Here is a 56012-nt window from a genome sequence, read left to right as displayed (position 1 = left end):
CCGAGGGTGTGCAGCAGGCTGCCCGGAGCGAGGTGGTGGGCGTACCAGATGCCGTGCTGGGCGGCGGTCAGTGGAAGGGTCGTTGTGGCCAGAGAACGAGACGGCACGATGACGGCCCGGTCAGCCCATGGCCTTGATCAGGCTCTGTGGACGCATGTCGGTCCAGTGCTCATTGACGTAGTCGAGGCAGGCCTGGCGGGTGTCCGCGGTTTTCGCGATGGACCAGCCGGCGGGTACGGCGACGAATTCCGGCCACAACGAGTGCTGGCCTTCGTCGTTGACCAGAACCAGATAGGTGCCGTTCTCATCCTCGAATGGGTTCATGGTGTTTCCCTTCCTCGATCTCACGGGTACGCGAGAGTGGGCGGACGACGGCTCGTGACCGTCGGCTGCCCCGGTCCAAAATGGTGCGACGCGCGACCATAACACCTACGAAACAGGCCCTTAATTGACCTAGATGGACCCCACCGGCATCGAGTGATCTTCAGCACGAAGTGACGAGGGTCATGGCTTTGGAATGCATGAATGCATCGGTTATATCGACCGGCCATTTCACGCAGCAGCAATAATATGAACGTCGTGAAAGCTGGCGCGTCTTCGCCGGCTCGGCGCAACCGCACCGATCACTCACGCCGGCAGCGTCCGGGAGGCCGTAGTTGGATGACATCACGGGCAGACTGCGGCAGTTGGACGACATGAGGCCGGCCGTGCGCGCGGCGGCCGCGGGCGGCGACGCCGTGGACGTCGCCCGGCTACTCCACGCACACGGGCCACGCGGCGTAATCGTCCACACGGCCCGGCCGCTCCGCGAGGAGTTGGATCTCACCATCACGCAAGCCCTGGACCTCGCCTCCTGGGCGGAGGTTCCGGAGGACGACGACGAGCAGTCCCGTGCCAGCCTGCGATCCGGCATGCCGACGCCATTGCGAGCCCGGCACGGTGTAGCTGAGGAGGGGTCATAGGTCTGGCCTGACGGGCATGACCACGGGAGGCGGTTCGGGGTCAGCGTGGTCGGATGCCGGCAGCAACATGACGAAGGTGCCGCCTTCGCCGGGCATGGAGAACACGGCGACGTGTCCGCCGTGTGACTCGACGATCTGCCGGACGATCGCCAGCCCCAGCCCGGTGCGTCGCTCCGCGACGAGCCGTTGCCGTCTGCCGGCCGGCCGGAAGCACCTCCGACCAGAGCGTCCCGGTCGCTGTTCGCCGGCGCTCTGTCGGACGGCTCGGTGGCCGTCGCGTTCACCCTTGTGGCGGTGCTGACCCTCCTGGCTTTCCGTTGGGCGACCGCCACCCTGCGAGCCATAGGCCGGACGCGCCCGGACGACGCCACCGGTCAGTCCCGGGCGCGGTGAAGGAGGTCGCCTCGGCTGGAACGCTCCGGATAACGGCAGACCTTTGGGATCCTGCTCATTTCAGCCCAATGACGGACGAAACGATAGACGACATGTCTGCATGGGGACCGGGTGGCGAAGCAGGGAGAGCCCAGAGTGCTGACGAAGTCGCGGAACCGGCCGGGCGGATGGCTGGCCAGCCGTCGGGTTCGCACAAAACTCCTGGTGGTCGTCGCCGCCCTAGCCTCGGTGGCCGTCGCGGTGGGCGGCCTCAGCCTGCACCAGCTCTGGCAGGTGCAGCAGGCCGGTGACGACGTGTACACCTGGGCGATGCGACCCGCGCTGCACGCGGCCGAGATCGAACAGCAGATCCTGGCGAAGCGGACCGCGGCCTTACGGCACGCCTCGGCGCCCGACGCGGCCAGCAAGCAGAAGTACGAGACGATGTTCCGTACGCACGCCGACGCGCTGAACCGGGCCCTCGCGACCTATCCGGTGGCCGAGCCGGTCGACGTCACCCGCATCGCCGAGATCATCAACCTGACCCGCGACTACAACGAAATTCTGCTCGGCCAGTACATGCCGGCCAGCCTGCGCCTCGACTCGGTGGCGGTGCAACTGGCCCGCGACCGGGCCAGCCCGCTCGGCGACCGGTCGCTGGTCGTGCTCGACGAACTGATCGCCGAACAGGACCGGCGGGCCGTCGCCATCCGGCAGACCGTCACCGACGAGTACGCGTCGGCGCGCAACGCCGTGATCGTGGTTCTGGTGCTCGGCCTGGCGGGCGGGCTGCTGCTGGGCATTGTCATCGCCCGGGTGATCGTTCGGCGATTGCACCGGGTGCAGTGGGTGGCCGAAGGGCTGGCCGCCGGCGACCTCTCCCGGTCCAGCGGCGTGACCGGGACCGACGAGATCGCCCGGATGGCGCGCGCCCTCGACGAGGCGGTGCGGACCCGGCGCCGGCTGGAGGAGGAGTTGCTGGAACGCAACGCCGAGTTGCAGCGGCTGAGCACCATCGACGGGCTCACCGGCCTGCCCAACCGCCGCCACCTGGAGCAGCGGCTCACCGAGTCGATCAGCCTGGCCACCCGTCACGGCGGCCCGCTGTCCGTTCTCCTGCTCGACATCGACCGCTTCAAACGGATCAACGACACCCTCGGCCACGCCGCGGGTGACCTGGTCCTCAGCGTGGTCGCCGACCGCATCCGCGGCGCTATGCGCGTCGAGGACCTCGCCGGACGGTGGGGCGGCGAGGAGTTCCTGGCGGTGCTGCCGAACACCGACGTCGACGGCGCCGTCGTGGCCGGCGAACGGATCCGCACCGTGATCTGCGGCGAGCCGATCGTGGTGGACGACCACGAGCCATTGACCGTCACCGTCAGCATCGGGGCCGCCGCCGACCCGGCCGACGGCCTGTCCGGTCTGGTCAACCGGGCCGACGAGGCCATGTACCGGGCGAAGCAAGCCGGTCGTAACCGCGTTGTGCGGGCGGTCGACGCGCCCCAGGCCGGCACAGCCGTCCCCGTCGCCTAGTGCGCGATCGGCGGCATGACAATGCTCCTTCCCAACGGAGGAAGCTTGTCAAGGAACCAGATCCGGCCGGATGAAATCGGCGTTCGGACTGTTCCAGAGCCGCTCATAATAGTGACGAATGTACTCGTCAGCAAGCTTCCTGCTCCGTACGGAAATTCCGAGGGTCTGGTCTCCGTCTCGATGCGTGAAGAAGACGACGTCGTCGTATATCCCGACGTTGAACGCTTCGGTTAGATGGACGGGACCGCTGAGCACCTTGACGAGATACCTAGGGTCGCCCACGTTGACCTTGGCGGCGAATTCCAGCTCCTGCCTGAAGAATTCTTTCAGCCCTTCGCTGTCCCCGCGAAGTATTATCCTGCGGAAGCTGCGGTCATCGGACGTCAGCGCCCATTCGCGACAGGTCCTGAAATGTCGATCTGCGGCTTCCCCTCGCATTGGACCTTCATTGCGCAAGTGGGTGACCCAGACGCGATTCCTTGCCGCGAGAATTGCCGACACGGTGGCGTTGTAGACCTTACTTCTTCCTTCATAGAACGCAACTTCTGCACTCTGCGCGTCGGCGAGCGAGGAGATGCTGTCTTTGATGGCCTTCAGCTCGCTCTCCATACGCTCAAGATCTCTCTGACTTTTTGACAAGCCCGCAGCGTGAGCAAGGGCCGCAAGAAGGAGTATGAAGAGCGTTGAGCCGAGAAATGGCTTCTCAAATCTCACCGCACCCAGCTCGCGAACGAAGTAGGCGAGTATGAAATAGACCGCCAACAGCCCGATGGCAATATAGTAGAAGGATCGCTTCGCCAAAGCGGCACCCTTGATCATGATTCCATGCTTCTGCGACAAATTCCACCACTCCGGACTGTAGATCGTTGTTCGAAAACCTAGCCGGCCCCCATGGCTGGAGCTGCTCCGCGCATCCGCCTGCGGATAAGGCAAGGGAAGTAGATAGATCATTCCTGGGTGATACGCAAGAAGTTGATACGCAAGAAGACGCGGACTCCCGGATTCTCAATAATGCCCGAGGACGATAATCGCCGCACTGTCAGCCATCCGACCCGGCGTGGCTGAACCGAAGGCATCGTTCGTTCAGTCGATTGATGTAGCGGCTGGCCCGCTCGCGAGTCCGTGCGAATCGCCGCGAACAGCTCGGCCTTCGACATCCGCGGCCGGCCCGGACGGCCGGATCGAGGGTGACCACGTCAGCGATGGACACACGCCACCACATCGCCGATCACCGGGAATCGGGAGTGACCGGTGTCGAGCGGGTCGACGACCCACGACGCCGTTCGATACTGTAACCACGGTTACAACAACGAGGTGGGAGTGGGTGGTGGCGATGGCTCAGCAGCGGACGGTGTTGTTCGTCTGCCCGCACGGCGCGGGCAAGAGCCGGATGGCGGCGGCCTGGTTCAACGGACTGGATCTGCCCGGCTGGACGGCGCTGTCGGCCGGGGTCGAGCCTCAGACCGAGGTGAGCCTGCACGCCGCGCGCCTGCTGGACGGCACGCCGGTGCGCACACTGCTGGACGCGGCGGCTCCCCGGCCGGTGTCGGCGGTGCCGGACGTGGAGGTGCTGGTCGCCATCGATTGTGCTGACGGGTTCACCACCGACGTGCGGTGGGCGCTGGAGCAGCAGTCGTTCGACGAGCAGATGTGCGCCGAGATCCGCGGCCGGGTGAACGCCCTGGCCGCAACCCTGTCGGCGCGGCAGCAGTCGTGACCGCGCCTGACCGGCACAGGTTTCCATGACCGGTCGGCGTGCAGCCGGGAGCTCAGAACCGCGCCACCACCCACCAGTCAGCGGCCATGGTCGCGACCACCGTGGCGAGCGTCAGCGCCGACTCCCAGGTGCTGCTCGAGGCGTACCGGGAATCGTTGAACAGGCCGAACCCTCGGACCCGGACCTCCGCGCCCACGCCGGCCCGGGTCCGCGTCGGCGATCACGTGAGGGCGACGAATTTCAGGCCCTTGGCTTGAAGGGCTGGGATGACGGTCTTCAGGGAAGCCAGCGTCTGCGAGCGGTCGCCGCCGCCGTCGTGGCAGAGCAGGATCTGGCCGGGTTGGGCGGCGAGCAGGCGCTCGGTGATGTAGGCGACGCCGGGGCGGGCCCAGTCGCGCGGGTCGGTGGTCCAGTCCATCGGGATCACGCTGCTCTGGGAGACCGATTCTGATAGCCCTGGGGACCAGGCGCCGCCGGGGGCGCGGAACAGGCTCGGGGTGAACCCGGTAGTGCTGTAGATCTTGTCTTGGGCTCGGTGGATCTCCTTCAGCACCGTGTGGGACGGCAGCTTGTCCAGGTTGATCGGGTGGCTCCAGGTGTGGTTGGCGATCAGGTGGCCGTCGGTGGCGACGTCACGGGCGGTCGCCTCGTGGCCGAGGACCTGATTGCCGATCATGCAGAACAGTGCCGGGACGTCGTGCTTCTCCAGCAGCCGCAGGATGGGAGGCGTCCAGACCGGGTGCGGGCCGTCATCGATGGTGAGCGCGATGGCGTCGGTGGGGAACGGGTCGCCCGGGACGATGGTGCGGAAGTCCTGCAGGGTGTGTACCGGAACCTTCATCACCGGGGTCGTGGGCTTCGGCACGGGCGTCGGGGTCTGCGAGGGGGCGGGATCGCTGACGACCAGGTTGGGAGCCTTGGTGGCTTCCGGCTCGCCGCGACCGGCCAGGGCGGCGATCGTGCCACCGATCAAGGCGGTGCCGGCGGCGGCCGGGATCGCCCACAGCAAGCGGCGGCGGGTGAGAGGCTTCCCCCTCGGGGGTACGACGGCAGGGGTCCCCGGCGCGGCGGGCAGGGCGATCGTCGGCTCGGAGGGTGGCGGGGCGACGGTCGGCGCGGACCGAGGGGCAGGCACAGACGGCAGAGCGACCGTCGAGTCCGACATGGGCCGGGGCGCCGGCTCGAGTGGGCTCGGCAGGGCGATCGTCGGTTCCGGGACGGCCGAGGACGGGCGGCTGACCGGCTGCGCCACCCTCGATTCCGGTGAGAGCCGGGGCTTGGGCAGCGCGATCGTCGACTCGGACCGGGCGGAGATCACCGTGGTCGGCTCGGATCTATCCGCCGCGGACGCGGCTGCTCCTGCCGCGGCCACCTCTCCTGCCGAGAGGGCGACCGTCTCCTCGGCAGCGTCCGCCGCTGAGGGCGCGATCGCCGACAAGGTCACTGTCGGCTCGGACTCGTCCCCTTCCGAGCCGGAATCCGCAGCCGGAGAGACCGCCGGCAGATCAGCCGTCGGTTCGGATCCCGCCGAAGCCGACGAGTCGACTGTCGTCTCGGAGATCTCCGCGGCCGGCAAGGTGACCGCCGGCTCACCGTCACCGGAATCGCCGGGTTCGTCCAAGGCGACGGTGGGTTCAGCCGACTCATCGACCTCGGCAGGTTCCGGAGGCGTGCTGTCCTGGGGTGCAGGGGTGAGCCCATCGGTGTTCACCGGTGGGATTGTCGCGCCCACGGTCAAATCGGTCTTCATCTGTGTCTTGCCGAGGAACCGATGACGGTGCACACCCGCATCGATCTGGCTCTGACGATCGTCGACTCGCCGCTCGCTTGAGGCCGGTGCGCTACGGCGTCGGAAGGTCTGCGGCCGGCCGGTCAGAGCCCGGCGTAGGAGTGCGGGCCTTCGGCGAGGATGTTGACGGCGAAGGCCCAGACCCGGTGCTGCTCACCCTCGCCGGTCAGAGGATGCGGGACCGGACGAACGGATCCGTCAGGTGCGAGGTGGCCAGCCACGCGCCACGCGAGCGCGCCTCATCGAGAAGGGCGAGGCGGGCGGCGCGGGCGGCCTCCGGGTCGTCATCGAGTGAATAGGCCACCTGCGGTGCGACCAACTGCAGGGCGTTCAGTACGACATCACCCGAGAACACGACCGCGTCGTCGCCGGATTCCAGCACCGCCGAGGTATGGCCGGGCGTATGACCCGGGGTCGGTACCGTGGTGACTCCCGGGCCGAGCCGTACCTTCCCCTCGATCAGGTCGAGCTGTCCGGTCGCCGCCAATGGCGCCAGAATCTCGTCACGAACCCGCGGGTTCAACTTCTCCACAGCGTCATGGTCGGCCCGGGGAACCACATACCGGGCGTTGGGGAAGAACGGCCGGCCGTCCACCACCGACCAGCCGACATGGTCGGAATGCAGGTGCGTGAGCAGCACCGTGTCCACGTCCGAGGGGGCGACTCCCGACGACGTCAGGTTCTCGGGCATCCGCCCCGGCGCCGGGGCCCAGTCCGCCGCGGGCGCGTTCGCGTCCCCGATCCCGGCGTCGACGAGGATGGCGCCGCCCTCACGCGGACATATGAGAAACGCGTGAAAGTGCAACCGCCAGCCACCGTCCGAGGGAAAGGCGACCGGGTCGAACTCCACGGCTGAGGCGAGATCGGTGACGCCGGCGCCCGGGAAAGCCGACGACAGCGGCTCGAAGAACGTGCCGACGCCGTCGCAAAGAGCGTGAACAGCGAACGTGCCCACGCTCAGAGTCCGCCTCCTGTCCGAGCCGAGGCCTGCTGATGCTGAGCGACGCATGTGCCAACACACCTTTCGTCCTGGTGCCCGCCTCATCGCCCGCGACGAGTGGCCGCCGGAGCGAAGCTGCCTGCGGCGTATCCAGGTCCCGGGGGCCGGGCGAAGAACCTCGATTATGACGGGAGAGCCATATAGGGCTGAGACCGGAACAGAGGAACGGTCGGCCAGGATGGATTCACGGCACGTCATAAACAACATTCCTTGAGTACGCCGGGCGGCGGACGTGCTGAAACCTCGCCGTGGATCACGACGGTGCGATCGGCGAGCTCCGGACGGGTCAGACCTGCCGGCAGAGATCACCTCGGGGCTGTCGATCCGCTGTGGATTGCGTCATCGACGGGTCGTCGCGTAAGTTTCTCCCACGCCGACGAGCTGGAAGGAGGTCAGAACACCATGTCCGATGTTCTGCGCCCCTCCCGCATCCCGGCGTCCTCGCGGGTCTGACGGGGCGCTCGCCGTCCGAAGGATCACTCTGTGACCGATCTGGTCATCCGCCCGCTCGTCGCGGGCGAGGAAAACCTGTTCACCTCCATGCCCGACCCGCTACCCGAAGTGGCCAAGTGCGGCTATGCCGACGGCATCGCCGGCGGCGGCTACCGGCCGGAGCACACCTGGGTCGCCCTCCACGGCGGCCGGGTGGTCAGCCGCGCTGCCTGGGTCCTGCCGCCGGGCGCGGTCGGCCGACCGTGGCTGGAATGGTTCGACCTGAACGCCGAACCTGAAATCGGCGCCGAACTGCTGCGCGCCGCTCACGCAGCGCTCGGCGGCCCTACGCTCTACCACGCCGCGCTGCCGCCGGACTGGCGGCACCACCCGGCAGCCGCGCCGCCGATGGCGGCCGCGCGGCTGGCCGGGCTGGTCGAGCAGGGCGAACGGTTGCGTTTCACCGGGACGGGTACGCCGAAGCCGAGACCAGCCGACCGCCGATACGACTTCCGCCCGGCCGCCGACCGCACGGAGATCACGGCCTTGGTCAACCGGATCGCTGCCCCGCAAATCCTGACCGGGACGGAGACGGCCCGGGCCGTTGCCGGCATCGACCTGGCCACCGACCCGCTGGCCTGGCTTCCCGGCCCACCGCAGACCTGGCGTGTCGCCTTACGCGATGACGAACCGATCGGCCTCGCCGCGGCGGCGGGCGACGTCTGCTATCCGATGATCGCCTATCTCGGTCTGATCGATCCGGACGCGCTGGACGCGCTCCTTGCCGATGCCGTCACGGTACTGCTCGCCGGCGGCGCCCACGAGGTGGTGGCCGACGCGGACACGTACCGCACAGGGGTGGTTGCCGGGTTGAGACGTGCCGGCTTTCGGCCGGTGCGGGCTCGCATCACCTTCACCCCCGCCGGGTAGCCCACCCGCGCCGGGTGACGAGCCCATCGGCGGCCTCACCACCTTCGCGTCCCGGAGGTGGTGAGGCGTCACGCGGTCAAGTCCAGCTCCACGCGCTGGTGACAATCCACGGCACCGAAGGCCTGTCGTCATGCGCTCCGGGGGTAGGCGCAGAACTCGTTCCCTTCCGGGTCGGCGAGCACCCACCAGCCAACGTCGCCCGACGGCTCGCGCAGTACCGTGGCACCCGCGGCGATCAGCGGCGCCGGGTCCGCGCTCAGCAGATCGACGTCCCAGTGCAGGCGATTCTTGACGGTCTTGGGTTCGGGCACCGGGTCGAACAGCCAGTACCGCCAAGGAAACCCCTCGGCGCCGACGAGAGCACTTCCTCCTTGCGAATGGTCGATGTCGCCGCCGGTGATTCCGGACCACCACCGAGCCTGCGCCTCGGGATCGCGCGAGTCGACGATCAGCTTTTCCACGCCGGGCCTTGAACCGTTCGGCGGAAAGGCGCAGAAGGCATTGCCGTCCGGGTCGGCGAGCACCCACCAGCCATTCTCGCCGGGCGTGCTGAGTACGGAGGCGCCGGCGCCGATGAGGGCGGAGGGCTCCGGATCGGCCAGTCGCAGATCGAGATGCACCCGGGTCTTGCCGGTACGAAACTCGCGTACCGGATTGATCCCCAGCGTCGTGGCGCTGCCCCTGGGGCCGAGCGGGAGGCGGACGACACCGTCGTCATGACGCGAAGCCGGCTCCAGTGACAGCGCCGCCGCCCAGAACCGGGCAAGCGTGCTCGGCTCGTCGGAGTCCAGACAGAGATCCTTGAAGCGGGCCATCACCATGGCTTGATCATGCCCTGAACTCGCAGCTCGACGGTAAGTGACGCGGTACGACGCACATTCCCACGGCCGGCGGGAGGCGGTCAACGCGCGATGCGCCGGGCGTACGACGCCGTGGCGATGACGAGGGCCGTGACCCAGACGATGAAATGGTGGCCGCGGCAGCGGCGGTCCAAGCGGCCCGGACGGCGGTTCGGGACGGCGGTGAGATCGTCTCGATGGCGGTGGTTCGCAGCACCTGGCGAATAATTGCGAATTGTGCCCATACCGGCATTGGCGGCGTGGGAAGCGTGAAGGTGAGATGAACACTATTCATGCGCCTGTCGGATGCCTTGAGCCCTACGGGCGCGCCAACCACCCTCCACAGAAACGGCCGACGCGGACTCACCCCGCCAGCGTCGGCCGTTTCGCACTTCCACTCACTGGTGCTCGCCCTTTTCGTCGGGCTCCGGGTACGCGCCGCTGCCGTCCGCCGTGCTTTCGGCGGAACGGCTGAGGATCAGGTCGGCGGCGCGGGCGACGACGCGGGCGTGGGGGTGGCCGGGATGATCCGCGGCCAGGAAGTGCTTGCCGATCGCCAGGCAGAAAGCGAGGAGGCAGCGGGCCTCGACCTCCTCCGGGTCGGTGCAGAAGCTGCTGATCGCGTCACGCGACAGTTGCATGCGCCGGTTGTCTACGCGGCGCAGGCGTTGCGCGACGTCTTCGTTGCGGCGAGCCCAGTCACGGATGGCCAGGTCGATGGGGAGCAGGCGATCGCTGGAGAAGGTGAGCTGGCCGGCTAGCCGGAAACGGTCCAGGGCGTCGCCGCCCTCCTGCTCGATGCGGTCGAAGACGTCGTCGGTGCTCTCGCGTTCCCAGGTGTCCAGCATCTCGGTCAGCAGCGCGTCACGATCGGCGAAGTAGCCGTAGAAGCCGCCCTTGGTCACGCCGAGCGCCTTGGCCAGCGCCTCGACCCGAACTGCGTCCACACCACCCTCGGCCAACGCCCGGAGACCTTCCTCGATCCACTTCCCGCGGGGTGTCTGTAACGAACCCATGGCCGATCTCCCACTTTCCGGCCCCATTGTGCGGAGGCGTACAACAAGTCTACATTGACCTTGTACGCAACCGTATAACCCGAGCCGGGTGGTGTCATCTCGTCCGGGCCGAACCTGCTCCGCAGCTGCCGGAGTGCTCCTCGGAGGCATGCGGACGAGCCGGACCACCATGGCGAGCCGCGTCGGGTGGCTCCGCGACTCGAAGGGAGAGTTCAGATGACCAGATGGGCAGGAAGGCTCATCGTGTTCTTCGGGATGGCGCACACCCTCGGCGCCCTGACAGTGGAGGGCGCCGCACGTCACGCCGGGGCCTGGTTCAGTCAGGACCTGTGGGGGGCGAGTCTCGCCGAGATGAGCCCGGCGATGAGCGCGTACTGGCTGAGTGTGAACAGCTTCGGGCCGCCATTCATCGTGATCGGTCTGATCGTGCTCTGGTTGAACCGCCGCGGCATCACGCCGCCGTCATTCATCGCATGGTCCCTGGGCGGCTGGACCATGGTCGATCTGATTCTTTCCGGTCCAGGGGTGGGACAAGGGCTGATCATCCTGACCGCCTCTGCCCTGCTGCTGATGGATGCCCGCCGCATCAAGCACCGCACCCGTCCCGGGGCCCACGCCGACAAGCGCTACGCGGGTCAGTGACGATATGGGTGAGGCGACCGAGGCGCGGCGACACCCGGAGCTTCCATGGATCAACTCGTGCCCTGAGGCTCCGCGTCTGCCGACACGGCGCTGGCGCCCTGGCCGCAGTGCTGGCATGCGCCGCGTCGGCGCAGGTGATAGGCGATGGTGGCCGCGCCGAGTGCGGCACCCCAGAGCACCCAGGGCACGCTGGGAAGGCGTAGGCCCCATCCGTCGCCGATCGCCGGGTCCCAGAGCATCATCAGCCCGGCCGGGATGAGGACGACGGCGACAAGGGATGCCGGAACGATCGCGAGTGCCGGTGGCACCGGTCTCCCGGCCTTGAACCAGATCCACCGCGGATAGACCTCGCCCCACCGGCTGACCAGGCCGTGGGTGAGCACGCCACCCAGCGCCGAAGCGATGGCGCACCCCAGCCCGATCGCGAGCATGCCGTCGGTGCTCTGCATCATGGTGAGGAAGTTCCGGCTGATGCCGAGAGGGTAGCCGAAGTACCAGGCCACTCTGGTGATCTCGTACGGCAATGGCGCCAGGCAGGCGACCGCGACCGCCCAGCGCCCCCACCTCAGCAGTGCCTGGCGGGACGGGCCCTTGCCGGCCGGTCCGTGACGACGGCCGCAGTGCTGACAGGCCGCACGCCGGCGCCGTTGGTGGGCCAGCGTGGCCGCGGCCCACAGCAGACCGCCGGCGAACAGGAGAATGAGGTGGGTCCGGTGCCAGTACAGGATGTCGCCGATGCAGTCCTGCGGGCCGGGCACACCGGTGAAGGCGAACACCAGCAGCAGTGGGGCGAACGCCAGCACAGCGATCAAGGTGTAGTCGGGAATGATCAAAGTCAGGCCGGCCGCCACGATCCAGCCGAAGGCGATCATCGCCGCTGACCAGCGGCGGGATCCGGCGCCTCGGGCCATCGCCAGCGCGACGACCGTGCCGAGCAGCCCGAGCACCGCCATGAGCGGCGCGCCGGCCTCGACCGGGGTGCCCTCCAGGATCGAACCCGATTTGTGGTCGTCGTCGATCGGCGCGAACGGGAACCCGTCGCCGCCGGCCGTCCAGTACAGCCCGAGCATGGCGTACATCAACGACCAACCGGCCGCGGCATAGCCCGACCAGGCCGGCCATCTGCGCCACCACATGACCCGCACCGATGAGATCCGCTCAGCCACCATGGACGGCGTGCCCCCCCGGCGACCGCGGTGAACAGTGCGACCGTGCCCGTCACCTGTAGACACGTCACGTCGGCCCAGGCCTGCGCCTGGGCGACGGACGGTGCCGTCATGACGCCTATAGCGGCGCGGGCCGCCACCTTGATCCATGGGGACATGTCACTCCTTGTGAAGGCGCGGCGTCCACTCACCGCGTGCTTCACCAGCCTCGGCCTTGCCGGGTGTGCGCCACCATCTGCCGATGTGGCGAGGTGCGGCATGCCGGTCGTGGTGGCCTATGCCGATCGGCATACGGCGACGCCTGCCTACGATCAGGTGATGATGCTTCGGCACCTCGGCTGTATCAGCATGGCGGCCAGCGGTTCCTCGCTGTGTGTGGCGTTCGTGGGTGATCTCGGCAGCCCGCCGTACCTCTTCGTTCTGGTGATGGCCCTCCTTGCGGTGCTGTTGGCCGTCGCGGTGCGGTGGGGGCCACATCGGCACATCGGGCCTGCGACCATCGTCGCCATGGCGGCGATGGCGCTGGTGCTCTGGTCGTTCACCGGCGGCATGCCCACGGCACAGCGGATGGCTGCGGCAGCGGTCTGGACGATGCCCGCCGTTGTCGCGGTCGTCGTGGGCGGCTACCCGCGGCTGATGGTGCACCGGCGGGCCGTGGCTGTCGAGCAGGCCCGGCATGCTCAGCGTCTGCAGGTGGCGCGGGACCTGCACGATTTCGTCGCCCATGACATCAGCGGAATCGTGGCGCAGGCCCAGGCGGCCCGCTTCGTCATCGGCAGCCGGCCGGAGGCGGCCGGTTCGGCGCTGGTGCGTATCGAGGCGGCCGGCCTGACCGCATTGGCCACCATGGACCGCATGGTCGGCATGCTGCACGAACCGGACACCGTCACGGTGCGGCCGCTGCCCACGCTGGATGACTTGCCGGGCCTGGTGGACCGGTTCCGCGCCGCGGGTCACCTCGAGACGGAACTCGTCCAGAACTCCCGCATCGGCGAGGTGCCACGCGACAGCGCCGCGATGGCGTACCGGATCGTGGTGGAGGCCCTGACCAACGTCCGGCGGCACGCGCCCGCAGCGACCCGGGTGGACGTGTCCGTCACCGGCGATTCCTCCGGTGTCGAGGTGCGGGTCCGCAACGACACGGCGGGGCCGCCACCCCAGCAGCGGCGTGCCCGGCCCGGTGGGCGGGGCCTTTCCGGCCTACGGGAGCAGGTCACCGCGGGTGGCGGCACTCTGTCAGCCGGGCCGTCTGGGAGTGGTTGGGAAGTCGTCGCCGTCATCCCCGTAGTCGCGGCATGAACAGCACCCGCGTCCTGCTCGCCGACGACCAACCGGACGTGCGCAGCGGCTTCCGCCTCGTGCTGGACTCCCAACCCGACATCACGGTAGTCGGCGAGGCCACCGACGGCACCACGGCCCTGGCCCTGGCTCGCCGGCTACGGCCGGACGTCGTGCTCACCGACATCCGGATGCCCGGCATCGACGGACTGGAACTGACCCGGCTGCTCACCCAAGAGGGCCTGCGGGTGGTCGTGGTCACCACCTTCGATCTCGACGAGTACGTGGACGCCGCACTGCGCAACGGCGCCTGCGGCTTCCTGCTCAAGCGGTCCGGACCGGCACTTCTGATCGAGGGGGTCCGTGCGGCGATGGCCGGTGACGCGCTGATCAGTCCTCAGGTCACCGTCCGGCTCCTGCGCGCGGTGACCAAGCCCGGCCCGCCTCCGGCGTACAACCCCCTGACACATCGCGAGACCGAGATCGTACGGCTGGTCGCTCAGGGTTTGACCAATGCGCAGATCGGCGCCGAGCTGTTCATCTCCGCCGGGACCGCCAAGACTCACGTCGCGAATATCCAGGCGAAACTGGGCCTGAACAACCGGGTGGGCATGGCCGCCTGGGCATGGCGGGCCGGTCTGGCCGATCCGCAGGACGGATAGGTCGTTCCCGGTCAGCCTCCCGGCCTCAGCCTCGTGCTGCCGGGGGCCGAGTCCTTCGCGTCAGCTCGGCGTGGCCCGGGCCGCCGCAGTCGGCTCGGTGATCGTGGTAGCGGCCGGCGCGCCGTCGGTACAGGATCGACAGCTGTGCGAGAGTTCGTCGGCGATGTTCCGCAAGGATCTTCCGAGCGGCGCGAGGGAGGGTCGTTCGGATGATCGGCCCCCACAGGGGGCAGGAGCCACGCCGCTGGTGGGTGGCGTCCACCGCCGCGGGCGGCGCGGCGTTCGCGCGACACGACTGGGCGGCGACCGCGCTGGGGCCGTTGACCGGGTGGCCGTCCACGCTGCGTACTGCGGCATCTTTGCTGCTGGCCTCTCCGGTCCCGATGGCGTGGTGGTGGGGCCCGGACGCGTACCTCCTCCACAACGATGCGCACGCCCGGATCTTCGGTGACGCGCAAGGCATGCCCGGCGCCCTCGCATGGCCGCAGCGGTGGATGGCGTGGGCGCCGGCGATCGCGCGGAAGCGCTGGCCCGGCTGTCGGCCGTGTTGAGCGGCGCCCCCACCGCCGGCGACACCACCCTGCTCGGCCGCGGCTTCTTCGGCACCGCCATCATCATGATCATCAACCCCGGCACAGACTCATCCAGGTGACCCGGGCCGGGCACCCGCACCCGCTGCTGCTGCCCGCCACCGGGCCCGCGCACATCCTGGACACCCCCGCCAACCCGCCACTCGGCATGGTGCACGGCCCCACCACGATCAGCACCTCGCCCTTCGCGCCGGGCGACACGATCGTCGCCTTCACCGACGGGCTCGTCGAACGCCGCACGCACCCCTACGACCACGGAATCGAAGACCTGCGCACCGTCCTGACCGAGGCCACCGGGCTGCCGCTCGAGACCGTCGCCGACATCATTCTCCAGCGCATACCCGGCACCGACGACGATCGGGCACTAGCGCTGGTACGACGCCGGTAACCCAGGCCCGCCAACGGTAAGGCTCGTCAGCGGGCACCTGCTGGACAGCGGGTCGGGAGGGGTAGCCACCGCCGCGAATGCGCTCGGACCGGCCGAGCGGATGCGGCGCGGAGCGGTGGAAGCACCAGCCGCCGGCCGTTCGGCAGTGGTCACGCTCCGGTCCGTCAGCCAAGCGGGGTCACGTCAGGGCATGCCCGCTGTGCGGATGTGATCAGGCGGACTACGACACCCCGGGCGCCTTCTCAACTTGATCCGGCTCCGCGGGCGGCGACGCATCGCCACGCCGTGACCGGAAGGCCCAGGTCGGAGTCGCCGCGTAGTGCTCCCACCGCACGAGCATGAGCGCCACCATCGCGACCAGCATCAGCACGTGACCGGTCGCCGACAGGGCAGCGCCGCCGATCCACGGCGACAGCAACACGAACGGCGCCACCATCACCGCCGTCATCTCGCCGATCATCCTCAGGCCGTGCCCGCGGACCGCCATCCACACCGCCATGCCGACGGCCATGTCGAGTGCCATGACCAGGGTCGCCACCGTTGGCCGTTGGTGGGTGATCGGATCCCACACCGGGCCCAACAGCATCATCCCGGCGAGCATGGCGACGAGCATCTCGGCCAGGTGCCGCAGCCAGTTCCGCAGGCGCGGCAACCGGGCCAGAGCGGCACGGGCCAAGGCGTACAGGATGCCGCCGGCCATCATCGCCAGCGCCATCAGCAGGACGGGCGACCACGGAACCGCAGGACCGGTCACGTCGTCGGGCCGGTACTCGAGGGTCTTGGCCACCCACCGGGCGGTCGGCGCATCGGTCGTGGCGGCCAGATCGCGCAGGGTGCCGTCGAACGGGAACCCGGCACCGCTGTGGACGTACACCGGCTTCCACACCGCATCCACCGCATGGGTACGGGCGGCGTCGTGGCCGGGAACCAGCAGCCGGTCGTAGCCGGCGGTGACCGTGGTCCGCGGAACGAACGTCAGTCCGTGCCGGGACCGGATCGGTTGCCCGTCAGCGGTGACGGAGGTGAGCCGCGCGACGTACGACAACTGGGTGTAGGTGCGGAACACCGACGCCAGTTCGATCTCGCCGACGCCCGGCGTCAGCAGCACCCCGGCCCGTACCGGGTTACGGAAGCCCACGTTGAGCAGGGCGACCGCGTCTGCCAGGACAGGATGAGCGGCGTCGATCGATGCGGGTCCTCCCGGATGGTAGGCCGGCCACTGCACTGCGGCCGCGGCCTGCCGGGCGACGTCGACGCCGTGGTCGCGTTCGAGGATGCGCAGCGCCCCGTCCACTCCGGACAGCACGGCGGCGGTCGTGATGATGCGGCCGTCGTCCACGTACCGGACGCCGCGCGCCCACCGCACGTTCGGGTACTGCCGCTCGAGACCGTAGAGGGCGAGCCAGTTGCTCGTCGCGGGCCGGTCGGCGAGCAGGCCGGTGCGGGCCAGCAACCCGGTGCCGGCGCAGACACTCAGGATCCGGGCACCGGCGGCGTGGCGTCGCCGCAGCCAGTCCACGGCCGGCTGCAGCTGCGGGGAACCGGCCTCCTGCATCTCCGGCACCACGATCCAGTCGACGTCGCCGACAGTGGCGAACGTATGGTCGGGCACCAGGTCCAGACCGCCGGTCAACGGGACCGGGGCACGGCTCTCGGCGACGGTCACGACCCGGTAGCGGCCGGACACCGCGAGGGTCTCGAATGGGGCGAGCACGTCGGCCGCGTTGGCGCCGGCCGGTCCGAGCAGCACCGCGACGGTCGGTCGCGGATCGGTGACCACGGCGCCCGGCGGGGACAGCGGGAACGGGCGAGCCGCCGGGTAGACGGCGTCGACCGCGTCGATCGCGTGGATCACGCCCACGGCGGCGGCAGCGGCCAGCCCGGCGAACAGGACGGCGAGAGAACGGCGGATGCGCATGCCGCCGATGGTGTCCGCCTGCCGGGTCACGGCGCCCGTGCCGAACGTCATGGTCGAGGTCATGACCTGATTGACTTCGGTGGACGGGCACCTGCACGCTGCAGACGTGGAACGCTTCCTGTGGATGCTGGCGGTCGGTGCGTACGCCGTGCTGGTCCTGGAAGCCGTCGCCGGTGCGAACCCGTGGCCGGCGATCGTGACCGGCGCCGCGTTCACCGCGCTCGTCATCGCCGGTTCGTGGCTGCTGCCGGGGCGGGCATTCCGCTGGTGGGCCGGGTACGTGCCGGCGCAGATCGGGCTCGGGCTCGTCATGTTCGGCGCGGCACACGCCTCGTGGGGCGGCACCCTGCTGCTCATCGTGCTGGTCGTCCAGGCCGCGCAGCTCCTGCCGCTGCAGGTTGCCGTAGTCGTGGCGCTCGTGGTCCCGTTCGGGCACGTCGGCATGGACCTCGGCGAGGGTCTGCGGGAAGGTGCCGGCATGCTGGTGGCCGCGCTCATGGCGCTGGTCGTGACCCGGCTCCTGCGCCGCGAACGGCAGATCCGTCTCGAACTGGTCCTGGCGAACGAACAACTCGCGGAGCTGGCCACCACCCAGGAGCGCAACCGCGTCGCCCGCGACATCCACGACGGACTCGGGCACTACCTGACGACGGTGCAGATGCAGATCCGGGCCGCCCGGGCACTGCTCGGCCGCGACCCGCAGCGCGCCGACGCGGTCCTCGCCCAAGCCGAGGACCAGGCGAAGGAGGCCCTGTCGGAGGTGCGGCGGTCGGTGTCAGCGTTGCGGGCGCCGCGGCTGCCGCTGCGGGACCGGGTGGAGCGCCTGGCCCGGGAGACGTCGCAGTCCGGGTTGCCGACCACCAGCGAGGCGCGGGGCACAGCCCGTGCGCTGCCGCCGGAGGTGGAGGAGACCCTGTACCGGGCCACGCAGGAGGGACTGACGAACGTCCGCCGGCACGCCCAGGCTTCGCAGGCGCATGTGCTGCTGCAGTACGACCCCGCCGAGGTCCGGGTCGTCGTCGGCGACGACGGATGCGGAGACGCGCCCGCGCCGCCCGGCGGGTTCGGGCTGACCGGCCTGCGCGAACGAGTGACCGGGCTGGGCGGCACGGTGGTGCTCGACTCGGTGCCCGGTCAGGGCTCAACGCTCACCGTGACGACTCCCGCATGATCCGGGTGCTGCTCGCCGACGACCAGCGGCTGTTCCGCGAGGCCCTCGCACTGCTGCTGTCGGTCCAGGACGACGTCCAGGTGGTCGGCGAGGCGGCCGACGGCGCGCAGGCCGTCGAACTGGCCGGACGGGCGTCACCGGACGTGGTGCTGATGGACCTGCGGATGCCGTTGATGGACGGGCCGACCGCGACCCGGCATATTCGCGCGAACCACCCGCAGGTCCAGGTGATCGCCCTGACCACGTTCGACGACGACGCCGACGTGTTCTCCGCGATCCGGGCCGGAGCGATCGGATACCTGCTCAAGGACGCCTCCTCGGCACGGCTGATGGAGGCCGTCCGCGCCGCCGCGCGCGGCGAATCAGTCCTTGAACCAGGCGTGGCCGCCAAACTGGTGTTCCGGGTGGCGCAGCTGCCGCCGCCGGTCCCCGATCCGCTCATCGCACCGCTCTCCGGGCGCGAGCTTGACGTCGTACGGTTGCTAGCAGGCGGGCGCAGCAACCGGGAGATCGCCTCGGCGCTGTTCCTGGCCGAGGGGACCGTGAAGAACCACGTGACCAGCGCCCTGGCCAAACTAGGTGCACGCGACCGGACCCAGGCTGCGTTGCGTGCTCGTGAACTGGGACTGCTCTGACCGCCGTCACGCTCTGCTGCGGAACGCCCCAAGGGACAACCGCGACAAACACCACCGGCCGATCCGTCGTCGGCGGCCGGCACGCCACCAGGAAGGCACTCCGACCAGGATCGACCGAGATCGGCCGGCGCAGTGGGCCGGTCGATTCCGCGGCGGGCGGGGCCGCCTGACCTCTTTCGGGGCGGGTGGGGTCGGGCCTACCGTCGAGAGCGGACGCTGACCGCGTTTTGCCGACGGGTCGCGAGTGGTCGCGGCCGATCCGATCGGAGGGCGTCATGCCGATCCGACGAGTTCTGCTTGTTCTTGTCATGGTGCTGGGCGCCGCGGTGGGCTGCGGCGGCGACAGCGACGAACCCACCTCGGCCGGACCGTCCTGGCAGGCGCCGAGCTTCGCCGAGTCAGGCGGGACCGAACGAGCCCCGACCGCGGCGGCAACGACCCGCGAGGGCACCGTGGACCGCGACCCGGATGAAGGCGGCAGCCCCGAGGGCCAGGGGAAGCCGGACCAGGAGGAAGGCACCGGCAACGAACCCGGGCCGGAGGGCGAGGGCCCGGAGAAGCCGGCGCCCGAGATCGACCGTCCCTACGCGAAGCTCGCACCCGCGCCGGTCGGCAGCAACGACAACAGCACCGGCCCGGTGAACAAGCGGTTCTGTGTCGGGGTCAGCCTGCTCCGCACCCCGCCGGATGGTCTCACCGTCAAGGTCACCGGCGTCGGCCTCAACCGCACCGACATGATGCGCCTGCCGGGCGGCACCTGCCAGGGGCGGCCGTCGTGCAAGGGCTACACGTTCGGCTCGGAGAATGCCAAGTGCTCCGTCGTCGTGATCCCGACCCGGGCCGACCCGGAGGGCCTGCTGCCGGAGACCCGGCTGACGGTGTCCGGGCAGGCCTACTGTGCCGCCGGGGCCGAGGATGCCTGCGCCGAGTGGGTCCGCGACGCGGACGGCTTCGACGAGAGGACGATCGCGCTGTTCCTGCCCTCGGAGCCGGAACCGACCACCTCCGGACCCGATTCCGGGGAACCCGCCGATCCCACGACGAACGGGAGCACGGATGGCTGATCGGGCAGGCGAGCCCGAACCGCTTTCCGGCCGGATCGCCGCCTGGGCCGGCGCGATCGCCCCGATCAGTCTGATCAGCGCGGTGCTCTTCTACTTCGGCTACGTCTCCTCGCGCGCCCAGTACGAGTACTTCGGCGTCGATGTCGATGCGATCGGCCTGGGCACCCAGGACTACATCATGCGCAGTCCGCAACCGCTGCTGGTTCCGATCCTGACGCTCACCCTGCTCGGCGCCGGCGGCCTGCTGCTGCATCTGACGATGTACCGCCGGATCTCGGCCGCGCTGCGGGCCCGCCGGCAGCGGCGGATTCGCCTGGTACTGCGTGCCGGGACGTGCGCCGGGACCCTGGTGCTGGTCACCGCCGTGCTGCTGCTCTTCGCCTACGGCGCGCTCCGCGACTGGGCTCCCTACGGCCTCGTCGTCCCCGTCCTGATGATCTTCGGCACGGGCCTGATCGGGTACACGTGGCGGCTCACCGACCAGCTGCCACCAGCCGATCCGCCCTCTGACGAGAGGAGTTCGGCAAGCCGACAGACGGACGGCCCAGAGCGGCAACCGGCCGAGGAACCAGCCCTGCGGGCGGCCCGGGAACAGCCGGCCGTGGACGGCCCGACGACGGGATCGGCCGACCGCGCACCGGGACTACGCCGAGTCGCTCGATTCCTGATCGCCGCCGTCCTGGTGGCGGCGATCTTCTGGGCGACCGCGACGATCGCGCAGTGGTCCGGCAGCGGCCTGGCCCGTGACATCGCCGCCCGCCCGGACCATCTGCCCCGCGTCATACTCGACACCAAGGAACGGCTCTACCTGCGCAACAACATCGTCGAGGAGACCCGGCTCCCGGCCGCTGAGGATCAGGAGTTCAGGTTCCGCTATCGGCGCCTGCGCCTTCTGGTGATCGGCAAGGACCGGATGTTCCTGGTCCCGGAACTCTGGTCGGCGAGCAACACCACGCTGGTGGTGCCGATCGGCGACACGGTGCGGGTCCAGTTCCAGTTCCAGAACGACCCGCCTTGATGGACGCGACATGCTTCGTACGAGTCACGCGCCCTTCGCTGTGGCCGGTGGGCCTCACGTTGACGAGTCCACGCCCCGGGCACGTTCGTGCCGTCTGACCATGAGCACCGTCTCCGTCACCAGCGTCAGCAATGCCAGCACTGTCGCGACGAAGAACGCCAGCCACGAATTGATCAGAATGAGGCCGTCCAGGCCGGAGTTCGCATCGAAGTCGAAGGCGGAATGGGCTGCGTCCCGCCGACATTCACCGCCGAAGCACGACGCCTGAGGCCTGGAGCTCAGGACCGAGATGAGACCGATCGCCACGCCGGCGACGGCACCGACCGGCGCGAGCAACGCGAACCTCAGACGGGCCCTGCGCGTGCGCCACCAGAGAACAGACCACCGCACCACGAAGATGGCCGACAGGATCCAGAAAGACCAGGGTGACATCGTCCGTTCCTTCCGCCCGCAGCTCAGCCGGAGACCGTGACGGTCGACAGGATCGTGCGTCCTTCGGTTACCGGCCGGTACCCTACAAGACCCGTTCGCTGGTGGCCGTCGCCGGGCACGGGCGCGCCGCGGCAGCCGGCCCGTCAGCTACTGGCCGCCGGTGATGTCCTCGGCCGGGTTGCGGCGCAGCACCGCCCGGGCCGGGAGCACCGTGGCCGCCACGCCCAGGGCGATCGCCGCGGCGCGCGACGATGCGCGGCGTGCCGGAACCCGCCATACCGATACTGAACCCGGTCAGCGTCAGCAGGGCCACCGCGGTGCCCAGCGCCACGGCGATCAGCACGATGACCGCGAGCTCCCAGTGCAGCATGTCGAAGATCTGCCGCCGGGTGGTGCCGACCAGGCGCATCAGTGCCAGCCCCGGGCTCGATCGCTGATCGTCATGGCCAGGGCGGCACCGCCATGGATCCGGAAGTGGTCCACCACCTGTTCGCCCGGACCAGCCGCAACCAGGGCATCGCCGGGCTCACCGCACGCGAGCGTGAGGTCCTCGCCCTGATGGCGCAGGGCCTGTCCAACTCGGCGATCTGCGCGGCCCTCTTCCTGGCTCCGGTGTCCGTCGAGAAACACACCCGCAGCATCTTCACCAAGCTGGGCCTGCCGCCGGACGGCGACGCCAACCGCCGGGTCCGGGCCGTCCTGGCCTACCTCAACCAGTGAGCGACAGGCGCTTCGGGCCACGGCACGGGCAAGCCGATGCGGTCCTGAGCCCGCTGGGGGCCGGGCCGTGGGGTGGCGGACGCCGGAGATACGGCGAGAGTGCACGTTCCGCATCGCCCGCCGTAGTCCGATGGCATGCTGAAACTCATGCTGAGCCGTCTTCGAGTGGGGGGCCGCCTCGGCCTTTGCTTCGGTCTGCTCATCGTCTTGCTGACGATGACCGCGGGCGCCGGCTGGTTCGGGTTGCGGAACCAAGATCGGGCGCAGCGACAGGTCGATGAGCTGACGCATGCCCGCGAAGCGGTCCAGCAGTTCCTCTACAACGTCGCTGACGTGACCGGCTGGCAGGGGCTGGTGATCGCCGACGCCGGCGTCATCGGTGGCGTCGCCGCGACCAAGGACGACGCGTACAACCGTAATGGGGAGATCAAATCCAAGGCCGCGCTCTACGAGTCACTGAGCGCACTCGAGGCTGCCGCGCTGGCGCCGGACGAGCGAACCCTCGCAGCACCGCTGCGACAGACCTGGGACGACTTCTTCACCGCCGATGACGAGATCGTCGAACATCTGCGCAAGGACACGCTGGCCGGGCGCGCCGCCGCAATGCAGATCGTCAATTTGGGCGGTTCGCATGACGCGTACGTCGACACTCTCGAGATCACTGACCGGTTGCAGAAAGCGATGCAGGACAGGAACATCGCTCTGCGCGAAGACATGGAACAGACTCGCACGGTCAGCAACACGATGCTGGGCGGCACCTTGACGGCAGCGGTGCTGCTCGCGGTGCTGGCGGGCATCACGGTGACCCGATCGATCGTGCGGCCGTTACGCACCGTGGTCGGGGTACTCGGCCGGCTCGCCGACGGCGACCTCACCGCACGGGTCCAGCTGGATCGTTCCGATGAGTTGGGTGTTCTCGCCGGGGCCGTGGATCGCAGCACATCCGCCCTTCAGTCGGCGGTACGCCAAGTGCTCGACGGCGCCGATTCGGTGGGCAGCGTCTCCGTGCGGCTGTCCGGCGTGTCCGAGCACATGGCGACGTCGGCCGCCGACGCCCGGACCAAAGCCGGCCAGGTCTCCACTGCCGCGGACAACGTTCTGCACAACCTTCGGTCGGTGGTCTCCGGAAGCGTGGAGATCGGCAGTGCCATGGCCCGGATCTCCACCAGCGCCGACGCGGCGATGCAAGCCGCCGGGGAGGCGGTGAGCACCACCCGCAGCACCGGGGAGACCATCGCCCGTCTCGGCGCGTCGTCCGCCGAGATCAACACCATCGTGAGTCTCATCAACGGCATCGCCGAACAGACCAACCTGCTCGCCTTGAACGCCACCATCGAGTCGGCCCGCGCCGGCGAGCACGGCAAGGGTTTCGCCGTGGTCGCCGGCGAGGTCAAGGACCTGGCGCAGGAGACGGCCAAGGCCACCGGTGACATCACCGCCAAGGTGCAGGCGATCCAGGCCGAGACCGAGTCGGCCGGCACCGCCATCAATGCGGTCAGCGAGGTGATCCGCCGCATCGACGGCTTCCAGGAGACCACGTCGGTGGCCATCGAAGAGCAGAACGTCGCCACCCGGAACATCAACGGCGGCCTGAGTGAGGCGGCGCAGAGCAGTGAGGAGATCGCTCATACGATCGCCGAGCTGGCACAGAGCACCGACGCCGCGGCCCGCGACGTGGACGACGCCCGGACAGCCGCCAGCGAGCTGGCCGATGCCAGCACGGCGTTGCGCGCCGCCATCGCGGAGTTCCGGGTCTGATCCCCGACGCTCACGCGGCCGGCGCGGGAGCCGCCCGACCTGGCCACGCCCCAGCCTCTCGCGGACAACAGAGTCAGAGAATGCCGGGGAGCGGCGGCAGTGCCGGGCGGTCGAGCCACGCGGTGAACAGTTCGTCCAAAGGCCCGGCCGCGAATCGGCCGGCGTGTCGCCGGAACTGCTCGGTTGTCACGGTTCGATGGCGGTGCTCCGCGACCCACGAGCGCAGCAGCGCAAAGAACGCCTCCTCGCCGACCTTCGCACGCAAGGCGTGCAGCGTCAGCGCGCCGCGCTTGTAGACGAGCGGGTCGAACATCCGGTCCACGCCCGGGTCGGCGACGGTGATGGTCGCCGGGCGTGCCGCCACCCAGGCGTGCCACTGGGCCGCGTGGGCGTTCGTGGACGGGCCGCCGGAGGCTCCGGACCACAACCATTCGGCGTACGTGGCGAAGCCCTCGTTGAGCCAGATGTGCCGCCAGTCCGCGACCGTGAGACTGTTGCCGAACCACTGGTGGGCGAGCTCGTGCACGACCAGCCGCTCGTGGGTGCGCCGTCCGTCGAGGTGGTTGCGCCCGAAGACGGCCATGCCCTGCGCCTCGACCGGATCGTCCAGCTCGTCGTCGGCGACCACCACCACGTACTCCCGGAACGGGTACGGCCCGAAGAACCACTCCAGGACTGTCATGATCTCGCCGTGCCGTGCGAAGTCGTGCTGGAAGGCGCCTCGTACACCAGGCGTGATCGCGGCCCGCTGGGTCACGCCACCGGCCGCCAGCTCCACCAGGTCGTAGCGGCCGATCTGGACGCTCATGAGGTAGGGGGCGGTGGGTTCGTCGCGCTCGTACACCCAGGTGGTGGTGCCCGCCCCCCGGCGCCGGGACACGAGGTCGCCGGTGACCAGCACCGTGTACGGCGACGCGGCGGTGAGCGTGACCAGGAAGGTGGCCTTGTCGTCGGGCCGGTCGTTGCACGGGAACCAGGACGGTGACCCGTTCGGCTGGCTCGCGACGAGCACGCCGTCGGTCAACTCGTCCCAGCCGATGTCGCCCCACCGGCCGGATACGGGCACCGGTTTGCCGCCGTACCGCACCTCGATCTTGAAGGTGGCGCCGTAGCCGATCGGCCGCTCCGGTTTGATCCGGAGCTTGCCCGACCGATGGTCGAATTTCGCCGGGCGCCCGTCCACCCGGACGTCCCGGACGCGGAGCCGGGCGAGGTCGAGGCTGAACCGCGACAGCGGCTGGACGGCCCGCGCGGTGACCGTCGCCTTCGCGTCCAGTCGGTTCGACACCACCCGGTAGTCGAGGTCGAGGTCGTAGTGAAGCACCCGATAGCCGCCGTTGCCGTGCTCCGGCAGGTACGGGTCGGTCGAGCGGTCAGCGCCCGGCGAGGCGCCGACCGGCGCGGCCGCTGGGGTCATGCCCGGCGGGAGGCCATCGCCGGCCAGGTCGCGATCGGATTGCCGAGCCACCGGGTGTCCCCGGGCACGACGTCACCGCGGGTGACGAGGGAGCCAGGCCCCACGGTGGTCCGGGCGCCGATGCTCGCGCCGGGCAGCACGATCCCGTGCGGGCCGAGAGTGGCGCCCGCGCCCAGAGTGACCTCATCCATGCTCATGATCCGATCATGGAACAGGTGGGTCTGCACCACGCACCCCCGGTTCACGGTCGCGCCGGGTCCGAGCCGGACCAGATCGTACTCTGGCAGCCAGAGCGTCTCCAGCCACACGCCACGGCCGACCTTCGCACCGAGCGTTCGCAGCCACATGGTCAGCAGCGGTGTTCCGGTGGCGAGACGGAACAGCCAGGGCGCGGCGAGCACCTCGACGAAGGTGTCGGCGAGTTCGTTGCGCCAGACGAACGACGTCCACAATGCGTGCTCGGTCGCCCGGAACCGGCCGACCAGCAGCCATTTCGCGGCCGTCGCGGTCAGCGCGGCGACGATCGCCGCGGCGAACAGCACCGGCCCGGCGGCGAGGGCGGCGGCCGGCCCGCCGGCGGCCTGCCAGAGGGACCCCAGCGTGGCGAGTGCCAGAACCGCCAACGCGCCGGCACAGATCACCGGAATGACGCGGCACAGCTCGATCGCGGCCCGGGCCAGCTTCAGCCGCGGCGGCGGGTCGAAGGTGCGCCCGGCGTCGGCCGCCTCGACGATGCGGCTCAGCGGCATCGGCGGGGCGCCCAGCCACGACGAACCCTTCTTCGCCTTGTACGGTGCCGACGAGAGCACCCCGACGAGGCCCCGTTTGGGAACTGACCGGCCGGACGCCGCCATGCCGGAGTTGCCGAGGAACGCCTGCTTGCCGATCCGGGCCGGGGCGACCCGCAGCCAGCCGTGGCGGAGCTCGTACGTGGCGACCCTCGTGTCGTCGGCCAGGAACGCCCCGTCGTCAACGGTCGTCATCGCCGGGACCGCGAGCACCGTGGAGATCTCCACACCGCGGCCCACCTTGGCGCCGAGCAGTCGCAACCACACCGGCGTGAACAGACTGGAATAGATCGGGAACAGCGCAACCCGTGCCATCCCCATCAGGTGCTCGGTCGTCCACACCTGCCAGGCCACCCGCCCCTGGACGGGGTGGAATCCGGCCCGCAGACCGACACCGAGCATGCGGACGGCCACCAGGACGACGAAGGCGTAACCGACGAGATAGGCGACGGACGCGGCCGGTACGACGATCAGCGCGGCACCCAGCGTGAGTTCGTCGGCGAGCACCCAGCCGAACAGGGCGAGCGCCGGCAGCGCCGCCACGACCGGCACCAGTCCCAGCACCTGCGCGGTCAGACTGTAGGCGGCCACCCAGAACCGCGTACTCAGGCGGGAGCGAGCCGGACGCTGCGCCGGCCAGGTCGTCGCGCCCTTGTCGGCGGCGGGAACGGCCGGTGAGCCGGCCCAGCGTTGATTCGCCGGCACCGCCCCGGTCACGGTGGAGCCGGCGGCGATGTTCGCTCCTTTGCCGACCCGCGCGCCGGGCATGAGGATGCTCCGGGAACCCACCCGGCCGCCGGCGCCCACGCGCACCATGCCGATGCGAACGATGTCACCGTCGACCCAGTAGCCGGAGAGGTCGACCTCCGGCTCGATCGCCGCACCGCGGCCGAGCTTCAGCAGTCCGGTGACCGGCGGCGCGGAGTGGAGATCGACGTCCCGGCCCAGGCGTGCGCCGAGCGCCTTCGCGTACGTGATCATCCAGCCCGCCCCGGCGACGCCGGTCGCGCCGGTCAGCTCGGCGAACCGTTCGGCCGCCCACAGTCGCAGGTGAGTGCCTCCGCCACGCGGGTACTCGCCCGGGCCGACACCGCGCAGCAACAGCCGGGCTCCCGCGGCCGCGCACGCGATCCGTCCCGGCGGGCTGAACAGCGCGACCCAGCCCGCGGCGATCCACCACCAGGAGGTCGTCGGCGCCGGCGACTCCGGCGCGACGAGGGCGAGGACGTTGCCCGACGCGGCGAGGACCGTGAGCCAGCGGAGCCCGACCAGCCCCAGCATCGGCAACATCAGCAGGCCCTGGATGAGCCCGGCCCGCCGGGGCGTGGGCTGTACTTCTCGGCGGACCGTCGTCTCCGTGCCGAGCCCGTCGAGCACCGTCGCCATCTGCGACAGCCGGGGATTCTGATAGATGTCGGCCACCGACACCCGCGGGTGCGCCCGCCGGATCCAGGCCACGAGTTGCGCCGCGTTCAGGCTGCTCCCCCCGCTGCTGAAGAAGTCGGCGCCCGGCTCGGTGGGGCGGATCCCGAGGATCTCCTCCCAGCCACCGGCGAGCCACTCCTGCGCCGCGGTCAGCTCCTGCACCTTCGACGCGTCGGTGACGGCCAGCGGCCAGGGAAGCGCCGCCCGGTCCACCTTTCCCGACGTCCGGGTCGGCAGCCCGTCCACGACGGCCAGCAGCGGGACGAGCGCGGCCGGCAACTGCGCCCGGATTCGCCGCGTGGCGGCCTCGACGTCGAAGCCGCCGCTGTCGCGGGGCACGAGATAGCCCACCAGGAGCTGGTTGCCCGCGGCGGTCTGCTTCACCGCGGCCGCCGCGCCGGCTACGCCGGGCAACGCCTGCAGCGCGGCGTCCACCTCACCCAGCTCGATGCGGCGGCCGCCGAGCTTCACCTGCTCGTCGCCGCGGCCCAGGAACAGCAGCCCTTCGGGCTCCGCGCGCACGATGTCGCCGCTGCGGTACGCCCGCGCCCAGTCCAGGGCGGGCAGCGGCGCGAACTTCTCGCCGTCCTTGTCCGCGTCGAGGTATCGCGCCAAGCCGACTCCCCCGATGACCAGTTCGCCGGTCTCCCCCATGGTGACCGGATCACCGGACTCATCGACGACGGCGAGCTCCCAGCCGTCGAGCGGCAGTCCGATACGCACCGGCGCCTCGCCGGTCAGCCGCGCGGCGCAGGCCACCACGGTCGCCTCGGTCGGGCCGTAAGTGTTCCACAGCTCGCGCCCCTCGACGGCCAGCCGCTCCGCCAGCTCGGGCGGGCACGCCTCCCCGCCGAAGATCAGCAGCCGGACGTCCTCGAGCGCCTCGGCCGGCCACAGAGCGGCGAGCGTCGGCACCGTGGAGACGACCGTGATGCGCTGCTCGGCCAGCCATGGACCCAGGTCGACGCCGCTGCGGACCAGCGATCGGGCGGCGGGCACCAGGCAGGCGCCGTGCCGCCAGGCGAGCCACATCTCCTCGCAGGACGCGTCGAAGGCCACCGACAAGCCCGCCAGGACACGATCCCGCGGGCCGAGCGTCTCGACGTCGTCGTCGACGAGGAACAGGTGCGCCTCAGCGTCCACGAATGCGGCGGCGGCGCCGTGCGAGACCGCCACCCCCTTCGGGGTGCCGGTGGATCCGGAGGTGAAGATGATCCAGGCGTCGTCGGCCGGGCCCGGCCGTCCGGGCAGCCCTTCGGGGGTACGGCGCACCGTCACGGTCAAGCCATCGCCGAGGACGGCACAGACGCCGGCCTCGGCGAAGACGAGCTCGGCGCGCTCCTCCGGATCGTCCGCGTCCACCGGCACATATGCCGCGCCGGCCGCCAGCACACCGAGGATCGCGAGGTAGAGCTCCGCCGAACCGGAGGAGATCCGGATGCCCACCCGATCGCCGACGCCCACCCCGCGCTCGCACAGCCTCGCGCGCAACGCCTCGACCTCGGCGGCCAACTGCTGGTAGGTCAGGGTCGTGGTGCCGGTGTCGATCGCGTGGGATCCCGCATGGGCCCGCACCGTCGCGTCGAGGATGTCGACAAGCGTGCGGCGGATCGGCGCGGATCGGGAGCGGAACACCGCCGGGGCCTCCGGCGCGAAAGCGATCTCGGGAAGCTCGATCAGTCGCAGATCAGTCGTCACGGTCACCGAGCGCACTCCGTCTCCACCTCTGGTTCACCATCGGCCGGGCGCACATCGCTGAACCGTCCGCGGCAGCATCCGAAGCTACGGGCGAAGAACGGGAACTGACGGCTGAATGTCGTAGACGTGTCGACTGACACACCAGCGACCATCCTCATACGCGAAGCCGCCCTCGGCTCTTCCCCGGCCTTACCGGGACGCCATGAACGTGCTCGCGGCACCAGTCCGCAGGGAACGGCACGAGTGGTGTGACGGAGTCGCGCCCCGAGGGCTCGTCCGCCGGCCGGTTCTCAGGACACGTCGATGAAGATCGGGTTCGTGTAGAGCCAGGTGTCCCGCCACGGGTCGCCGTCGCCCGGCGTGTGCGCGACCGGCCCACGGGGGTCGACACGGGCGCCGAGCAGGCCCGCGCCGTGCCGGTTGCCGTCCGAGCCGCGGACGCGGACGTACCCCGCCGTGGTGACCGCGCCGAGGGGGACGCGAACCGTGTAGCGGCCGGTGCCCCGGGCGACGTCCATCGTCTTCACGACGGCGGTGTCCGGCGCCCGCCAGGAGTCGAGGTTCGCCGGGCGGCCGGTGACGGCGCCGCGGATCACGTCCAGCTGGGCCAGGCGCGGCAGGATGCCGTGGAAGTTCGGGCGGGACGCGCTCTGCACGGTGACGGTCAGTGTGACCCGTTCGCCGCGGCGCACCCGGAGCCGGCCGCCCAGGGTCGCCGACCGGCCGCGGGACGACGTCAGCCGCACGTCCAGGCCGTCGACGAGTTGACCGTGGTCGACCCAGACCCGGCCGGCGCGCAGACCGGCCATCACCTCGCGGTAGCCGTACCGCGTCACGCCGACGTGCGTACGGCTGAACTGTCCCGGCCAGAAGTCGCTGCCCGGCTGCGCGGCGCCGGTCTCCACCGGGTCGGGCACCTTGCCGAGGGTGTCGAACCCGGCGCCGGCCGGATAATCGCCGTTGCGCAGCGTGTCGTACACGGTGCGGTGGTTGTCGGAGTTGCTGGTGATCGAGAAGAGCTTCCCCTCGGCGAGCATCGCGTCCCACAGGCCGCCGACGGTGGCGGTCATCCAGTCGAAACCGCCGTAGGTCACGTACGCCTCGGCCGGATAGCCGGGATGCGACTGGGCCGACGGCTTGTTCTCGTATTCGCCACGGATGCCGCCGGCTCCCCGCAGGCCCGGCAGGGCGGCGCCCTGAGCGCCCGGCGCACCCTCCATACCGATCATGATGTCGGGTGCGGCGTCGCGCCACGCGCGCAGCTCGTGCGGGGAGTCGATGCCCAGCCGCGACGGATGGTTGGCCAGGACCAGCGCGTCGTCGATGTAGCCGGCGGCCTTCTGGGTGGCGAGCCAGCGGATGGCGGCGACGGCCAGGGCCTCGTTCGCCGCGACGCCGTCGGTACGGCCGCGCAGCTTGCCGTCGAACGCTCGCTCGAACTGTCGCAGCACCTCGGCCTCGTGCCTGCCGGGCGGGGTGAAGACGGTCGCATGCTCGGCGCCCGGGATGTACCACTCGAGGCCCTGGAAGATCAGCAGGCGCGGGTTCTCGGCGCGGGCCGCGACGATGTCGGCGTGCTCCAGGGCGGCGCCGGTGGTGTCGTGACCGACGTTGCTGTGTTCGGTGCAGACCATCCAGTCGAGCCCGTACTGCGCGCCCCGCCGGGCCGCCTGGGCGAGCGTGTACTTCGCGTCGTGGCTGTACTGGGTGTGCACGTGATGGTCGCCGACCAGGTAGACCAGGTCCGGGCCGTCGCCGGGCGGGGAGCCGGCGGTCGTCGCGGCGGCCGCGGGCGACGCGGCGGGCAGGGCGGCGGTCGCGGCGAACGCCGCGCCGAACAATCCGGCCCGCCGGAGCATGCCGCGCCGGCTGAGACCCTGCGGGTCGAGGTCCGTGTCCGGTACGGCGGGGTCGGCCCAGTGGGGCAGCGTGCTCATGGCGTCCGACCGTAGCCGCGCATCCAGCGGCGCAGAGCGGCCCGCACATGTCGAGTCGATGATCTTCACGTGTCCAGGCGGCGCTCGTCCTTCAACGCCGTAGTCACCTCTGAGGCACGTCGGTCCGGCGACGAGACCGGCGGTCAGAGCCGGAACCGGTCGACGAGCCGGCGCAGGTCGCCGGACATGTCGGCCAGCTGGCTGGCGGCCCGGTCGGCCTCGGCCACGCCGGTCGTGGTCTCCTGGACGGAAGAGGCGACGGCATTTGATCGTGTCGGCCACCCGGGTGCCCGCGGAGGCCGCTTCGCTGACGTTGCGGCTCATCTCGTTGGTGGTGACGGTCTGCTCCTCCACCGCGGAGGCGATGGTGGTCTGGAACTCGTTGATCTGGCCGATGATCTCGCTGATCTCCTCGATCGCGGCGACCGCCCCGGCGGTGTCGGCCTGAATCGCCGCCACTCGCGTACCGATGTCCTCAGTGGCCCGGGCGGTCTCCTGAGCCAGATCCTTGACCTCGCTGGCGACGACCGCGAAGCCCTTGCCCATGTCGCCGGCGCGTGCGGCCTCGATGGTGGCGTTCGGGGCGAGCAGGTTGGTCTGCTCGGCGATCGCCGTGATCGTCTTGATCACGTTTCCGATCTCCGTCGATGACTCACCCAGCTTGGCCATCACCGCGCTGGTGTTCGAGGTCACCTCGACCGCCCGCGACGCCACCTGCACGGCCTGCGTGGCGCTCTCGCTGATCTCGCGGATCGACGCGCCCATCTCCTCGGCGCCGGCCGCGACCGTTTGGATGTTGTGCGACATGGTCGCGGCCGAGTCGGCGACGGTAGCGGCCTGCCGGGCGCCTTGGTCCGCGCTGGACGAGCTCCGCCGGCTGGTCTGGGCCAGCGCCTGGGCCTCGACGCCCAGGGTCTGCGCGTGTGCCGTCAGGTCGGTGACGGTCTGTCGCAGCGTGCCGGTGGCCCGGCGCAGGGAGTCGGCCATGTGCCCGACCTCGTCGCGCTGGTGGACCTGGGGGTCGCCGGAGAGATCTCCTTCGGCGACCTGGTCCAGGACCTGGCCGACGCGGCGCAGGGGCTGGACGAGCAGACGCGCGACGTAGAACGCGGCCACGAGCGCGACCACGAGCACGGTGATCGCCGCGATGATGATCGCCGTCCGGGTCTGCGACACCGTCGCGTCGAATTCCTTGCCCTCCAGCAACGCGGCATTGGCATAGCCGACCTCCTCGCCGAGCAGCGTCTCGTACGCCTTGCGCAGGTCCCGGTTGTCGCCCAGGGCGAGCGTGGTCGCCTCATCGGGCCGCGTCTGATAGAGGGTGAACTCGGCTTCCAGTGCGGCGAACCATTTGTCGGTGGCGGCCTGGATAGCGGTCATTCGCCCCGCTTCCGCCGGATCGGCGACCGCTCGGGCAGCGGCCAGCGCGGCGTCGACCGTCTTCTTACGGCCGAGCGCCTCCTCGCTGAAGTCGGTGTCGCCTTTCAGCAGGAAACCACGCTCGTCGTTCGCCGCCGCCTTCGCCGCCAGCGCGGCAGCGTTCAGATTCGTGCTGTACGGAAGCACCTCGGCGATCTCGGCGTTCCGGCTGTTCTGCAGCTCAGCGATACCGGCGATGCTCAACGCCCCGGTAGCCATGACACCGGCGACCGCGACCACGGCGACCGCGAGCACCTTCGTGGAAACCTTTCGGTCTCTACACCACTGTCCCCATCCACGGTTCCCCGTCACGTCCGTACCTCTCGCCTGACACGGCACCGTCGGCACCGGGGCTCCAGGCCTGAGCGCACACCACATGACTAAGGCCGCCGCCACCAGCAAGTCGAACGGCACTCACGAATCCACTGGTCGACGTCACCCTAAGCCACCATTTCGGGTGTTCAACGCGAAACACCTGCATCGTCACCAAAGGTTCATATCGATCTTTCCACTGATACTGCACCTCGCGCGGTCCGGCCCCGCCCACCGATGACACGGAGCCACCCGTGGGCCGCAAGCCGCCATGGCGGCATGCTCGGCTGTACGCCCGTGCAGGGCTGACCCGGAGCCGGTCGCGACTGGGGCTCGCCTTCGCCCGTGCGCGACCACCGACCGATGGAACCGCGCCTTGCGACGGCGAGGACGCTGCAGTCACCCGTCGCGGCGTGCGCAACGCCCGGCAGGCCGAGGCCGTGCCCGTAGGCGAACTGTGAGGTCTTTCCGTCGCCGGAGTTGGATGGAGTGACAGAAAAAAGAATTCGGAATGTCAAGATTTAACGTATCGGCAAATGCTGTGCGAGCCACGCCCCGTGAATCCAGGCGTTTGACCGCACAGGCTTATGCGACCACTTGGCCTGCGCCGACTGCCCGCACCATGTGACACGCACGAAGTCGGCCCACGAAGACGGGGGTGAAGGAGCATGGGCAATGGCATACGAGTCGCCTATCTCCGGCGTGATCGAGCACGTTATATGTCCTTCGTCACGCGGCACTCATCGAACGACAATCGGGACCGTCGATGCCGACCGCGTCCCGAGTCGACCCGGATTCCCGCGGGCCGCACCCCGCTCCGAATGTCCGGGCATTGCCCCTGAACTGCCCATCACCAACCCCTCGCTGCCGCCCCGCAGCGACCATCGCGATGCGACAGCAGCCGACGACCACGGCGCACCAGGCCCGCTCAATCGGCTCACAGAACCTTAACGAGCCGTTAGTTCTTCACATTGTGTCGATTTGCAGAGAGCGCTCTCACGTATCCTCCGTAGAATGCTGATTACGATGCTGCTCCTGACCGTACCCATTCTGTTGCTTCTATATTTCGGGTTCTTTGCCGTTTACAATTATTCCTACGCCTTCGGTGCGCTGTCCCGCCGGCGCCCGCCCACCGCGGCCGCCCGGTCCGACGCCGCGGTCGCGGTCGTCATCGTGTCGTTCAATGAGCGCGAAGTGATCGCCGACACCGTGGCGGCCTGTGAGCGTCTGTCGTACCAGAATAAGACGATCATCGTCGGTGACGACTCCAAAGACCCCGAGACGATCGCCCTGCTGCGCAGCCTCGCCGCCGAACGCGGCTGCGTACGGGTGGACGACGCCCGGTACGCCGACACCGACATCGAACTATGGGAGTCCGACAGGTTCGTCGTCTTCCACCGTGCGGACAACGACGGGTTCAAGGCCGGCAACCTGTCCACCCTGGAGCGATACCTGCGGCAGCGCGGCTTCTCCCACATGTACCTGCTCGACGCCGACTGGCGCCCGCAGGCCGACGCGATCGAGCGCTGCCTGGAGGTGATCGACGCCGATCCCGCCATCGGGTACGTGCAGACCAAACGCCTCTACCACTACGGGCGCACCGACCACTTCCAACGCTGCCTGGCCCTCAACGAAGAGGCCTGCTACCTGTCCGATCTGCCGGGCCGCCAGCGACTCGGTGACATGATCCTGTTCACCGGCTGCTGCGCCATGTTCGACCTGCGGGCGCTCCACGCCGTGGGCGGTTTCCAGGCCGGGCATCTCACCGAGGACATCGACCTGTCCAACCGGTTCTATCTGGCCGGCTACCGGGGCGTCTATCTGGAGAGCGTGGGGAACGTCGGGGAGGTCCCGCCGAATTACAAGGCCTTCCGCCGGCAGCAGGAACGGTGGGCGATCGGCTCGGCCCGCACCTTCAAGGAGTACTTCCGGCCCGTCCTGCGCTCCCGGCTGAGCCTGCGCACCAAGCTGAGCCTGCTGCGGCAGAACGCCTACTACACCGCCGCCCTCGGCATCGAGGTCTCCGCACTGTGGAGTCTCTTCGTCGTCGCCGTCACCCTCATCGGCGCCGAGGCGGGCTGGGCGACGCCCGCCCCCGGCGCCCTGGCGCGGATCGTCGGGTACGCGCTGGCCCCGGTCGCGCTGCTGACACTGTTCAGCGGCATCGCACCGCTCATCGTGACCACGGTCAAGAAACGGGAGTGGATCAATCTGGTCTACATTCCGGCCGCCTGCTGGATCGCCCTGTCGGTGGTACACACCTACGCCATCGCCAACATCAAAGGCTTCCGCAACACCGCCCAGACCTGGTTCGTCACCCCCAAGACCAACCGCCGCAAAGGCACCGTACGGGTCCGCGCCGCCCGGGGCATGCGCGCGCTCAACCTGGTGACCCTGCTCGCGCTGAGCGCCACCTACCTCGCCGTCTACCGCGACGCACCCGATCCGGCGGCACTCGCCATGGTCGCGGTGTACGCGCTGCTCTGGACCCCGTCCATGGTCATCGCCTCGCTCAAGAGCTGACGCCGAACCGATGTGCCCCAGCAACGGGTTCGATTTCCACGGCCGCGGTGGCCGCAGGACGGCGAGTATGCCCACCGCAGCGCCGCCCGTGAAGGCCCGGGCGGATTCCGTTGATAGTCCCTGTCCTGGCCTCGCCGCCCTCAGACGGCGCGGATCCGGTTGTTTCGGGCGTCGTGGGTCAGCTCCGCCAGACCGAGCTCCTCCAGCAGGGGAGGCAGATACATGCCGAACCGGCCACGGTAGCCCTTGCGCAGCCCGTACCAACCGCCGACCGGATTGTCCCCGGACCGGCCCCACGCTTCCACCGTGCCATCGGCGGCGGGTTTGTTCTCGTCAGCGGCGCCGAGCGGGACCCACTCCCCCTGTTCCCGCAGCCAGGCGTGAAGATCCTCAACGGCCCGCAGTTGGTACGTCAGCCTCGTGGCGCCGACCTGACAGACCAGCGCCGGCGGGTCGGCTTCCTCGTCGCGGTACATCGTGTACTGCGACGATCCAGGCGGTGTCCGCAGCACCCACGGGTCATCCTTCGAGCCCACCATGGCCGTACTGTAGGCCGACAGCGGCCGCGGCAGCACACCGATCAGCCGAAATGCGCCCGTTCAAGCTCGGCCGGCCGAGAACATCTGGTTCGGCCGGTCATGCAGGGTGGCCCACACCATTTTGCCGGTCCGCGTCGGTAACGCTCCCCAGGAGAAAGCGGCGGCGTCGACGACGCGCAGCCCCATACCGCGCTGATCCCAGGAGGGAGGTGGCGTTCGGTCCGGCCGCGGCCGGGCCGGAATCCGGGGATTGGCGTCGTAGACGGCCAGGTGCATCCCGTAGCTGTGTGAGGCGGCACCGAGCCGGGAGAGGCACACCTCGATCGGAGGGTCGGCGTGCTCGACCGCGTTGGCGACCAACTCCGAGACGACCAGCCGGGCCAGATGCGCCAAGCGGGGCAGATGCCAAGAACGGCACACGTCCGCGACAGCCTGCCGCGCGGCCGCGGCGGCGACCTCGCACCGTGGCGGCAGCGACAGCCGCAGCCGGTCCGCCGGCTCCCGGCGCCCGGTCAGAGCGGTATGGGCGTGGCACGTCGTGGCGAAGATCGGGACATGCTCGCGTGTTTCCCGCCGGTCGAGGCGGGCCGCCAGGGGCGCCGACGCCGGGAGGCAGGCCAGAACGGGTACCGGCGGTTGCATTCCGGCGCCCTGCGCGCGGGCGGTCAGCCACAACGGTGCGCTGAACGCACGACGGTCGCCGAGGTGGTGCAGATCGATCACCAGGCCGGTGGGGTGCGCTGCCAGGCACCTGCTCAGCGCCTGAAACGCCTGCCGCCACAATCGGCGGCCCCAGCAGCCTCGCACCGCCACGTCGACGGCCCCGGTGTCGAGGTCGGCGAACGCGTCGACCGACTCCGTCGCGGGATCCCCACACTCTCCGCAGGCACACCATGGACCGCTATCCATGCCCGTACCTACCCGGCTCGTCAGCGACGAAACGTGCCAGGCTCGCCCCACGCCTCCGGCGGCTGCGCCCGGCCCTGACATGACCGAGCAGGTCCGCCCGTACGAGCGATCAAGAGCTCTTGCCCTTGGTCTCCTTCTTCTTCGCCGTGCTCTCTGTCTTCGTCTTCCCCTTGCCCTTGCTCCCGTTCTTCGGCGTGGCGGGGGAACCGGTCGTCGCGGATCCCGCATTTCCCGCATTGGGCCGGACGACCGGCGCGGTGGCCGGCCGGACGACCTCGGGCGCGACCGCCGAGCGAGACGGCGTGACCGGCTCCGGCCCGCACCCGGCCGCGGTCAGCGCGGACGACGGAGACTGTGCGGTGTCGCCCTGGCCAGGTGCCGGTTCAACGGCGCAGGCGCCCTGCGCCGAGCCGGCGGCCGCCGGTGGCGGCACACGAGGATCGCCGCCCGTCCACACCGTGAGACCGGCGGCGGCCACCGCGGCGGCGACACCGGCCGCGGCGAGGGTTCTGCGGCCGCCGGGGACACGGACCGCGCGGGTCGAGGCCCGGGCAACGGCACGACCGCGCCACCGCCGGGGAACTGCGACCGTCTCGGTCGCGGCCGCCGCCGTCAGAAGGGTGGCCGGCGGGAGACCCGCGATGTCGCCGAGCACCTCGGCGATCTCCGCGGCGTCCGGCCGGTCATCCGGATTCTTCGCCAGGCAGCGCGGGACCAGGCGGGCCACCTCGGAAGGCAGCCCGGGCACCGCCGGCATCGGCGCCGGCTCGAGGTAGTAGTGGGCCTTGAGCATCTGGGTGGTGGTGGACGCCTGCCACGGCATCCGCCCGGCCAGACTCAGATAAAGCAGAAGTCCTACGGCGTACACATCGGTCTCCGGACGCACCGGGCCGCCGTCGATGCGCTCCGGCGCCAGGTAGGCCGGAGTGCCCAGCAGTTGACCGTCGGCTCCGTCCTGCTCGCCGGCCGCGGCGGAGATCCCGAAGTCGACCAGCTTCACTCCCGAGGAGGTGACCATCACGTTGCCCGGCTTGACGTCCCGATGCACGACACCCCGGGCATGCGCCGCGGCCAGGGCCGCCGCCACCTGGGCACAGATCAGCACCGCCAGGCGCCACGGGATCCGGTTGCCGCTGAGCAGTTCGGCCATCGTGCGACCGTCGACCAGTTCCATCACCACATACGGCAGAACCCGGCCGCGATACGACGTCTCACCGTAGTCGTAGACCTCGACGACCATGGAATGCCGCAGGCCCGCCGCGGCCCGCGCCTCGGCGAGAATCTGACGCAGCACCGCCGGATCGGCGGCCAGCCGCTCGGACAGAACCTTGACGGCCACCTCACGGCCCAGCACGTCGTCATCGGCACGCCACACCACGGACATGCCTCCATGACCGAGCCGCTCGCGAAGCCGATACCGCCCACCGATCAGAAAACCGCTCTCCATGAGGCCTGCCGATGCCCATGAACCGCATACCCAAACTTCTGCGGCGGTCGGAGACCCGGGCATCGAACGCTGAGAACGCGCCGCTATTGTCCGACGACATGGTTTCTCGTCGATCATTGCTGCGCGGCGCCACCGGTCTCGCCGCTACCGCCCCGCTCGCCCTGGCGGGCACCCGGCCGGCGGCCGCCGCCGGCGCCACCGTGCCGGAGACGCTGTCCGCCGCGCGGGGCGCCGTTCCATCCGGAGTGGCGGTCACTCCCCGGATCCCCCTCACGCACCTGTCCGTGGCCGGCGCCGGGTCGGTGCGGCTGCGCACCGCGAGCGGCTGGCAGCCGTGGCGGGCACTGTCCGGCTGCCCGGGCGGCGCCGACAGGCCCGAGCCGAGCCCGCATACGCTGGTCCCGGCTGCCGGCGCGCTGGACTACGAGGTGAGCAGCGACGCCGTCTCCATCGTCGAGATCAACACGGTGGACGGCCCGGCGCGTACCGTGGCCGCTCCGGAGACCCGGTTGCCGGTGGCGGCTCCACCGGAGCTCTGCCCGCGGTACCTGAGCCGAGCGGCGTGGGGCGCCGACGAGTCCTACCGGTACAACCCGGACGGCACCCTGGACACCCCACCGGCGTACTACCCGGTGCAGACGTTCACCGTGCACCACAGCGGCGAGGACGTGCCGGAGACCGACCCGATCGCGCACATCCGCGGCATCTACTACAAGCAGGCGGTCACCCAGGACTGGGGCGACATCGGTTACCAGCTGCTCATCGACGCCCACGGGCGGGTCTACGAGGGCACCTACTCGGACCCGGACCGGATCCCGATCTTCGGTCCGGCCCGGAACGCGGACGGACTCCCGATGATGGTCAACGGCAGCCATGTGGGTGGCTTCAACGCCGGCAACATCGGTGTCTGCCTGCTCGGCAATTTCATGCAGGCTCCGCCCACCGTGGCCGCACTGCGCTCGTTGAAGCTGGTCCTGACCCTGCTCGCCGCCACCACCAGGATCGATCCAATGGGCCGGACCGACTATGTCAACCCGGTGTCCGGCGTGAAGGCGACCATCGACACCATCGCCGGCCACCAGGACTGGAACCGGGCCAACCCGGCCGCCGACGCCACCCTCTGCCCGGGTGATCAGTTGTACGCCCTGCTGCCGGCCATCCGTCGCGACGTCGGCACCCTGGTCCGCCGCCTGCCGTCGATCTCCGTGCCGGCCGGGCGGTAAGCAGTGCCCGCGGCCCCGGCCGCCGGCGACGCTCCGGCGCCCGCATTCGCGGGCGCCGGAGTCTCATCGACAGGCTTCTCTTGACAGAAATCCCGGGGGAATGACCATGATGGGACTCCACCGATCCCCGGGGAGCTCCCATGATCCAGCCTCGTGCGCGGCTCGGCTTCCGGTGTCTCGCGACGGCCGTCACCGCCGCCCTGGCCCTGTCCGTCGGCCCGCTCACCGCCACGGTCGCGGCCACGGCCATGTCGTCGGCGGCCGTCGTGTCCGGCCCGGTCATCGACGAGAACTTCGCCGACCCGGACATCATGAAGGTCGGTGGCACCTACTACGCCTACGCCACCAACAGCGACGGCCGGAACATCAAGTGGGCCACCTCCACCGACCTGGTCGACTGGACGGTGCGCGAGAGCGACGCGCTGCCGGCACTGGGCGCATGGGCGGACCCGGACTGGTCGTTCCCGCCTGGCGGGCCCGGTGACCACGGTGTCTGGGCGCCGGAGGTGTTCGCCGCCGGGCCACGAAGCTTCGTCATGTGGTACACGGCCCACGACCGCGCCTCCGGCAAGCAGTGCATCGGCGCCGCCACCGCCAACGCGCCGGGCGGACCGTTCGTTCCGCGGGACACCGCCCTGGTGTGCACCCCGGAGACCGGTGGCGCGATCGACGCGTCCTCGTTCACCGAGAACGGGCGCCGGTACATCCTGTGGAAGAACGACGGCAACTGCTGCGCGCAGGACACCTGGCTGCACCTTCAGCAGGTCAGCGCCGACGGGCTGCGCCGGACCGGCGCCGAGACCGCGCTCATCAAACAGAACAAGCCTTTCGAGGGCACGCTCGTCGAGGCGCCGACGTTGTGGAAGCACGGCAACACGTACGTGCTCTTCTACTCCGCCAACTTCTTCGGCAACGGCAGCTACGTGAGCAGCTACGCCACCTCGACGCGCCTGCGCGGGCCGTACACCAAGGCGCCGGCGCCGCTGATGACCACCGACGCGTTCGCCGGCACCGTGCGTGGCCCCGGCGGGCAGGACGTCGTGGTCGGGCCGGACGGTGCGGACCGGATCGTCTTCCACGGCTGGAACGCCGACTTCACCTACCGGGCGATGTATTCGCAACGGCTCGATTGGCGCGGCAGCCGGCCCATCGTCGAGGGCGCCAAGGTCCGCTATGAGGCCGAGGACGCCGACTTCACCCGCGCCAACGCACGGTACGCGGCCGGCGGCGCCAGCAACGGCACGGTCGTCGGTGGCATCGACTTCGACGACAGCCGGGTCACCTTCACCGTATTCGTGCCCCGGGCCGGCACCTACCGCCTCTACACCCGCTACGCCAACGGCTCCGACGCCGGAGCGGCCGGCCACACCCTGGCCGTCAACGGCGCCACCGCCGGAACCGTGGACTACCCCGTCACCGGCTGGGACAACTGGCAGGTCACCGAGCGCACCGTGACCCTCAGAGCCGGAGACAACACCATCTCGTACGGCAAGGGAGCCAACTTCGCCGAGATCGACGCCATCGACATCGCCTGACCCGGCCGGGGCGTCTGGCCGTGGCGAGGTGGTCAGCCGCGGGATCGCGGCAGGCAGCACTTCTTGTACTTGAACCCGGAACCGCACCAGCAGGCCGCGTTCCGCTCCGGTGGCCACGAGATCCGTGCGGCGCCGGTGGACAGCGTGAGCGCGTACCCGGCCCGGTTCTCCGCCGACACCGGATCGCCACCGGCTCCAGCCTGCGCGATCAGGCCGCCGGCTGAGCCCGGCAGCAGCGCCAGGTCGGTGCGGCCGGCGCCTGCCCGCCGCACCAGCTCGTTCTCCAGCCGCGCCCGGTGTTCGTCCCACGTCGAGCCGTACGCGTCGGTCTGTGTCACCAGCCGGTCGAACTCCGGCCGCTGCCAGAACACCAGGTCCTCCGCCGGCGCGGCCGCGGACCGGGCGCCGGCGTTGGTGAGTCTGGTCTCCAGCCGCTCGGCGAGATTGTCGTGCGTGTCGTGCGGCAGGCCGAGCGCGTGCCGCAGCCGGTGCCGCTGCTGCAGCAGGAAGAACAGCACCCCGGCGTCGTCGGCGTCGTCGGTGTCGGCCGGTTCCACGGCGCCGCGATCGGCCAGCACCTGCTGCACCGCCTCGGTCAGCCACTTCTCGGCGTCGCGGGCGCGATCGCCGGCTGCCAGGGCCGCGGTGACGTAGGCCGCCGCGTCCGGGTACCGGGTGAGCAGCGGGCGCAGCGGCTCGACCGAGGCGTTCGCCTCGTCACCGCGACCGGCTCGGAACAGGATCCGCGCCCGCAACGCCCGCGCCGCAGCGGCCGGGCTGTCGTCGCGTTCGCCGTACGCGTCGAGAGCCCCATCCACATATCGCAGCGCGGCGTCGAGTTTGGTGCGGCTCTCGGCGATCTCCGCGGCGAGCACCAGCGCGAGGCCCGCGTCTCGCGGGTCGGCGAGACGCCCGGACCCGGCGGCATTCGCCAGATCGGCGGCGACACCGAGCGGGTCGGCCGCGCCGAGTGCGGACCGCCGGATCTCGTTGAGGTCAGCGCTGGTCAGATCTGCTGTCAAGGACACGCCGCCACGCTACTGCGAGCCGGCTCGGGCCGCTGTTGATCGGGATCACGCAACTCCCCCGTCACTACCTTCTGCCTGCCGCCGTGGCGTCGGCGTCGGCGGCTGGGCCCCGCTCGCGGGCTCGGCGGCGCCGGACAGGCTCACTCCCCGCAGTTGCAGCAGAACGGCCAGGCCGGCACCGACCACAAGGGAGATGTCCGCGACGTTGCCGACGAAGAAGCCGAAGTAGTCGATGAAGTCGACGACATGGCCTCGTGCCGGCCCAGGCTCACGGAACATGCGGTCGAGCAGATGTGTGGCCGCTCCGCCGAGGATCAAGCCCAACGACACCATCCAGGCGCGCGACCTGGCTCGCGCAGCGACGATGCTGATCGTGACCACCGCGGCGGCGGTGATGAGGGTGAGAACCCAGGTGAACCGCTCGGCGAACGAGAACGCGGCGCCGGCGTTGTAGGTGAGACGTAGCTGGATCAGCTCACCGACGACCGCGACGGACGCCCGCCCGGCGAGCGCCGACACAGCCCAGAGCTTGGTCAACTGGTCGACGACGACCACAGCCCCGGCCAACGCCATTACCAGCCAGAACCCCGCATGGGCAGAACGCCTCTCACGACCATTCACCGCCGCAGTCTAGGGGGCGGGTCGGCGATCAGACATCGCGGTGCTTGCCGTTGTTTCGGCTGGGACTACGGGCTCACCGGCCGCGGGGCCACGGTCAGACCCGGAACTGGCCGACCAGTGACTGCAACTCGGTGGCGAGGTTCGCCAGCTCTCGGGCTGCCTGGCCGGTGGCGTTGCTGCCGGCATTCGTGTCCTGGACCGATTGGGCGACCGCGCCGATCGTTTCCGCGATCGCCGATGAGCCGTTGGCCGCCTCGGCGACGTTGCGGCTCATCTCCTGGGTGGTCGCGGTCTGTTCCTCCACCGCGCTGGCGATCGTGGTCTGCAGCTCGTTGATCCGTTCCACGACCTGGGTGATCTCCTGGATCGCCGCGACGGCGACCGCGGTGTCGGCTTGGATGGTCTCGACCCGGGCGGCGATGTCTTCCGTGGCCCGGCCGGTGTCCTGCGCCAGCTGTTTCACCTCGCCCGCCACGACCGCGAAGCCCTTGCCCAGTTCCCCGGCGCGGGCCGCCTCGATGGTGGCGTTGAGGGCGAGCAGGTTGGTCTGCTCAGCGATCGAGGTGATCAGCTTTACCACCGCGCCGATCTCCGTCGAGGATTCGCCGAGTTTGGAGACGCCGGCCGTGGTGGCCTCAGCCGCTTCGGCGGCGCGGCGGCTCACCTGTGCGGCTTCGGTGGTGCCGTTGGAGATTTCGTTGATCGCTGCGTTCATCTCGTCGGCGCCGGCCGCGATGGTGTTGATGTTGTCGGAGACCTTGTCGGCCGCGTCGGAGACCCGCTGCGCGCGGCCGGCGCTGCTTTCGGCGGTGCCCCGTAGTTGCTCACTGATCGTGGTGAGGGTGACCGCGGCGCCGGTCAGCCGCTCGGCCCGGTCGCCGATCTGGCGCACCACGGTGGCGATCTTGTCGGTGAACGTGTTGAAGGCCGCGCCCAACTGGCCGATCTCGTCCTTGCGGCCCTCCTCCACGCGCTGCGTCAGGTCGCTTTCGCCCGCGGCGATCTCGACCAGCCGGTTACGCAGTCGCTGGATCGGCCGAGTCAGACTCGTGCCCAGCAACCACACCACCGCACCCCCGCCCAGAAATGCCAGCCCCGCGGCGATCAGCAGATTTCTGCGCATGTCGTCGGCGGTCGCGGTGATCGTGTCCTCCGGTACGGCGACCAGCAAAGCCCATGAGTCGCCGGTGGCCAGCGGCACGGCCGTCAGAACCGAGGTGGCAGTGTCCCCCAGGTGCGAGTCGCCGCCCGCCCAGCGCACCGGCCGCTCACCGGCGACGGCGGTGGCCACCCTGTCCCCCGCGTCGGGTAGCGGCTTGCCGAGCAAGTCCTCCTGGGGGTGGGCGACGACCGCTGCTCCCGCCGTCACCAGGGCCTGATACCCGGTGCCGTACGGCTTCTCCACGGTGACGGCAGCGCGCAGGTCCGCCAGCGCCAAATCTACCGTCACCACCCCATGGAATCGGCCGTCGACCATGATCGGGGCGGTGGCGGTGGTCATCAGCACGTCTTCGCCGGCGACCTGATAGACGTACGGATCGACGACCATGCTCTTGCCGGTCTCGCGCGGTTTGAGATACCAGTCGCCGGCACCGGGCTTGTCGTAGTCGACCAGCGGATCGCTCTTCAGCTCGTCGCCGTCCCGGTACCAGTAGGGGATGAACCGGCCTGTGGCGTCGCTGGGCGCGACGTTGCGGAAGTGGCGATCACGTCCGTCGAAGGCGTTGGGCTCCCAGCCGGTCGCCATGCCGAAGAACTCGGGATGCCCGCGGAGGGTCGCCTCGACCAGCGCGCTGATCGCCGCACGGTCGGTTATGCCGGACTTCTTCAGTTGCGCCATCGAACGGGCCAGCTCCTGCGCCGCGTGCACGGCCACGTCGATCTGGCCGCTCACCACGCCGGCCTGCCGCAACGCCAGCTGTTCGGTGTAGTCACCGGCCTGCCGTAACGCCATGTCACGGGTCATCACCGAGGCGATCGCCATCAGAGCGCCGAAGGCGACCAGCACAATCGCCAGCACGCTCGCCACCAACCGAGTACGGATGCTGTGCAAGACGTCCATCGGGACGATACCGGCCACCGGACCCCCGGCTCATCTAGAGATAACCGACGACAGATTCTCAGCCAACCAATCTTTGAATCTTAGGGTCGGCCCCGGCAGCTCGGACTCAGATTGGCGGTTTCGCCTGGGTTCCCGGGATTGTGAAGCCGGAGTCTTCACCGTCGCCAGATGACGAGGCTCCTGATCTCCGGCCGCGACGGGAGCAAGGTGGGATCCTGCGCCCGTCTGCGTCACTCACAGTGAATGGCATGTGTTGAGGCCTCGCGCGGAACCTTGGGTCACCCGCTTTGCAGGCGGGGCGCTCCCCCCGGGAACGCCACGAGGCCACCGGCCGGATCGACGGTGTTGCGGCCCGGTGCGGTGCGTGCCCTCGGCTGGATTCGAACCGGCGACCTTCAGGTTCATTCCGCTGAGCTACAAAGGCATGGCGCCCGTCCCTGATGCTCAGGGACGGGCGTGCCGGACGGTGAACGCCTCGACGGCGTCCAGGTCGGCCGGCTGTAGCCCCCGCGACGATGACGGGGCGATCAGAAGTGCTTGCCCGTGGGCGGTCAGCTCCGCGAAGACGGGGCCGTCGGTGGGCACGGCTTCGTCGTCGGTCCAGATCAGCGGCCGGCCGGCGGCGAGGACTTGCCGAGCGGCGTCGAGCTTGAGTGGGTGAGCGTGCGTGCCCTTGGGCACCGGGTCGCAGGTGAGCGCCCGGGCCAGGGGTGGAAGTCGCCAGAGCCGCTCGAGCAGGTGCGCTTCGGGGCACCAGGTGGTGCACCAGCGCAGCTCCACGGCGGAGCTGGCGTGCAGCCGGCGGAGCCGGTGGATCAGGGTCGGCGCCCACCGCAGCCGGTACTCACAGCGGTCCTGCGCGGAGTAGACCATCGAGCGCCGCGGTGCGGCGTGCCAGCCGGGGCGGTTGGCGTTGATGACGCCGTCGACATCGAGCAGCCACACCGGCGGCCCAGGATGATCGGTGTTCATGCTGTGCCTCCTTCCCGGGCTCGTCGCAGCAGCTAGTCGTGGTCGTAGACGGTCACCGGGATGTTCCTGGCGCACAGGGCGTCGGCGATCAGCGGTTCGATGCGTTCCCAGCGTCCGCCGGCGAGCCCGCACCCGATGCGGGGCATGTGCACCGAGGCCCCGAGTTCCGTCGCCCGATCGGCGAGGGTGGTCAGGCAGCGCTGCACGGCGTCGTAGCGGATCGGTGGTCCGCTGCTGCCGCGCTTGATGCCCCGTTGGCCGATCATGTTCGCGACCCACGTGTCGGGCAGCACCTGCACGAGCCGGACAGCGCCGAGCCCGAAGTCGTTGCCGGCGCGGCCGCGGTGCCAGGCCCGATAGTCGCGCTCGGGCTTGGGCCAGCGGCGCGAAACCGCGAGAACGAAGCCCTTACCCCAGCCGCCGATGTCGTTGCACACGTGGGCGATGACCTTCACACCCTTGGACTGCGGGCTGGTGGCATCGCCTCTGATGATCGTCAAGGGCGTCATGGCGGGCAGTATGCCCGGCGGGTACGACATCATGGCGCCGGGCGGCGAGCGGAGTGCGGGCGGAGGGATTCGAACCCCCTCAGCCATAGCGCCTGGTTTACAGCCAGGCCCGATTCTCCAACTTCGGTGCGCCCGCGGGAGGGTGACTGGCCGGACTCGAACCGTGCCGCCTCCAGGTCCACAGCCTGGCGCTCTGACCTGATGAGCTACAGCCACCATGCGCGCCGGCCTGCCGGCAAGGCAGGTCTCACCTACAGGTGAGCTGCGGCGCGAGCGGAGGAGGTGGGATTCGAACCCACGACACCCCGAGGGTGTACGCCGTTTCCAGCGGCGTTTCCGTGGCCAGCCGGCTCCTCCAGATATTTGCTCCGGCGGATGGATTCGAACCATCACCGAACGGCTTAACAGGCCGCTGCCCTGCCTATTGGGCGACGCCGGATCGACATGCGTTACGTACCCTGGGTGGGATTCGAACCCACGTCCCCATAGTCGACGGTGAGGTAACGCGCTTCCCTGCCGGGGGCTGAGGTTCCCTACCCGTAGTCTTCGACACCACAGGCCCGGTCCCGGTGCATCCGCAACTCTGCCGCCGTGCCACCGCTAACGTTTTTCGGCCGCTCTATCCACTGAGCTACCAGGGCATTGCGCAGCGCGGACGGGACTCGAACCCGCAACTTCCCGGGTGAAAGCCGGGTGACTCTACCTATTCGTCCACCGCGCCAAGGTACTGCTGCTTGCGTGTTCCGTCCTGGACTCGAACCAGGGGCCCCCGTCTTGTCGAGGCGGTGCTCTACCAGCTGAGCTAACGGAACGGGAGCGGGGGCCGGATTCGAACCGGCGACCTCGGGCTTATGAGGCCCGCGAGCACTCCGAACTGCTCTACCCCGCAGTACGCCGTGCAGGACTCGAACCTGCGGCCCTCCGCTTAAAAGGCGGCAGCTCTACCCACTGAGCTAACGGCGCGTGCTGTCTCCCGGGAAGGACTCGAACCCGCGACCCGCGCGTTACGACCGCGCTGCTCTGATCCGTTGAGCTACCAGGGGAAGACGTGCGCCGTCACAGATTCGAACTGTGGACCCGAGGCTTAAGAGGCCCCTGCTCTGACCAGGCTGAGCTAACGGCGCGAAGCGGAGGAGGACGGGGTCGAACCGCCACGGGCATGAGCCCCAACCGTTTTCGAGACGGCGGCCGGCGCCTACTGTCGGCTGGCTCCTCCACGAAACTACTGCGGTATTTCGGTTACATGGTCCGGGGTGCGGACTGCGGGTGGCGGTGTCCACCTTGTCGAGCCATCGACAGGCGGTTGCTCTACCACTGAGCTACGTCGACATGTGGACCCGGTCGGATTCGAACCGACAAACCTTCGCTGTGCAAAAGCGCTGCTCTACCAGTTGGAGCTACAGGCCCAAGAACGTGCTGCGTACCCGGAACAGGATTCGAACCTGCACTGTCCGCGTCTTGAGCGCGGCGCCTCCTGCCGGTTGGGCTACCCGGGCATGGTCTGGGTCCGGCGGGACTCGAACCCGCATCACCACTCGCCGCCGGATGACGAGCCGGCGCGTACGTCGCCGGCACGCGAGGGACACAGACCACCGCGGCTACGTCCTCTCCCGTGTCGAGTCACGGACCCACCGAGCCAGCGGCCGGGCTCGAACCGGCTGCCTCCGCTGTACGAAAGCGGCGCACCACCCGTCGTGCTGCGCTGGCGAAGAGCCGACGGCCGGACTCGAACCGGCTGCCTGCCGCTTACAAGGCGGCTGCTCTACCTGTTGAGCTTCGTCGGCATGGACGTGTCCTCGACGCGATTCGAACGCGCACGGGACGGTCCCTCAGACCGTTGCCTCTCCCCGTTGGGCTACGAGGGCCGACGCTGGGAGCCCAGGATTCGAACCTGGACGAGCTGCTTCAGAGGCGACCATGTTGCCGGGTTACATCAGCGCCCATCGTCCGGGCCAGCCGGACGACCTTCGGCATCGGGTAGACACCGATGAGCCGGTCCGGTTCGGCGTCGTGGATCTCGGCGACCCGGCGGCACAACATCCGGACCGTGTGTTTGAGGGTGACCCGGCGCGGCGGGCCGAGGTCAGCGTTCAAGACGAGGACCGCGGTCACCGGGTCCACCTCCTTCCTCTCTCTTCGTCGTCGGTGTTGCTGGACATGAGCGGCTACGGGGAGTCGAACCCCGGTCTCCGCCATGGCAAGGCGGCGCACTGACCGTTGTGCTACAGCCGCGAGACGCACCGCGTGGTGCGCTCGGAAGAGCCTTCGGCGGGGCTCGAACCCGCGTTGCCCGCCTGTACCAGCGCGGGACCCGACCCGTCGAGCGAAGGCAGGACACGTGCCGCGAGCGGGAGTCGAACCCGCACTGAGCCGAACTTGAACCGGCTACCTCTGCCGTTGGGTTACCGCGGCATACGGGCGCTGGGGGTGCGGGACTCGAACCCACACGACCGAGGTCAAAGCTCGGCGGCCTGCCGTTAGCCGAACCCCCAAGAAGGTGCCGGGAAGAGGGGCGGTGGCCTTCCGCTCGACGCCGGCGGCTCCCAGGCCGCACGGTGGCCACCGTGCCAGCCGGTTGACTGCGGCGTCCGCCGCCTCTTCCCTGCACCAGAGCGGCCGGCGGGCATCGAACCCGCTTCTCCGGTGTGGAAGACCGGCGTGTCCGCCGAGTTCACCACGACCGCATGCTGGTGTTGCGTCGCCCGTCCGGGGGTTGAACCCGGTCTTCCGGATCGAGAGTCCGGTGGTCTACCTACCTCAGCCTCACGGGCGTTCTCCCGGCCGGAGGGGCTGTGCCTCGGCCGGGTGGTGCCTTCCCCCGAGTCGAACGGAGACCCCACGGGCTTCAACCGTGTGCGCTGCCGCTTACGCCAGGAAGGCAAGAGTCAAGCCCCCCCACACAACCAGGGGCGGCGCCTGCTGCGTGGACCTGGACGGATTCGAACCGCCGCCTCCGGTATGCCGCACCGGTGCGCTACCTGCTGCGCCACAAGCCCATCTGCGTCCGGACCACCCGAGTCGAACGGGGTGTCTCCGACTCGGAGAAGTAGGCGGGTTGCCGTCTCCTCGGTCCGGATCATCCCGGCGCGGCACCACGACATCGGTGCCGCGCCGGGTCATCACCAGCAGACCCACCGAAATGGGTTGCTGAATACATGCCATCCACTGTTGAGTTAACAGAAAACAATTCCACTGAACGCATTCAGGGCACGCACGGGCGGCAGGATTCGAACCTGCAACCTTCGGTTTTGGAGACCGGTGCTCTATACCGTTGAGCTACACCCGTAATAAATGTCCGGGAACGAAAAACCGCCCATTCCTCGGCTACTGAGGTGGGCGGCGTAGACACAGACACTGCTGCGCTACCCGCTCCACCGCTCCAGGTCACGGCTGGATTCATGACCTCGCAGGTGCAATCTCGCCGTCACGGCGGGCATGGCGAACCCATACCACGACGCCCGGGATTGGGCGATCGCGCAGCTCGGCTTCCCTGACATGACGGTTCAACTCCCCTCGAAACTATTGGCGCGGTGTCGCCATCCACGATGCCCGATCACAGTTCATTCGTCAACGCTTTTCTGAGCGGTATTTCTCGTCCCCCTCGGCGGCGCTGGGATCAGTCTGCCTGACGACCCCCAATGCGCACTAGCTATTTACATCCCAGGGCTAGGATCGCGACATCACTGAATCCGGCCGCTTAGCCGCGTTCCGTGGCACAGACCGGGACGGCCGGGTCCGGGCGACCGTGTTGAGCGTCCTGCGCGACTACGCCTTCAACCGTCCCGGTCAGCGGGCAGCTGCTCGTCGCGGGCCGTGACGACCCCGGCCCTGGTGACCGGGTGGAGGCGCTGGCCGGGCTGACCCGGGGCGGCGACACCGTCGCCTGCCGCGACTGCGGCGACTCGCGGCCGAGGTCGGCGAGGACGGCCCGCTCTCCATGGCGGCCCACGCCGCCGAGGCCTGGCCGCGCCAGCCGCCGCCAGCATGATCACCCAGCTGGCCGCTGAGCCCGGCTGAACTGCTAGATGTCGCCGGATACGCGAGCAGACGATCGTCATGGACAGCAAACCGCCCGACATGTTCGAGGCCCTGACTCAGACCGCTGACGCCATCGCCGAAACGGCCGAGCCGGCGCGAAGGTCCACAAGCGCGCTGTCGGCACCCTGCCGCAAGCGGCGGAGCATGCTCGACCACGATCGGCGCCTCGCCGAGGCCGAACGGTTCCCAGCACACGCTTTCCGCAACCGCCAGATTCCACCGGCTGAAGTCCGTGAAGCTATTCGTGAGGCCGGCCCTCAACGCAGCCGAGCGCGGTCACGTCGAGTGCACCGCCCGGGTCAACGCCGTGCTGGACCAGCTCCAGTCCGGTGCTGGGCGGGTCAGCGTCGCCGCGATCGCCGCGGCAGCAGGCGTCTCGCGGACATTTCTGTATGAAGCGGCCCAGCACGAGCTGCTGGCCCGATTGCGCGACATCGCCGCGAGACGCGGTCCCAGCCAGCGGATACCGGCGCCGGCCGCGCAGCAGATCACCACCGCCTCTCACGAGCAGGTGGTGCGGGCACTAAGTGCCCGCAACCAACGCCTCGATAAGGAGAACAAGTGGCCACGCGACGAGCTGGCCGTCGCGTTAGGTCAGCTGCGCGAGCTGCGACGTCGCACGGCTGGGACACCGGCCCCTGAGGTGGCTCCTCCTACACCGTGACCATCGTCTACGGCGGTTGCTCGTCGTAGCTGCAGGGCTCTCGTCGCCAAGAGCCCTGCACCGTCGACCACCCGCAGACGCCCAGCCGGCGTTCCTCGCAGCACAGCAAACCGGCGGAGTCATCGCGGCCAAACACCCCGGATCATCGCTGCGGATTCTCTGATCCGGTCAGGAGGCGGTCGCCCAGATCGGAGCGGCGGTAGAGGACCGAACGGCCGTGGCGGGCGCTGACCAGGAGGCCGCCTGCGCGCAGAGCGCGTAGGTGCTGGTTCACCGCGGTGGTGGTGACGCCGAGGCGGGTCGCGAGTTCGGTGGAGGACGCGGGGGTGTCCATGCGGGCGAGCAGGCCGGCCCGGTGGGCGCCGAGCAGGGCGGCCAGGGCTCCCGGGGCGGGTAGGGGCTCGGGCTGCCACAGGGTGCCGGAACCCCGGGCCAGGTAGATGATCATCGGGGGCTTATCGGGGGAGATGGGGGCCGCCACCGCAGGGGTCCACATGGTCGGGACCAGGGTGAGGCCGCCCAGGGTCGGGCGGGTGTAGTGGACGTTGGAGTGCAGGCGTACCTCCACGGTGTCGCCTGTCATGGTGACCCGGTCGGACAGGCCGGCGAACATCGTGGCCAGGCCGTGCTGGGCGATCTCGCGCCCGCGGTGCGTGACGTCGCCCTCCAGCAGGGCGCGCATCCGGGGCCAGTGGGCGGCGAAGCACCGGTCCCAGTAGCCGGCCAGGGCGGTGACCACGCGGGAGAGCGCGCCCGGCTCGCGAAGTGGCGGTGGGATGCGCTCGTCGGAGCGGTAGATCAGGCGCAGGTCCCGGTGGACCACGTCGAGCGGGGTGGCCGCGATCGTGGTGAGTTCGTCCTCGATGCGGGTCAGCGGTGAGCGTGGCGGCGGGCTCAGGAAGTCGGGGGTCCACGTTCGCTCGTCGATGAGGGCCAGCAGCATCTCGGTGTCGAGAGCGTCGCGGGCTTGCTGCATGCGGCGAATCCACGGCAGGTGGATCGGGTAGCGGCCGGGATCGCGCCAGCTACGCAGCGACAGAATCAGCTCGTTGAGAGGCGAGACGGCGAACCGGACGCTCGCCAGGTCGGGGCCGACGAGCTTGTATCGCACCGACATGAAGCATAACGCTACATCAATCGTGTCCTGCGGCCGCGGCGGGTGAACTGTGCCCGTGCCTGTGAAACAAGTCCTGACCTGGGCCACCGTGGCCACCTCGACAGCCAAGGGAGTGATGTTCAGCGTCAGCGCGCTGTTCTTCACCACGGTGGCCGGGATCAGCCCAGCGACCGTCGGGCTGGGCCTCACCATCGCCGGGGCCGGGGCAGTGGTGACGGCGTTCGCATCCGGGCGGCTCTGCGATCGATTCGGGCCGCGGCGGGTGTTGATCGTCGCGGCCACGGCGCAGGGCGGGGCACTCGCGGCGTACTGCCTGACCCGCGACGCTGGCACGTTCGTGCTGGTCGCCTGCGTGGCGGTGGGCGCCGAGAGTGTGCAGCGGACCGCTCACGTCGCGCTGCTGGCTCGAGCGTTCACCGGCCCGGACCGGGTCGGGGTGCGGGCCTGGCTGCGGGTCGTGGACAACGTGTCCATTGCGGCCGGATCCGGCCTTGCCGCCGTGGCGCTGGCGGTGGGCAGCCGGTCCGCTTATCTGGCGGCGGTGCTGGCGGCGGCCGTACTCACTCTGGTCGCTCTTGTGCCTTTGCGGGCTCTGCCCACTCTCGTAGGGGGCGGCGGTGACCGGCCGGCACGGGGCGGCCGGTCACCGCTGAAAGACCGCCGGTATCTCACCGCGACCGCGCTGCACGCCGTGGTGAGTGTGCAGTCCCTGCTGCTCACCGTCGGGATGCCGCTGTGGGTGACCGGCCACACCGCCGCGCCGGACGTCACTGTCGCGTTGCTGTTGTTGCTGAACACCGGCCTGGTCTCGCTCCTCCAGGTCTGGTCAACCCGGTTAGTCGGCAACGTGCCGTCGGCCGGGCGGGCGGTCTTTCACGGTACGGTCCTGCTGCTGGCGGCTTGTCTCTGCTACGCGGCCGCCGGATACCCGAGCGATGCCGGGTTCGCCGTCGCGTTGCTGGTGGCGGCGGTCGTGGCGCACAGCCTCGGCGAGATCCTCTCCGAGACCGGCGGCTGGGAACTGGCCTTCGAATGGGCCGATCCGGCCAACTCCGGCGCCTACCAGGGCGTCAGCCAGGCCGGTGAGGCCATGGGCCAGGCTGCGGCCCCGCTCGTCATCACGTCGACAGCCATCGGACTCGGCCTACCCGGGTGGCTACTACTCGGCGGCGTGTTCCTCGCCGCCGGCGCCGGCACCCGGGCACTGAGCGCTCGGCGGCGGATGCCGCAACTCGCGCATAGCCCGGAGGAGACGGTCAGCTCGCGCCGATGGTGAGGACGGTCTTGCGGCAAAAGCGGATACTGTGCGAGCGCACCCTATGCCGTGGTTGGCTGTAGCGCTCCGTCACGTACCACCCGGGTGGGTAGTGACACTTCGGCGTGGGCGTTGCTGCTCGAAGGCCTCGTATCACCGCGTAGCGGCACCACCGCTCAGGGCAGGGCAGAGGTTCAGGAACCCCGGCGGGACGAGGGCTTGGCCAGCACGTGTACGTAAACCTCCGCCGTCCCGACCTCCGACACTCCACTGGGCTCTCAGACCGGCGGCGCGCTACCCGCCACGGCTAGGTTCATCCTGGTCACCGGCCAGGCGTAACAGCGGACCGCCCGGCGGCAGGCAGAGCACCGAGTCGCGCCACAGGTTAAATCACAAGGTAAGTGCCTGTCTCTCTACTTCAAGTTAGAGCCGGTTCTACGCTCGCGAAATGAGCGGTGCGAAGCGCGGTGCCCGGGGCTGGCTGTTGCTGGTCCCGCAGCCGTCCGGCGCGGCTCGGAGTCCGGCAGAGAGGCCGCCGCGCCCCTGCACGCGAACAGCGACAAGGTCTCAGCGGGGCCAGCACCGGGTTCCGGCCCTCCTGAAACTCGCGCCAAAGCCGTCGCCTCGTGTCAGCCATGAACTTCTATTCCTCAAGGTTTGACCTCCACGCTAACGTGGGACGGTCACTCGATATCGGCCCCTCGGATCGCTGTGGCCGGTTAGTGTCGCCTCGAATACTGCACTGCGAGGCCTCGGGGGATGAAATCATGAGCCTGCTGGATGTATCACCGTCTCGGCGGCACCGAATTCTATGGTCGGCGATCACAGCCGTGACCGCATTCTCTGTCGGGTTCGGCGAGCCGGCTTCGGCGGTAAATTCCGGCGCTTCAGCGGAGGTTGAAGTGTATTGCCGCTCTTGCGAGGTACAGGGCGCCGGACCGATGACCGATACAGGAACTGTCGGGGTTATGCTGGAAGATCCAAGTGGAAAGGTCGAGCGCGGCTGGTATGACAGCAAGAACGGTTCGGATCAGGTTCTCGCAGTTGCGCTGGCAGCTATGACCTTCCGCAAGCCGGTCGACGTTCTTCTGAGCGGCGACAGAGCACGGAGCCAGATCATTCGAATTGTTCTCATGAAGCCAAACCCATGAGAGGGCGAGCACTGGCCGGGGTCACGCTGGCGGCGATGATGACGGCCGGTCCTTTTCCTGCAGCAGCAGCACCCGCCGGCCAGAGTTCTTGCTGCGAAAACCTTAAGATGCTGATGATTCAGTGGAATGCGGTCGTTCAGGGAAAGGCCACAGCTACGGACGGTGACATCTCAGCGGTCGCCGCCGAGATCACTCCGGAGTTTCGTGAAGCGATTCTACGGTGCGACCACAGCGCTTGGCGCGACACCGGCAGCGGACTGGTCGCCGACATCCAGAACTGCCGGAAATCTGCGGAGCCGTTCGCAGCGCGCTTGATGGGCGAAACCCTGGATGAAAAAATCGGGTTGATCGATTGTGTGCGGTTTCCCGAGGCAGCCGGCGACATTCGGTGCGTTTGGTAGAGCGAATGAAAAGGAAAATGCCATGCCTTTGCGCCCTGTACTGACTAATTCTCTGGCCGCCTGTGTCGCGGTAACCGTCATTCTACAAGGGGCTCCGGCTCGGGCGGACGACCCGATCGCTCAGATCACCAGCGACAGAATTGCCCGATATCTCACAGGGCGGGCGTTCGACAGACACGAGGACGACGTCAGTCGCAAAACGATCAAGGATCCTTTCAACACTGTCAAAGTGGAGATCTGCCGGGGCCATGAGCGGTGGGTGGACGGCGCCATCGACGCCGCGACAGTCAAAGGGAAGATGGAAGGCTTCGCGTACCAGGGCACAATCGAACTCAACTACCACGCCAAATATCACATGAAAAACTTCACCGGGGCGTTCTGCGAGCACGTGGACGAGAGGAAGTCTCCCACCGGCCGGATCCGAGTCGGAATCCGTCTGGGTATCGGAACAGCGGCGATCACGGAGTACACCGTCCTGTCGTCCGACCCGTCGACCGCTCACGACTCCACTCGGATGAGCGTTAAAGCGATCGAAGACCAAGTGAGCGCGATGAGCGGCAACCTTTGACCGGTGCGTTCCGACGCCGGCACCGGGCCACAGTCGTCCGGAAATGAGCCAGCCTCATCGAGATCCTTAAGCTGATCTTGCAATTGATCAGGTGGTCAGCTTAAAAATGCGGTCCCCACGGCCTCGCGCGTTCGGACTGCGTGCGATGGAGGTGATCAGCTGGCGGAGGCCCCGATGGACGTCGCCAGTGGTCATGCGTCTCTGCGGAGTACGGCCCATACCTCCAGTGAAAGCCAGCTTTCACGCCGATGACACCCCCGTCGTCCGGCGTTTGAGTGACTCCCAAGGCCAGCAGCTGCCGGGGCGTCGCCTTCCGGCCGGCTTTCGGCCCGAAGGACGGCCGTCTCGGCCCCAATAGCCGTTCGGTTCGGCGGCACCCGGACGCCCAACCCCCCGCGCTGTCCGTGGAGGTTCGGGGTGGG

The 56012-nt window shown here is 69.4% G+C and carries 48 protein-coding genes, 24 tRNA genes and 1 pseudogene (1 of these 73 cut by a window edge); 23 read left to right on the top strand and 50 right to left on the bottom strand.

All coding sequences use genetic code 11. The annotated features are described in order from the left end of the window. On the bottom strand, nucleotides 1–107 hold the 5' portion of the coding sequence (locus tag QLQ12_RS35995; protein WP_282765261.1) for a non-ribosomal peptide synthetase. 6175 nt of this gene lie to the left of the window's left edge; 107 of the gene's 6282 nt are visible here — the first part of the coding sequence; its start codon is at nucleotides 105–107; the stop codon falls past the left edge of the window. Nucleotides 108–120: 13 nt separating this feature from the next. Continuing rightward, complete coding sequence (locus tag QLQ12_RS35990; protein WP_282765260.1) at nucleotides 121–324, bottom strand: MbtH family protein; 204 nt, start codon at nucleotides 322–324, stop codon at nucleotides 121–123. A gap of 332 nt (nucleotides 325–656) precedes the next feature. Between QLQ12_RS35990 and QLQ12_RS35985 the strand changes: the two genes are divergently transcribed. Then, nucleotides 657–962, top strand: a complete 306-nt coding sequence (locus QLQ12_RS35985) for a hypothetical protein (protein WP_282765259.1) — start codon at nucleotides 657–659, stop codon at nucleotides 960–962. Here the strand turns inward: QLQ12_RS35985 and QLQ12_RS47210 are convergent. Beyond that, nucleotides 957–1340, bottom strand: a complete 384-nt coding sequence (locus QLQ12_RS47210; RefSeq protein WP_407651672.1) for an ATP-binding protein — start codon at nucleotides 1338–1340, stop codon at nucleotides 957–959. The two genes, QLQ12_RS35985 and QLQ12_RS47210, sit on opposite strands and share 6 nt — an antisense overlap. A gap of 150 nt (nucleotides 1341–1490) precedes the next feature. Between QLQ12_RS47210 and QLQ12_RS35975 the strand changes: the two genes are divergently transcribed. After that, a complete protein-coding gene (locus QLQ12_RS35975) occupies nucleotides 1491–2867 on the top strand; it encodes a GGDEF domain-containing protein (protein ID WP_282765258.1) in 1377 nt (458 codons plus the stop codon). Nucleotides 2868–2915: 48 nt separating this feature from the next. Here QLQ12_RS35975 and QLQ12_RS35970 read toward each other — a convergent pair whose 3' ends face one another. Beyond that, nucleotides 2916–3686 carry a hypothetical protein gene (locus QLQ12_RS35970; RefSeq protein WP_282765257.1) on the bottom strand — a complete coding sequence of 257 codons (771 nt, stop codon included), beginning with the start codon at nucleotides 3684–3686 and terminating at the stop codon, nucleotides 2916–2918. A 514-nt stretch (nucleotides 3687–4200) separates the two neighbouring features. Here QLQ12_RS35970 and QLQ12_RS35965 point away from each other — a divergent pair. After that, nucleotides 4201–4584 (top strand): low molecular weight phosphatase family protein, encoded by a 384-nt coding sequence (locus tag QLQ12_RS35965; protein ID WP_282765256.1) that lies wholly within the window; start codon nucleotides 4201–4203, stop codon nucleotides 4582–4584. A 52-nt stretch (nucleotides 4585–4636) separates the two neighbouring features. Here the strand turns inward: QLQ12_RS35965 and QLQ12_RS35960 are convergent, their stop codons facing one another. From QLQ12_RS35960 to QLQ12_RS35950, 3 genes are all read right to left on the bottom strand, one after another. Next, nucleotides 4637–4780 carry a hypothetical protein gene (locus QLQ12_RS35960; RefSeq protein WP_282765254.1) on the bottom strand — a complete coding sequence of 48 codons (144 nt, stop codon included), beginning with the start codon at nucleotides 4778–4780 and terminating at the stop codon, nucleotides 4637–4639. 24 nt (nucleotides 4781–4804) lie between these two features. Beyond that, nucleotides 4805–6295, bottom strand: coding sequence for a polysaccharide deacetylase family protein (locus QLQ12_RS35955; protein WP_282765253.1), 1491 nt, complete (start codon nucleotides 6293–6295; stop codon nucleotides 4805–4807). 244 nt (nucleotides 6296–6539) lie between these two features. Further along, complete coding sequence (locus tag QLQ12_RS35950; RefSeq protein WP_282765251.1) at nucleotides 6540–7328, bottom strand: MBL fold metallo-hydrolase; 789 nt, start codon at nucleotides 7326–7328, stop codon at nucleotides 6540–6542. 528 nt (nucleotides 7329–7856) lie between these two features. On the opposite strand from QLQ12_RS35950, the gene QLQ12_RS35945 reads away from it, so the two are divergent. Next, nucleotides 7857–8735, top strand: a complete 879-nt coding sequence (locus QLQ12_RS35945; RefSeq protein WP_282765250.1) for an acetyltransferase — start codon at nucleotides 7857–7859, stop codon at nucleotides 8733–8735. Nucleotides 8736–8863: 128 nt separating this feature from the next. On the opposite strand, the gene QLQ12_RS35940 is transcribed toward QLQ12_RS35945, so the two are convergent. Then, nucleotides 8864–9556, bottom strand: coding sequence for a VOC family protein (locus tag QLQ12_RS35940; RefSeq protein ID WP_282765249.1), 693 nt, complete (start codon nucleotides 9554–9556; stop codon nucleotides 8864–8866). Nucleotides 9557–9972: 416 nt separating this feature from the next. Then, entirely contained in the window at nucleotides 9973–10590 is a 618-nt protein-coding gene (locus tag QLQ12_RS35935) for a TetR/AcrR family transcriptional regulator (protein ID WP_282765248.1), read from the bottom strand. A 243-nt stretch (nucleotides 10591–10833) separates the two neighbouring features. Between QLQ12_RS35935 and QLQ12_RS35930 the strand changes: the two genes are divergently transcribed. Further along, nucleotides 10834–11232: a hypothetical protein gene (locus QLQ12_RS35930; protein WP_282765246.1), complete on the top strand. Its 399-nt coding sequence runs from the start codon at nucleotides 10834–10836 to the stop codon at nucleotides 11230–11232. A 50-nt stretch (nucleotides 11233–11282) separates the two neighbouring features. Here the strand turns inward: QLQ12_RS35930 and QLQ12_RS35925 are convergent, their stop codons facing one another. Then, a complete protein-coding gene (locus QLQ12_RS35925) occupies nucleotides 11283–12368 on the bottom strand; it encodes an NYN domain-containing protein (protein ID WP_282765245.1) in 1086 nt (361 codons plus the stop codon). Nucleotides 12369–12716: 348 nt separating this feature from the next. Here QLQ12_RS35925 and QLQ12_RS35920 point away from each other — a divergent pair, with 348 nt between their 5' ends. From QLQ12_RS35920 to QLQ12_RS35905, 4 genes are all read left to right on the top strand, one after another. Further along, a complete protein-coding gene (locus QLQ12_RS35920) occupies nucleotides 12717–13697 on the top strand; it encodes a sensor histidine kinase (protein WP_282765244.1) in 981 nt (326 codons plus the stop codon). After that, nucleotides 13694–14338 (top strand): response regulator, encoded by a 645-nt coding sequence (locus QLQ12_RS35915; RefSeq protein WP_282765243.1) that lies wholly within the window; start codon nucleotides 13694–13696, stop codon nucleotides 14336–14338. The genes QLQ12_RS35920 and QLQ12_RS35915 overlap by 4 nt, the downstream gene beginning before the upstream one ends. Before the next feature lie 478 nt (nucleotides 14339–14816). Beyond that, the gene (locus tag QLQ12_RS35910; protein WP_282765242.1) at nucleotides 14817–14990 is read left to right on the top strand and encodes a hypothetical protein; all 174 of its coding nucleotides are present in this window, start codon (nucleotides 14817–14819) and stop codon (nucleotides 14988–14990) included. After that, nucleotides 14987–15316 (top strand): PP2C family protein-serine/threonine phosphatase, encoded by a 330-nt coding sequence (locus tag QLQ12_RS35905; protein WP_282765241.1) that lies wholly within the window; start codon nucleotides 14987–14989, stop codon nucleotides 15314–15316. Before QLQ12_RS35910 ends, QLQ12_RS35905 begins: the two co-directional genes overlap by 4 nt. A gap of 220 nt (nucleotides 15317–15536) precedes the next feature. Here the strand turns inward: QLQ12_RS35905 and QLQ12_RS35900 are convergent, their stop codons facing one another. Then, nucleotides 15537–17297, bottom strand: coding sequence for a DJ-1/PfpI family protein (locus QLQ12_RS35900; RefSeq protein ID WP_282765240.1), 1761 nt, complete (start codon nucleotides 17295–17297; stop codon nucleotides 15537–15539). 43 nt (nucleotides 17298–17340) lie between these two features. Here QLQ12_RS35900 and QLQ12_RS35895 point away from each other — a divergent pair, with 43 nt between their 5' ends. From QLQ12_RS35895 to QLQ12_RS35880, 4 genes are all read left to right on the top strand, one after another. Then, nucleotides 17341–18405 (top strand): sensor histidine kinase, encoded by a 1065-nt coding sequence (locus QLQ12_RS35895; RefSeq protein ID WP_282765239.1) that lies wholly within the window; start codon nucleotides 17341–17343, stop codon nucleotides 18403–18405. Further along, a complete protein-coding gene (locus tag QLQ12_RS35890) occupies nucleotides 18402–19040 on the top strand; it encodes a response regulator (RefSeq protein ID WP_282765238.1) in 639 nt (212 codons plus the stop codon). Before QLQ12_RS35895 ends, QLQ12_RS35890 begins: the two co-directional genes overlap by 4 nt. Nucleotides 19041–19315: 275 nt before the next feature. Continuing rightward, nucleotides 19316–20104, top strand: coding sequence for a hypothetical protein (locus QLQ12_RS35885; protein ID WP_282765237.1), 789 nt, complete (start codon nucleotides 19316–19318; stop codon nucleotides 20102–20104). Next, on the top strand, nucleotides 20097–21122 hold the full coding sequence (locus tag QLQ12_RS35880; RefSeq protein ID WP_282765236.1) for a hypothetical protein: 1026 nt from the start codon (nucleotides 20097–20099) through the stop codon (nucleotides 21120–21122). Before QLQ12_RS35885 ends, QLQ12_RS35880 begins: the two co-directional genes overlap by 8 nt. Nucleotides 21123–21176: 54 nt before the next feature. Here the strand turns inward: QLQ12_RS35880 and QLQ12_RS35875 are convergent, their stop codons facing one another. Together QLQ12_RS35875 and QLQ12_RS35870 are read right to left on the bottom strand one after the other, a co-directional pair. Beyond that, nucleotides 21177–21554: a hypothetical protein gene (locus tag QLQ12_RS35875; RefSeq protein ID WP_282765234.1), complete on the bottom strand. Its 378-nt coding sequence runs from the start codon at nucleotides 21552–21554 to the stop codon at nucleotides 21177–21179. Nucleotides 21555–21636: 82 nt separating this feature from the next. Continuing rightward, nucleotides 21637–21963, bottom strand: a complete 327-nt coding sequence (locus QLQ12_RS35870) for a hypothetical protein (protein WP_282765232.1) — start codon at nucleotides 21961–21963, stop codon at nucleotides 21637–21639. A 53-nt stretch (nucleotides 21964–22016) separates the two neighbouring features. On the opposite strand from QLQ12_RS35870, the gene QLQ12_RS35865 reads away from it, so the two are divergent. Beyond that, complete coding sequence (locus tag QLQ12_RS35865; protein WP_407651670.1) at nucleotides 22017–22274, top strand: response regulator transcription factor; 258 nt, start codon at nucleotides 22017–22019, stop codon at nucleotides 22272–22274. 216 nt (nucleotides 22275–22490) lie between these two features. Further along, a complete protein-coding gene (locus QLQ12_RS35860) occupies nucleotides 22491–24032 on the top strand; it encodes a methyl-accepting chemotaxis protein (RefSeq protein WP_282765321.1) in 1542 nt (513 codons plus the stop codon). A gap of 73 nt (nucleotides 24033–24105) precedes the next feature. On the opposite strand, the gene QLQ12_RS35855 is transcribed toward QLQ12_RS35860, so the two are convergent. The 3 genes from QLQ12_RS35855 to QLQ12_RS35845 form a co-directional block, all read right to left on the bottom strand. Continuing rightward, a complete protein-coding gene (locus QLQ12_RS35855; RefSeq protein ID WP_282765231.1) occupies nucleotides 24106–25449 on the bottom strand; it encodes a M1 family metallopeptidase in 1344 nt (447 codons plus the stop codon). Continuing rightward, complete coding sequence (locus tag QLQ12_RS35850) at nucleotides 25446–29366, bottom strand: Pls/PosA family non-ribosomal peptide synthetase (protein WP_282765230.1); 3921 nt, start codon at nucleotides 29364–29366, stop codon at nucleotides 25446–25448. Before QLQ12_RS35850 ends, QLQ12_RS35855 begins: the two co-directional genes overlap by 4 nt. A 284-nt stretch (nucleotides 29367–29650) precedes the next feature. Next, nucleotides 29651–32971: a methyl-accepting chemotaxis protein gene (locus QLQ12_RS35845; RefSeq protein ID WP_282765229.1), complete on the bottom strand. Its 3321-nt coding sequence runs from the start codon at nucleotides 32969–32971 to the stop codon at nucleotides 29651–29653. Nucleotides 32972–34042: 1071 nt separating this feature from the next. Here QLQ12_RS35845 and QLQ12_RS35840 point away from each other — a divergent pair. After that, complete coding sequence (locus tag QLQ12_RS35840) at nucleotides 34043–35551, top strand: glycosyltransferase family 2 protein (protein ID WP_282765228.1); 1509 nt, start codon at nucleotides 34043–34045, stop codon at nucleotides 35549–35551. Nucleotides 35552–35691: 140 nt separating this feature from the next. On the opposite strand, the gene QLQ12_RS35835 is transcribed toward QLQ12_RS35840, so the two are convergent. The 3 genes from QLQ12_RS35835 to QLQ12_RS35825 form a co-directional block, all read right to left on the bottom strand. After that, entirely contained in the window at nucleotides 35692–36090 is a 399-nt protein-coding gene (locus tag QLQ12_RS35835) for a DUF6855 family protein (RefSeq protein ID WP_282765227.1), read from the bottom strand. 60 nt (nucleotides 36091–36150) lie between these two features. Then, nucleotides 36151–36999: an ATP-binding protein gene (locus QLQ12_RS35830; RefSeq protein WP_282765226.1), complete on the bottom strand. Its 849-nt coding sequence runs from the start codon at nucleotides 36997–36999 to the stop codon at nucleotides 36151–36153. A gap of 109 nt (nucleotides 37000–37108) precedes the next feature. Next, entirely contained in the window at nucleotides 37109–38446 is a 1338-nt protein-coding gene (locus tag QLQ12_RS35825; RefSeq protein ID WP_282765225.1) for a serine/threonine-protein kinase, read from the bottom strand. 98 nt (nucleotides 38447–38544) lie between these two features. On the opposite strand from QLQ12_RS35825, the gene QLQ12_RS35820 reads away from it, so the two are divergent. Both QLQ12_RS35820 and QLQ12_RS35815 read left to right on the top strand, forming a co-directional pair. Continuing rightward, a complete protein-coding gene (locus tag QLQ12_RS35820) occupies nucleotides 38545–39669 on the top strand; it encodes a peptidoglycan recognition protein family protein (RefSeq protein WP_282765224.1) in 1125 nt (374 codons plus the stop codon). A 140-nt stretch (nucleotides 39670–39809) separates the two neighbouring features. After that, a complete protein-coding gene (locus QLQ12_RS35815) occupies nucleotides 39810–41204 on the top strand; it encodes a family 43 glycosylhydrolase (RefSeq protein WP_282765223.1) in 1395 nt (464 codons plus the stop codon). A gap of 32 nt (nucleotides 41205–41236) precedes the next feature. Here QLQ12_RS35815 and QLQ12_RS35810 read toward each other — a convergent pair whose 3' ends face one another. The 30 genes and pseudogenes from QLQ12_RS35810 to QLQ12_RS35665 form a co-directional block, all read right to left on the bottom strand. Beyond that, on the bottom strand, nucleotides 41237–42232 hold the full coding sequence (locus QLQ12_RS35810) for an SEC-C domain-containing protein (protein ID WP_282765222.1): 996 nt from the start codon (nucleotides 42230–42232) through the stop codon (nucleotides 41237–41239). A gap of 45 nt (nucleotides 42233–42277) precedes the next feature. Further along, entirely contained in the window at nucleotides 42278–42853 is a 576-nt protein-coding gene (locus tag QLQ12_RS35805) for a signal peptidase II (protein WP_282765221.1), read from the bottom strand. Nucleotides 42854–42947: 94 nt separating this feature from the next. Continuing rightward, the gene (locus tag QLQ12_RS35800) at nucleotides 42948–44915 is read right to left on the bottom strand and encodes a methyl-accepting chemotaxis protein (protein ID WP_282765220.1); all 1968 of its coding nucleotides are present in this window, start codon (nucleotides 44913–44915) and stop codon (nucleotides 42948–42950) included. 444 nt (nucleotides 44916–45359) lie between these two features. Next, nucleotides 45360–45887, bottom strand: a complete 528-nt coding sequence (locus tag QLQ12_RS35795) for an HAD domain-containing protein (protein WP_282765219.1) — start codon at nucleotides 45885–45887, stop codon at nucleotides 45360–45362. A 32-nt stretch (nucleotides 45888–45919) separates the two neighbouring features. After that, a complete protein-coding gene (locus QLQ12_RS35790) occupies nucleotides 45920–46396 on the bottom strand; it encodes a macro domain-containing protein (protein WP_282765218.1) in 477 nt (158 codons plus the stop codon). Nucleotides 46397–46450: 54 nt separating this feature from the next. Continuing rightward, nucleotides 46451–46532, bottom strand: a tRNA-Tyr gene (locus QLQ12_RS35785). A gap of 5 nt (nucleotides 46533–46537) precedes the next feature. Then, nucleotides 46538–46612 (bottom strand) — tRNA-His (locus QLQ12_RS35780). A 58-nt stretch (nucleotides 46613–46670) separates the two neighbouring features. After that, a tRNA-OTHER gene (locus tag QLQ12_RS35775) sits at nucleotides 46671–46753 on the bottom strand. A 9-nt stretch (nucleotides 46754–46762) separates the two neighbouring features. After that, nucleotides 46763–46835: transfer RNA gene (locus QLQ12_RS35770), tRNA-Asn, on the bottom strand. A 208-nt stretch (nucleotides 46836–47043) separates the two neighbouring features. Then, nucleotides 47044–47117, bottom strand: a tRNA-Glu gene (locus tag QLQ12_RS35765). A gap of 18 nt (nucleotides 47118–47135) precedes the next feature. Then, nucleotides 47136–47208 (bottom strand) — tRNA-Val (locus tag QLQ12_RS35760). A gap of 2 nt (nucleotides 47209–47210) precedes the next feature. After that, nucleotides 47211–47285 (bottom strand) — tRNA-Met (locus QLQ12_RS35755). Between the two features lies 1 nt (nucleotide 47286). Beyond that, nucleotides 47287–47359, bottom strand: a tRNA-Lys gene (locus tag QLQ12_RS35750). Between the two features lie 6 nt (nucleotides 47360–47365). Next, nucleotides 47366–47439 (bottom strand) — tRNA-Thr (locus QLQ12_RS35745). 6 nt (nucleotides 47440–47445) lie between these two features. Beyond that, nucleotides 47446–47520, bottom strand: a tRNA-Lys gene (locus QLQ12_RS35740). 4 nt (nucleotides 47521–47524) lie between these two features. After that, nucleotides 47525–47612 (bottom strand) — tRNA-Ser (locus QLQ12_RS35735). 116 nt (nucleotides 47613–47728) lie between these two features. Beyond that, nucleotides 47729–47803: transfer RNA gene (locus QLQ12_RS35730), tRNA-Ala, on the bottom strand. A gap of 14 nt (nucleotides 47804–47817) precedes the next feature. Continuing rightward, a tRNA-Leu gene (locus QLQ12_RS35725) sits at nucleotides 47818–47892 on the bottom strand. 138 nt (nucleotides 47893–48030) lie between these two features. Next, a tRNA-Thr gene (locus QLQ12_RS35720) sits at nucleotides 48031–48103 on the bottom strand. A 4-nt stretch (nucleotides 48104–48107) separates the two neighbouring features. Beyond that, nucleotides 48108–48180 (bottom strand) — tRNA-Thr (locus tag QLQ12_RS35715). Nucleotides 48181–48187: 7 nt separating this feature from the next. Then, a tRNA-Leu gene (locus QLQ12_RS35710) sits at nucleotides 48188–48261 on the bottom strand. A 5-nt stretch (nucleotides 48262–48266) separates the two neighbouring features. Further along, nucleotides 48267–48339, bottom strand: a tRNA-Gln gene (locus QLQ12_RS35705). Between the two features lie 4 nt (nucleotides 48340–48343). Then, nucleotides 48344–48508, bottom strand: a pseudogene (locus QLQ12_RS35700) (HNH endonuclease); the annotation flags it as partial. Between the two features lie 48 nt (nucleotides 48509–48556). Next, nucleotides 48557–48628: transfer RNA gene (locus tag QLQ12_RS35695), tRNA-Gly, on the bottom strand. A gap of 107 nt (nucleotides 48629–48735) precedes the next feature. Then, nucleotides 48736–48808: transfer RNA gene (locus tag QLQ12_RS35690), tRNA-Leu, on the bottom strand. A 9-nt stretch (nucleotides 48809–48817) separates the two neighbouring features. Continuing rightward, nucleotides 48818–48888: transfer RNA gene (locus tag QLQ12_RS35685), tRNA-Gln, on the bottom strand. A 119-nt stretch (nucleotides 48889–49007) separates the two neighbouring features. Next, a tRNA-Gly gene (locus QLQ12_RS35680) sits at nucleotides 49008–49080 on the bottom strand. A 14-nt stretch (nucleotides 49081–49094) separates the two neighbouring features. Beyond that, nucleotides 49095–49168, bottom strand: a tRNA-Glu gene (locus QLQ12_RS35675). Between the two features lie 152 nt (nucleotides 49169–49320). After that, nucleotides 49321–49392: transfer RNA gene (locus QLQ12_RS35670), tRNA-Ala, on the bottom strand. A gap of 216 nt (nucleotides 49393–49608) precedes the next feature. Beyond that, nucleotides 49609–49682: transfer RNA gene (locus QLQ12_RS35665), tRNA-Trp, on the bottom strand. A gap of 984 nt (nucleotides 49683–50666) precedes the next feature. Between QLQ12_RS35665 and QLQ12_RS35660 the strand changes: the two genes are divergently transcribed. After that, a complete protein-coding gene (locus QLQ12_RS35660; protein ID WP_282765217.1) occupies nucleotides 50667–51098 on the top strand; it encodes a hypothetical protein in 432 nt (143 codons plus the stop codon). Nucleotides 51099–51240: 142 nt separating this feature from the next. On the opposite strand, the gene QLQ12_RS35655 is transcribed toward QLQ12_RS35660, so the two are convergent. Beyond that, on the bottom strand, nucleotides 51241–52215 hold the full coding sequence (locus tag QLQ12_RS35655) for an ArsR/SmtB family transcription factor (RefSeq protein ID WP_282765216.1): 975 nt from the start codon (nucleotides 52213–52215) through the stop codon (nucleotides 51241–51243). Nucleotides 52216–52270: 55 nt separating this feature from the next. On the opposite strand from QLQ12_RS35655, the gene QLQ12_RS35650 reads away from it, so the two are divergent. From QLQ12_RS35650 to QLQ12_RS35635, 4 genes are all read left to right on the top strand, one after another. Continuing rightward, nucleotides 52271–53491, top strand: coding sequence for an MFS transporter (locus QLQ12_RS35650; RefSeq protein ID WP_282765215.1), 1221 nt, complete (start codon nucleotides 52271–52273; stop codon nucleotides 53489–53491). Between the two features lie 746 nt (nucleotides 53492–54237). Beyond that, on the top strand, nucleotides 54238–54621 hold the full coding sequence (locus tag QLQ12_RS35645; RefSeq protein ID WP_282765214.1) for a hypothetical protein: 384 nt from the start codon (nucleotides 54238–54240) through the stop codon (nucleotides 54619–54621). Then, nucleotides 54618–55022 carry a hypothetical protein gene (locus QLQ12_RS35640; protein WP_282765213.1) on the top strand — a complete coding sequence of 135 codons (405 nt, stop codon included), beginning with the start codon at nucleotides 54618–54620 and terminating at the stop codon, nucleotides 55020–55022. The genes QLQ12_RS35645 and QLQ12_RS35640 overlap by 4 nt, the downstream gene beginning before the upstream one ends. A gap of 22 nt (nucleotides 55023–55044) precedes the next feature. Next, complete coding sequence (locus QLQ12_RS35635) at nucleotides 55045–55590, top strand: hypothetical protein (RefSeq protein ID WP_282765212.1); 546 nt, start codon at nucleotides 55045–55047, stop codon at nucleotides 55588–55590. The last annotated feature ends 422 nt before the right edge of the window (nucleotides 55591–56012 follow it).

Source organism: Actinoplanes sandaracinus, assembly GCF_030009775.1.
Taxonomy (GTDB): Bacteria; Actinomycetota; Actinomycetes; order Mycobacteriales; family Micromonosporaceae; genus Actinoplanes; species Actinoplanes sandaracinus.
This window is presented reverse-complemented; position numbering and strand designations above follow the sequence as displayed.

Bases quoted from the DNA above. Each gene is read 5' to 3' on its own strand.
- QLQ12_RS35990 (WP_282765260.1), bottom strand. From the start codon at position 324: ATGAACCCATTCGAGGATGAGAACGGCACCTATCTGGTTCTGGTCAAC.
- QLQ12_RS35970 (WP_282765257.1), bottom strand. From the start codon at position 3,686: ATGATCAAGGGTGCCGCTTTGGCGAAGCGATCCTTCTACTATATTGCC.
- QLQ12_RS35965 (WP_282765256.1), top strand. From the start codon at position 4,201: ATGGCTCAGCAGCGGACGGTGTTGTTCGTCTGCCCGCACGGCGCGGGC.
- QLQ12_RS35940 (WP_282765249.1), bottom strand. From the start codon at position 9,556: ATGGTGATGGCCCGCTTCAAGGATCTCTGTCTGGACTCCGACGAGCCG.
- QLQ12_RS35935 (WP_282765248.1), bottom strand. From the start codon at position 10,590: ATGGGTTCGTTACAGACACCCCGCGGGAAGTGGATCGAGGAAGGTCTC.
- QLQ12_RS35925 (WP_282765245.1), bottom strand. From the start codon at position 12,368: ATGTGGTGGCGCAGATGGCCGGCCTGGTCGGGCTATGCCGCGGCCGGT.
- QLQ12_RS35920 (WP_282765244.1), top strand. From the start codon at position 12,717: ATGATGCTTCGGCACCTCGGCTGTATCAGCATGGCGGCCAGCGGTTCC.
- QLQ12_RS35915 (WP_282765243.1), top strand. From the start codon at position 13,694: ATGAACAGCACCCGCGTCCTGCTCGCCGACGACCAACCGGACGTGCGC.
- QLQ12_RS35910 (WP_282765242.1), top strand. From the start codon at position 14,817: ATGGCCGCAGCGGTGGATGGCGTGGGCGCCGGCGATCGCGCGGAAGCG.
- QLQ12_RS35900 (WP_282765240.1), bottom strand. From the start codon at position 17,297: ATGACCTCGACCATGACGTTCGGCACGGGCGCCGTGACCCGGCAGGCG.
- QLQ12_RS35890 (WP_282765238.1), top strand. From the start codon at position 18,402: ATGATCCGGGTGCTGCTCGCCGACGACCAGCGGCTGTTCCGCGAGGCC.
- QLQ12_RS35885 (WP_282765237.1), top strand. From the start codon at position 19,316: ATGCCGATCCGACGAGTTCTGCTTGTTCTTGTCATGGTGCTGGGCGCC.
- QLQ12_RS35880 (WP_282765236.1), top strand. From the start codon at position 20,097: ATGGCTGATCGGGCAGGCGAGCCCGAACCGCTTTCCGGCCGGATCGCC.
- QLQ12_RS35875 (WP_282765234.1), bottom strand. From the start codon at position 21,554: ATGTCACCCTGGTCTTTCTGGATCCTGTCGGCCATCTTCGTGGTGCGG.
- QLQ12_RS35870 (WP_282765232.1), bottom strand. From the start codon at position 21,963: ATGCGCCTGGTCGGCACCACCCGGCGGCAGATCTTCGACATGCTGCAC.
- QLQ12_RS35865 (WP_407651670.1), top strand. From the start codon at position 22,017: ATGGATCCGGAAGTGGTCCACCACCTGTTCGCCCGGACCAGCCGCAAC.
- QLQ12_RS35860 (WP_282765321.1), top strand. From the start codon at position 22,491: ATGACCGCGGGCGCCGGCTGGTTCGGGTTGCGGAACCAAGATCGGGCG.
- QLQ12_RS35855 (WP_282765231.1), bottom strand. From the start codon at position 25,449: ATGACCCCAGCGGCCGCGCCGGTCGGCGCCTCGCCGGGCGCTGACCGC.
- QLQ12_RS35840 (WP_282765228.1), top strand. From the start codon at position 34,043: ATGCTGATTACGATGCTGCTCCTGACCGTACCCATTCTGTTGCTTCTA.
- QLQ12_RS35835 (WP_282765227.1), bottom strand. From the start codon at position 36,090: ATGGTGGGCTCGAAGGATGACCCGTGGGTGCTGCGGACACCGCCTGGA.
- QLQ12_RS35830 (WP_282765226.1), bottom strand. From the start codon at position 36,999: ATGGATAGCGGTCCATGGTGTGCCTGCGGAGAGTGTGGGGATCCCGCG.
- QLQ12_RS35825 (WP_282765225.1), bottom strand. From the start codon at position 38,446: ATGGAGAGCGGTTTTCTGATCGGTGGGCGGTATCGGCTTCGCGAGCGG.
- QLQ12_RS35820 (WP_282765224.1), top strand. From the start codon at position 38,545: ATGGTTTCTCGTCGATCATTGCTGCGCGGCGCCACCGGTCTCGCCGCT.
- QLQ12_RS35815 (WP_282765223.1), top strand. From the start codon at position 39,810: ATGATCCAGCCTCGTGCGCGGCTCGGCTTCCGGTGTCTCGCGACGGCC.
- QLQ12_RS35800 (WP_282765220.1), bottom strand. From the start codon at position 44,915: ATGGACGTCTTGCACAGCATCCGTACTCGGTTGGTGGCGAGCGTGCTG.
- QLQ12_RS35795 (WP_282765219.1), bottom strand. From the start codon at position 45,887: ATGAACACCGATCATCCTGGGCCGCCGGTGTGGCTGCTCGATGTCGAC.
- QLQ12_RS35790 (WP_282765218.1), bottom strand. From the start codon at position 46,396: ATGACGCCCTTGACGATCATCAGAGGCGATGCCACCAGCCCGCAGTCC.
- QLQ12_RS35655 (WP_282765216.1), bottom strand. From the start codon at position 52,215: ATGTCGGTGCGATACAAGCTCGTCGGCCCCGACCTGGCGAGCGTCCGG.
- QLQ12_RS35645 (WP_282765214.1), top strand. From the start codon at position 54,238: ATGAGCCTGCTGGATGTATCACCGTCTCGGCGGCACCGAATTCTATGG.
- QLQ12_RS35640 (WP_282765213.1), top strand. From the start codon at position 54,618: ATGAGAGGGCGAGCACTGGCCGGGGTCACGCTGGCGGCGATGATGACG.
- QLQ12_RS35635 (WP_282765212.1), top strand. From the start codon at position 55,045: ATGCCTTTGCGCCCTGTACTGACTAATTCTCTGGCCGCCTGTGTCGCG.